The organism is Aliterella atlantica CENA595 (assembly GCF_000952155.1).
GTDB lineage: Bacteria > Cyanobacteriota > Cyanobacteriia > Cyanobacteriales > Chroococcidiopsidaceae > Aliterella > Aliterella atlantica.
In genome coordinates this window covers 57672-112240 of sequence record NZ_JYON01000017.1, presented here as the reverse complement: position 1 = coordinate 112240, position 54569 = coordinate 57672, and the positions used below count along the sequence as shown (strand labels likewise).

49 protein-coding genes, 1 tRNA gene and 2 riboswitches (1 of these 52 only partly in view) are annotated in these 54569 nt (G+C 43.9%); of the genes, 25 read left to right on the top strand and 25 right to left on the bottom strand.

Annotated features, from left to right (window positions below; genetic code table 11):
* Positions 1-349 precede the first annotated feature (349 nt).
* Both UH38_RS16015 and UH38_RS16010 read right to left on the bottom strand, forming a co-directional pair.
* A complete protein-coding gene (locus UH38_RS16015; protein WP_045055670.1) occupies positions 350-700 on the bottom strand; it encodes a hypothetical protein in 351 nt (116 codons plus the stop codon).
* A gap of 19 nt (positions 701-719) precedes the next feature.
* Positions 720-1136, bottom strand: a complete 417-nt coding sequence (locus tag UH38_RS16010) for a response regulator (protein WP_045055669.1) — start codon at positions 1134-1136, stop codon at positions 720-722.
* A gap of 340 nt (positions 1137-1476) precedes the next feature.
* Between UH38_RS16010 and UH38_RS16005 the strand changes: the two genes are divergently transcribed.
* Together UH38_RS16005 and UH38_RS24900 are read left to right on the top strand one after the other, a co-directional pair.
* A complete protein-coding gene (locus UH38_RS16005; RefSeq protein ID WP_045055668.1) occupies positions 1477-3330 on the top strand; it encodes a response regulator in 1854 nt (617 codons plus the stop codon).
* Between the two features lie 11 nt (positions 3331-3341).
* Positions 3342-5555 (top strand): CHASE3 domain-containing protein, encoded by a 2214-nt coding sequence (locus tag UH38_RS24900; protein ID WP_072044937.1) that lies wholly within the window; start codon positions 3342-3344, stop codon positions 5553-5555.
* Here the strand turns inward: UH38_RS24900 and UH38_RS26820 are convergent.
* Complete coding sequence (locus UH38_RS26820) at positions 5533-5670, bottom strand: hypothetical protein (RefSeq protein WP_160295978.1); 138 nt, start codon at positions 5668-5670, stop codon at positions 5533-5535. The genes UH38_RS24900 and UH38_RS26820 overlap by 23 nt on opposite strands.
* Positions 5671-5705: 35 nt before the next feature.
* Between UH38_RS26820 and UH38_RS15995 the strand changes: the two genes are divergently transcribed.
* Together UH38_RS15995 and UH38_RS15990 are read left to right on the top strand one after the other, a co-directional pair.
* Positions 5706-6086 carry a response regulator gene (locus UH38_RS15995; RefSeq protein WP_045055685.1) on the top strand — a complete coding sequence of 127 codons (381 nt, stop codon included), beginning with the start codon at positions 5706-5708 and terminating at the stop codon, positions 6084-6086.
* 236 nt (positions 6087-6322) lie between these two features.
* Positions 6323-8725 carry a PhoX family protein gene (locus tag UH38_RS15990; protein WP_045055667.1) on the top strand — a complete coding sequence of 801 codons (2403 nt, stop codon included), beginning with the start codon at positions 6323-6325 and terminating at the stop codon, positions 8723-8725.
* Positions 8726-9028: 303 nt separating this feature from the next.
* Here UH38_RS15990 and purM read toward each other — a convergent pair whose 3' ends face one another.
* Complete coding sequence (gene purM / locus UH38_RS15985; protein ID WP_045055666.1) at positions 9029-10054, bottom strand: phosphoribosylformylglycinamidine cyclo-ligase; 1026 nt, start codon at positions 10052-10054, stop codon at positions 9029-9031.
* Between the two features lie 360 nt (positions 10055-10414).
* On the opposite strand from purM, the gene UH38_RS15980 reads away from it, so the two are divergent.
* The 7 genes from UH38_RS15980 (at position 10415) to UH38_RS15950 (ending at position 19030) form a co-directional block, all read left to right on the top strand.
* Positions 10415-11428 (top strand): septal ring lytic transglycosylase RlpA family protein, encoded by a 1014-nt coding sequence (locus tag UH38_RS15980; protein WP_045055665.1) that lies wholly within the window; start codon positions 10415-10417, stop codon positions 11426-11428.
* Positions 11429-11543: 115 nt separating this feature from the next.
* Complete coding sequence (locus UH38_RS15975; protein ID WP_045055664.1) at positions 11544-13094, top strand: bifunctional pantoate--beta-alanine ligase/(d)CMP kinase; 1551 nt, start codon at positions 11544-11546, stop codon at positions 13092-13094.
* Positions 13095-13324: 230 nt separating this feature from the next.
* The gene (locus UH38_RS15970; RefSeq protein ID WP_045055663.1) at positions 13325-13939 is read left to right on the top strand and encodes a superoxide dismutase; all 615 of its coding nucleotides are present in this window, start codon (positions 13325-13327) and stop codon (positions 13937-13939) included.
* Positions 13940-14036: 97 nt separating this feature from the next.
* The gene (locus UH38_RS15965) at positions 14037-15374 is read left to right on the top strand and encodes an FAD-dependent oxidoreductase (protein ID WP_045055662.1); all 1338 of its coding nucleotides are present in this window, start codon (positions 14037-14039) and stop codon (positions 15372-15374) included.
* A gap of 127 nt (positions 15375-15501) precedes the next feature.
* Positions 15502-15723, top strand: a complete 222-nt coding sequence (locus tag UH38_RS15960; RefSeq protein WP_045055661.1) for a hypothetical protein — start codon at positions 15502-15504, stop codon at positions 15721-15723.
* A gap of 65 nt (positions 15724-15788) precedes the next feature.
* The gene (ppk1, locus tag UH38_RS15955) at positions 15789-17963 is read left to right on the top strand and encodes a polyphosphate kinase 1 (protein ID WP_045055660.1); all 2175 of its coding nucleotides are present in this window, start codon (positions 15789-15791) and stop codon (positions 17961-17963) included.
* Between the two features lie 182 nt (positions 17964-18145).
* The gene (locus UH38_RS15950; protein ID WP_072044936.1) at positions 18146-19030 is read left to right on the top strand and encodes a hypothetical protein; all 885 of its coding nucleotides are present in this window, start codon (positions 18146-18148) and stop codon (positions 19028-19030) included.
* Positions 19031-19137: 107 nt separating this feature from the next.
* On the opposite strand, the gene UH38_RS15945 is transcribed toward UH38_RS15950, so the two are convergent.
* The 10 genes from UH38_RS15945 to UH38_RS15900 form a co-directional block, all read right to left on the bottom strand.
* Positions 19138-20439, bottom strand: a complete 1302-nt coding sequence (locus tag UH38_RS15945) for an ABC transporter substrate-binding protein (protein ID WP_045055659.1) — start codon at positions 20437-20439, stop codon at positions 19138-19140.
* Between the two features lie 268 nt (positions 20440-20707).
* A tRNA-Ser gene (locus UH38_RS15940) sits at positions 20708-20799 on the bottom strand.
* Between the two features lie 228 nt (positions 20800-21027).
* Positions 21028-21957, bottom strand: a complete 930-nt coding sequence (gene crtB / locus UH38_RS15935; protein WP_045055658.1) for a 15-cis-phytoene synthase CrtB — start codon at positions 21955-21957, stop codon at positions 21028-21030.
* Positions 21941-23380 (bottom strand): 15-cis-phytoene desaturase, encoded by a 1440-nt coding sequence (pds, locus tag UH38_RS15930; RefSeq protein WP_045055657.1) that lies wholly within the window; start codon positions 23378-23380, stop codon positions 21941-21943. The genes crtB and pds overlap by 17 nt, the downstream gene beginning before the upstream one ends.
* A gap of 95 nt (positions 23381-23475) precedes the next feature.
* Complete coding sequence (locus tag UH38_RS15925) at positions 23476-24273, bottom strand: carbohydrate ABC transporter permease (RefSeq protein WP_407640456.1); 798 nt, start codon at positions 24271-24273, stop codon at positions 23476-23478.
* A gap of 290 nt (positions 24274-24563) precedes the next feature.
* Positions 24564-25130 carry a 5-formyltetrahydrofolate cyclo-ligase gene (locus tag UH38_RS15920; RefSeq protein WP_045055655.1) on the bottom strand — a complete coding sequence of 189 codons (567 nt, stop codon included), beginning with the start codon at positions 25128-25130 and terminating at the stop codon, positions 24564-24566.
* Positions 25131-25186: 56 nt separating this feature from the next.
* A complete protein-coding gene (locus tag UH38_RS15915) occupies positions 25187-26128 on the bottom strand; it encodes a GDP-L-fucose synthase family protein (protein WP_045055654.1) in 942 nt (313 codons plus the stop codon).
* A gap of 108 nt (positions 26129-26236) precedes the next feature.
* Entirely contained in the window at positions 26237-27313 is a 1077-nt protein-coding gene (gene gmd / locus UH38_RS15910) for a GDP-mannose 4,6-dehydratase (RefSeq protein WP_045055653.1), read from the bottom strand.
* Positions 27314-27639: 326 nt separating this feature from the next.
* A complete protein-coding gene (locus UH38_RS15905) occupies positions 27640-28455 on the bottom strand; it encodes a sugar transferase (RefSeq protein WP_045055652.1) in 816 nt (271 codons plus the stop codon).
* 205 nt (positions 28456-28660) lie between these two features.
* Positions 28661-29791 carry a glycosyltransferase gene (locus UH38_RS15900; protein ID WP_045055651.1) on the bottom strand — a complete coding sequence of 377 codons (1131 nt, stop codon included), beginning with the start codon at positions 29789-29791 and terminating at the stop codon, positions 28661-28663.
* 141 nt (positions 29792-29932) lie between these two features.
* Between UH38_RS15900 and UH38_RS15895 the strand changes: the two genes are divergently transcribed.
* Positions 29933-30871, top strand: coding sequence for an NAD-dependent epimerase/dehydratase family protein (locus UH38_RS15895; protein ID WP_045055683.1), 939 nt, complete (start codon positions 29933-29935; stop codon positions 30869-30871).
* On the opposite strand, the gene pgsA is transcribed toward UH38_RS15895, so the two are convergent.
* Entirely contained in the window at positions 30868-31404 is a 537-nt protein-coding gene (gene pgsA / locus UH38_RS15890) for a CDP-diacylglycerol--glycerol-3-phosphate 3-phosphatidyltransferase (protein WP_045055650.1), read from the bottom strand. The genes UH38_RS15895 and pgsA overlap by 4 nt on opposite strands.
* Before the next feature lie 291 nt (positions 31405-31695).
* Here pgsA and UH38_RS15885 point away from each other — a divergent pair, with 291 nt between their 5' ends.
* Complete coding sequence (locus UH38_RS15885) at positions 31696-32373, top strand: sugar transferase (RefSeq protein WP_045055682.1); 678 nt, start codon at positions 31696-31698, stop codon at positions 32371-32373.
* A 120-nt stretch (positions 32374-32493) separates the two neighbouring features.
* Here the strand turns inward: UH38_RS15885 and galE are convergent, their stop codons facing one another.
* A complete protein-coding gene (galE, locus tag UH38_RS15880; RefSeq protein ID WP_045055649.1) occupies positions 32494-33486 on the bottom strand; it encodes a UDP-glucose 4-epimerase GalE in 993 nt (330 codons plus the stop codon).
* Between the two features lie 265 nt (positions 33487-33751).
* Between galE and UH38_RS15875 the strand changes: the two genes are divergently transcribed.
* Entirely contained in the window at positions 33752-35503 is a 1752-nt protein-coding gene (locus UH38_RS15875; RefSeq protein ID WP_045055648.1) for an ABC transporter ATP-binding protein, read from the top strand.
* Between the two features lie 187 nt (positions 35504-35690).
* Here UH38_RS15875 and UH38_RS15870 read toward each other — a convergent pair whose 3' ends face one another.
* Positions 35691-36101: a hypothetical protein gene (locus UH38_RS15870; RefSeq protein WP_045055647.1), complete on the bottom strand. Its 411-nt coding sequence runs from the start codon at positions 36099-36101 to the stop codon at positions 35691-35693.
* A 94-nt stretch (positions 36102-36195) separates the two neighbouring features.
* A riboswitch (cobalamin riboswitch) is annotated at positions 36196-36337 on the top strand.
* 20 nt (positions 36338-36357) lie between these two features.
* Here UH38_RS15870 and UH38_RS25485 point away from each other — a divergent pair.
* Complete coding sequence (locus UH38_RS25485; protein ID WP_072044935.1) at positions 36358-36552, top strand: CbtB domain-containing protein; 195 nt, start codon at positions 36358-36360, stop codon at positions 36550-36552.
* A 163-nt stretch (positions 36553-36715) separates the two neighbouring features.
* Here UH38_RS25485 and thiC read toward each other — a convergent pair whose 3' ends face one another.
* A complete protein-coding gene (thiC, locus tag UH38_RS15865; RefSeq protein ID WP_045055646.1) occupies positions 36716-38086 on the bottom strand; it encodes a phosphomethylpyrimidine synthase in 1371 nt (456 codons plus the stop codon).
* An 8-nt stretch (positions 38087-38094) separates the two neighbouring features.
* Positions 38095-38191: riboswitch (TPP riboswitch) on the bottom strand.
* A gap of 93 nt (positions 38192-38284) precedes the next feature.
* Between thiC and UH38_RS15860 the strand changes: the two genes are divergently transcribed.
* Positions 38285-39259, top strand: a complete 975-nt coding sequence (locus tag UH38_RS15860; protein WP_045055645.1) for an alpha/beta hydrolase — start codon at positions 38285-38287, stop codon at positions 39257-39259.
* A gap of 313 nt (positions 39260-39572) precedes the next feature.
* On the opposite strand, the gene UH38_RS15855 is transcribed toward UH38_RS15860, so the two are convergent.
* Positions 39573-41765, bottom strand: a complete 2193-nt coding sequence (locus UH38_RS15855; RefSeq protein WP_045055644.1) for an NAD(P)/FAD-dependent oxidoreductase — start codon at positions 41763-41765, stop codon at positions 39573-39575.
* 160 nt (positions 41766-41925) lie between these two features.
* Here UH38_RS15855 and UH38_RS15850 point away from each other — a divergent pair, with 160 nt between their 5' ends.
* From UH38_RS15850 to UH38_RS15840, 3 genes are all read left to right on the top strand, one after another.
* The gene (locus tag UH38_RS15850; protein ID WP_045055643.1) at positions 41926-42159 is read left to right on the top strand and encodes a hypothetical protein; all 234 of its coding nucleotides are present in this window, start codon (positions 41926-41928) and stop codon (positions 42157-42159) included.
* 35 nt (positions 42160-42194) lie between these two features.
* The gene (locus tag UH38_RS15845; RefSeq protein ID WP_045055681.1) at positions 42195-42866 is read left to right on the top strand and encodes a phosphatase PAP2 family protein; all 672 of its coding nucleotides are present in this window, start codon (positions 42195-42197) and stop codon (positions 42864-42866) included.
* Positions 42867-42956: 90 nt separating this feature from the next.
* The gene (locus UH38_RS15840; protein ID WP_045055642.1) at positions 42957-44144 is read left to right on the top strand and encodes a glycosyltransferase family 4 protein; all 1188 of its coding nucleotides are present in this window, start codon (positions 42957-42959) and stop codon (positions 44142-44144) included.
* 6 nt (positions 44145-44150) lie between these two features.
* Here UH38_RS15840 and UH38_RS15835 read toward each other — a convergent pair whose 3' ends face one another.
* Complete coding sequence (locus UH38_RS15835) at positions 44151-45317, bottom strand: cysteine desulfurase family protein (RefSeq protein ID WP_045055641.1); 1167 nt, start codon at positions 45315-45317, stop codon at positions 44151-44153.
* A 289-nt stretch (positions 45318-45606) separates the two neighbouring features.
* On the opposite strand from UH38_RS15835, the gene UH38_RS15830 reads away from it, so the two are divergent.
* The gene (locus tag UH38_RS15830; RefSeq protein ID WP_045055640.1) at positions 45607-46011 is read left to right on the top strand and encodes a response regulator; all 405 of its coding nucleotides are present in this window, start codon (positions 45607-45609) and stop codon (positions 46009-46011) included.
* An 82-nt stretch (positions 46012-46093) separates the two neighbouring features.
* Here the strand turns inward: UH38_RS15830 and UH38_RS15825 are convergent, their stop codons facing one another.
* A complete protein-coding gene (locus UH38_RS15825) occupies positions 46094-46273 on the bottom strand; it encodes a hypothetical protein (RefSeq protein WP_045055680.1) in 180 nt (59 codons plus the stop codon).
* Between the two features lie 48 nt (positions 46274-46321).
* Positions 46322-46888 carry a hypothetical protein gene (locus tag UH38_RS15820; RefSeq protein ID WP_045055639.1) on the bottom strand — a complete coding sequence of 189 codons (567 nt, stop codon included), beginning with the start codon at positions 46886-46888 and terminating at the stop codon, positions 46322-46324.
* 52 nt (positions 46889-46940) lie between these two features.
* Here UH38_RS15820 and psbP point away from each other — a divergent pair, with 52 nt between their 5' ends.
* Complete coding sequence (psbP, locus tag UH38_RS15815; protein ID WP_045055679.1) at positions 46941-47483, top strand: photosystem II reaction center PsbP; 543 nt, start codon at positions 46941-46943, stop codon at positions 47481-47483.
* Between the two features lie 74 nt (positions 47484-47557).
* On the opposite strand, the gene trmFO is transcribed toward psbP, so the two are convergent.
* Together trmFO and UH38_RS15805 are read right to left on the bottom strand one after the other, a co-directional pair.
* Entirely contained in the window at positions 47558-48922 is a 1365-nt protein-coding gene (trmFO, locus tag UH38_RS15810) for an FADH(2)-oxidizing methylenetetrahydrofolate--tRNA-(uracil(54)-C(5))-methyltransferase TrmFO (protein WP_045055638.1), read from the bottom strand.
* A 5-nt stretch (positions 48923-48927) separates the two neighbouring features.
* The gene (locus UH38_RS15805) at positions 48928-50421 is read right to left on the bottom strand and encodes a site-2 protease family protein (protein ID WP_045055637.1); all 1494 of its coding nucleotides are present in this window, start codon (positions 50419-50421) and stop codon (positions 48928-48930) included.
* Between the two features lie 101 nt (positions 50422-50522).
* Between UH38_RS15805 and UH38_RS15800 the strand changes: the two genes are divergently transcribed.
* Positions 50523-51245, top strand: coding sequence for an MBL fold metallo-hydrolase (locus tag UH38_RS15800; RefSeq protein ID WP_235355289.1), 723 nt, complete (start codon positions 50523-50525; stop codon positions 51243-51245).
* Positions 51246-51340: 95 nt separating this feature from the next.
* On the opposite strand, the gene ctpA is transcribed toward UH38_RS15800, so the two are convergent.
* Entirely contained in the window at positions 51341-52582 is a 1242-nt protein-coding gene (gene ctpA, locus UH38_RS15795; RefSeq protein WP_045055636.1) for a carboxyl-terminal processing protease CtpA, read from the bottom strand.
* A gap of 295 nt (positions 52583-52877) precedes the next feature.
* On the opposite strand from ctpA, the gene petB reads away from it, so the two are divergent.
* The 3 genes from petB to UH38_RS15780 all read left to right on the top strand — a co-directional run.
* Entirely contained in the window at positions 52878-53525 is a 648-nt protein-coding gene (petB, locus tag UH38_RS15790) for a cytochrome b6 (RefSeq protein ID WP_045055635.1), read from the top strand.
* Between the two features lie 73 nt (positions 53526-53598).
* Positions 53599-54081, top strand: a complete 483-nt coding sequence (gene petD, locus UH38_RS15785) for a cytochrome b6-f complex subunit IV (RefSeq protein WP_045055634.1) — start codon at positions 53599-53601, stop codon at positions 54079-54081.
* A 442-nt stretch (positions 54082-54523) separates the two neighbouring features.
* Positions 54524-54569: the 5' end (the start) of an ATP-binding protein gene (locus UH38_RS15780; RefSeq protein ID WP_045055633.1), read on the top strand. Its footprint extends 383 nt past the window's final position; the window shows 46 of its 429 coding nt (coding positions 1-46); its start codon is at positions 54524-54526; the stop codon falls past the right edge of the window.

Below are 54569 nucleotides of genomic sequence, written 5' to 3'. Positions count from 1 at the left end.
CAGACCGAAATTAACGCTTCTGGAGAGATGACCCTCTACTTAAATCTGGAAACAGTGTTTGAGCAAAGTCGCTCGTTGAAGGAAGAATCCCCCGTCACAGCGCAAGCTTGACGGTGGGAGTGTCAATCATACAATAGTAGACCTTCTACATGAATGATAGATAGGTGTGCCAGTTCCAGACGAAGCATGGCAAATTCAGATCGATGCATGGCACAAGTAATCAAGTAAGGAAAAATTTGCCATGTCTTGCATTGATTTACAACACCGCAAAATTGCTATTACAGCAATAGTTTGCAGAGCGCTAGCCGCTTCCAGTCAGCTAGGGTCGATCTCATAATGTAGACAACTACTAGAGGTGCGAGGAAAGTGCATCTATTCTTATTTGCATTGTCTCTAGATAAATTTTAATTGCTTGGAGGTATGCTGCTCTTGCTTCTGCTTGCGCTTGTAAAGCTTGCTGATATATATCTTCCCTACAAAAATCTTCTAACTGTGATAACTGAATATACATTGATAACTTATCTGCTTGCTGCTGGATGAGTTCGCTATAATCTTCAAGAATACGACCGTTCTGTTGTAGCGCCAAATTATTAGATTGTTGTAAAAGTTTACCGCACGAATTTACTAATAGCGCACTTCGACGTATGAGGTCTAAATTTTTCGGCATTACTTGTAATTCATATTGCGGGATGTCGTACATAAAATAATTCCTATATTGGCTATTCAGATAAAGTAGAAGAATGTTTAGGTGGCAAGATATGCTGGATGTGATTTAAAAGTGCATCGAAGTTGATTGGTTTGAGAATAAAACCAAGCGCTCCAGCACTGAATGCCTCAACTGGATTCACGCAGTCATAGCCTGTAACCAACAAAATCGGAATAAAGGGTAAGTTGGCATTTTGGCGGATACGTCGAGCTACCTCCAAGCCATCCATTTCTGGCATCATCACATCCAACAACACTAAGTGCGGTCGAAAAGTTTCAATTAAGCTAAGGGCTGCGGAACCGCTCTCGGCAGTCTTTACCTGATACCCTTCTGCTTCTAAAAAAGATTGCAGCAGTAAACAGTTGTCGGCAATGTCGTCAACTACCAAAACTCTGTGAAATTGCAGTGCTGGGTTATCGGGGTCATGCATCGCTAACTCGCTTGAAACTAATAAGGTTCAGATTTTGGGGTCAGCACGGTGCATCTTTTGCAACTCGTGTAGGTATCATACTCATTTTCCTACACAAAAGTTATGAAATTTCTTCAAAATTGCTTCATTTTTATAGATTGTAGCTAGAACACATATTTTTTGTGGTAAAAAACTATCTATGGTAGGATATTTAACTCAACAAGCGTAAAATTTAAATCTTCTACCTGCAAGGTAACTTGTTGACTCAATTTGAGATTGTTATAGGGTAGTTCCGACCAAAACCACGATCGCTTTCTCGATCTGAAGTGGTAGTTACTCTCTACTCAATGCAAGGGTGCTGATGAAAATTTTGCTAGTAGAAGACGATCGCTACACGGTAGCAAAAATCAGAGAAATACTTGCACAGCATCAGTACGTAGTGGATGTGGCTGCTGATAGCGAAAGGGCAATGCAACTGATGCAGTCCTACGAATACGACCTGCTAATTGTCGATGTAGTTCTGCCTGAATTAGACGGAATTAGTCTTTGTTGCTATCTGCGGGAACAGAACTATCAAATGCCGATTTTGCTATTGTCCGCGAGAGCTAGTGTCAGCGATCGCGTCTTTGGGTTGAATGCGGGAGCGGATGATTATCTAGTCAAACCCTTCGACCCAGCAGAGTTAATTGCTCGCGTTAGCGCTTTGCTGCGGCGGCGAGAACCATTTGTTTCTCCTGCCCTGACTTGGGGATCTTTGCGACTGTTTGCTAATACCCGCAGAGTTACTTGGCAAGGAAAGCCGCTGAATTTAACCGCAAAAGAATTTGGATTACTACAGCTTTTTTTAGAAAATCCCCAACGGATCTTCAGCAAAGATCTAATCTTAGATCGGCTGTGGACGGCGGCGGAGTCTCCTAAAGCAGGGACGGTTGCAGCACACATGAAGGGACTGCGGCAGAAGTTGAAAGCAGCAGGTGTCAAAGTAGAGATAATTGAGACAATCTACGGCGTAGGCTACCAGTTGGGATCTCCATCCGATCTAGAGCAACCCGTACAAGGCTCGCCCGTATCGCCAATCAAAATCGAGCCAAGTCCAGCGCAGCAGGAAGTTATGGCTGTGGCGGCTGAGGTTTTGCAGGAAATTAGAGCTAGCCTGAATGAGGAGACAGCATTGTTCGCGCAAGTCACTGCCCAATTATCTGCTGGAACGCTGTCACGAGAACTGCGGCGACAAGCCGAAAGACACGCCCATCAATTAACTGGCTCGTTAGGCTCTTTAGGTATATCGCAAGGATTTGAAGCAGCACAGCAGATCGAGCTATTACTGCAAGGTGAGATGGCATTGGGGCAAACAGCAACACGACAATTACAGCATTTGACGGATTTACTCAAGCAAGCATTGGTCGCCACCCCTGCTCCAATTGTCCTACCATCAGCGAAAATTGCTTCGGCGCGACTGCTGGTAATAGATGACGATCGCATTCTCGTCAACCAACTACGACTAGCAGCGGTTGCGGCTGGGATCGATTTAGAAATAGCTACTACTTTAGCAGATGGTAGAAAGGCGATCGCCCAAAACCCGCCTGATGCAATTTTGTTAGATTTGAACTTCGGTGACAATATTGAAGATGGACTAATGCTTTTGGTAGAGCTAGACGAGCAAAACTCTTCCATTCCGGTTTTACTCTTCACAGTGCGCGATAGTTTGTCTGACCGAGTGGCGGCTGCTCGTTTGGGGGGACGCGCTTTTCTACACAAACCCATTTCCATCAGCGAGGTTTTAAACGCAGTCGCGCAGGTCATCGATTCCCCTTCTACGCCAGAAGCTAAAATCCTGGTTGTTGATGACGATCCCCAAATTCTAGAAACTTTCGTCGATCTACTACCTGCTTGGGGGTTGCAGGTGACAACTCTAGCCCAACCCCAACGCTTCTGGGAACTACTGACAACAGCAGCACCAGATTTGCTAGTTTTAGATGTATCTATGCCGCAGTTTAGCGGAATTGAACTTTGTCAAGTAGTACGCCATGACCCACAATGGGAAAATCTACCAATTTTAATGCTGCTGGAGCGAGAAAATACCGATCTAATTCACCAGATATATGTGGCTGGTGCAGATGACTACGTAAGTAAACCGATTGTTGCTCCCGAACTGGTGACTCGGATTTTGAATCGTCTAGAACGCATCCGCTGGCGACAACAGCCCAGAAGTTGAGTCAAATCCCCATGAAATTGTCTGTCTTGAGCAAGATTTCCATCGGCTTTATCGCGACAATAACAATAGTCAGCATTACTGGGGCGATCTTAGTACAAATTCCGCTGAGGCAGAACGTAGCAAGCCGTTGGGTACAACATACTCATGAGGTGCTGTTGGAACTAGAAACAATACTCTCGAACATGACGGATGCCGAAACTGGGCAACGGGGCTACCTACTCACGGGTGACGATCGCTATTTAGAACCCTATCACTCGGCGATCGCCCAAATTGACACGCGGCTCCAGCAACTTAAAGCATCGATCGCAGATAACCCAGAGCAACAGCGTCGGCACGAATTGCTCGAACGACAGATCGAGGCAAAACTAGGTTTGATGGCGAAAACTATTGCCTTGCGAAGCAATGAAGGGTTTGAGCCAGCAGTGCAGATTATCTTTTCCGGTCAGGGCAAACAGCAAATGGATGCTATTCGTGCTTCGATTAGCGAGATGAAGCAAGAAGAGAACCAGTTATTAGAGCGTCGGATTAGAGATTACCGAGCGATCGCCCAACTGACGACACAAGCATTTTTAATTCTTTTATTGCTGAGTTTGGCACTCATTTGTGTCGTTTACTATTTAGTCAATAGCGATATCACCTCCCGCAAGCGGGCGCAGAGAAAAAATTTGCAACTTTTGCAGCAGGTGCAGACAGAACGGGGATTGCTAGAAACAGTGCTGCAGCAGATGCCTGCGGGAGTAATTATCGCCGAAGCTCCTTCTGGCAAGCTAATCTTGGGAAACCAGCAAGTAGAGCAGATCTGGCGACATTCTTTCCTGGCTGTTGATAACGTCGAGCAGTATCGCGAATACAAAAGTTTCCACCAAGACGGACGACCCTACAATCCGCAAGAGTTGCCCCTAGCTCGGTCAATCCTGACTGGGGAAGTAGTTATCGAAGAAGAGATCGATTTTTTGGGTGGGGATGGTACGCGGGGGACAATGCTCGTTAGCTCTGCGCCCATCCGCAATGCAACAGGTAATGTGACCGCAGGCGTAGTCACTTTCTCTGATATTAGCGATCGCAAACAAGCTGAGAAGGAACTGCGCCGCCGCGAAGCTGAGTTGCGCTTTCTCAATGAAGCTTTACCCGTAGGTATTTTTAGATTAGATCCTCAAGGAAGTTGTACTTACACCAATCCTCGCGCTGGGGAAATTTGTGGTTTTACGTTTGACGAAGCATTGGGAACAGGCTGGCGGAAGTTTATTCATCCTGATGATGTAGCGCCGCTTTGGTCGCAATGGTTGCCAGCAGTGGCGGCGCATCAAGAATTTTCTGGTGAGGTGCGTTATTTGCATCCCGATGGCACAGTTCGATTTGGTCGAGTTAAGGTAGCGCCGATTTTTTCTTGCAGTAATGCGATCGGTTATGTCGGCACAATCGAAGACATCACCGAAATTCGCGCCGTAGAAAAAATGAAAAACGAGTTTATTTCTGTTGTCAGCCACGAACTACGCACGCCACTAGCTTCGATTCGCGGTGCTATCGGGTTACTTTCTGCCGGACTTCTGGTTGACGAGCCAGAAACAGCCCAAGAAATGCTAGAAATTGCCTCGCTTGATACAGAACGCTTGGTGCGCTTGGTGAATGACATTCTCGATTTAGAGCGGCTAGAATCCCACAAACTGACTTTAATTAAACGATGGTGCGATGCTGCCGCACTCATGCGCCAGTCAGTCGAAAGCCTTCAGCTTGTTACAGAACAAAACAATGTAACACTGTCTTTCACGCTGCGATCGCGGCAAATTTACGTCGATCCCGACCGAATAATTCAAACTCTAGTTAATTTATTAAGCAACGCCATCAAGTTCTCATCCCCAGGTGCAACGGTTTGGCTGAGTGCAGATTTGGGGAGTCGGGAGTCGGGAGTCGGGGAAACAGAGGTGAGGGCGCTGGGGAAGTTGGGGGAGAAAACACAACTACCAATTACCAATTACCAATCACCAACTCCCGAACTTTTATTTACCGTCAAAGATACTGGACGCGGTATTCCTGCCGATAAATTAGCAACTATCTTTGAACGGTTTCAACAAATTGATGCATCAGACTCTCGGCAAAAAGGTGGGACAGGTTTGGGGCTAGCCATTTGTCGCACGATCGTGCAACTACACGGCGGGCAAATCTGGGCTGAAAGCGTTTTAGGGCAGGGTAGCGCATTCTGTTTTACCATACCGCTGGTTCAATAAGGGCGATCGCGATTTCGCTGCCAGCAAAAATTGCCCATGAAAACTTGCTGTATTTAATTCCCGTGATAGAGAAAAACAAGCGATCGATGCTGTAATCTTGCGAACAATTTGCCACCTCCAACTACCTCTTTACTTCCCACTCCCTTGCAAATGCCATCCAAATGCATTCTCCTAATTGACGATGAACAACGCCTTTCTAGAGTGATTGAGACGTGTTTGAGAAAACTAGGCGGTTGGACAGTATTAACGGCACAATCGGGCAGCGAGGGCTTGCAAAAAGCCCATACTCAACAGCCCGATGCCATTTTGTTAGATGTAATGATGCCCGATCTCGATGGAATTGCTTTGTTTCGGAAGCTACAAGAGAATCCAGCCACTCAAGCGATTCCTGTGGTTTTGTTAACTGCCAAAGTACAGCCTGTTGACCGTGAAAGCTACGCTCGCCTAGGTGTTGTGGGCGCGATCGCTAAACCTTTCGATCCATTACAACTAGCAAATCAGATTGCTGACACTTTGGGGTGGCAAATTTAGCTTCACGATCGATCTGTATTGTCTGCATTTTTCCTTCTGCCTTCTGCCATACATTAAGCCAGCGGGAGTTGAAATCGCCAAAATTTGATCCGGCGTTAACCCCAAGATTAACTAATTTTAATCTTGCAGGATTATCGTATCAAAGCTTGCCTACGTGTATAAACGCAATCTTTGCTAGTAGCAAGCATTTTTCAACTGTAAATTCTCGCAATTAAAGCAATTAAAGAGAGAGCTTCATGTCCAACCTGACTCGAAGACAGCTACTAATTTTCTTTGGCGCAAGTGCTGGCAGCGCTGTAATAGCACCAGTTGTAGGAGAAAACCTTTTAGATAGCGGCGCAGCCAATGCAGTTGTATCCCGTAGATTTACGCCCATACGTTTGCCTCATCCTTTGCCTATCTACCAAGAGCAAAATAGTTACTATGCTACAGGTATTGGGCAAGGAAATGTATTAAATGCTACTCAAGATACTAGACTAACTAAATATACGATTATTGATGATGTAGTAGTTCCGCCAGAATACGATCGCTATGTAATTGTCAGTTGGGGCGATCGCGTATTTGCCAACAAAGAAGAATATTTTGGCTACAACTGCGACTATACAGGCTTTGTCCCCATTTATGGTGACAACGACGGCTACTTATGGGTAAATCACGAATACGTCAGCTATCCAATTACGGCGCTAGCGCCTGATAGCCCTGAAGATGTTGCTGGCTTCCCCGAATCATTCCCCGCTGTTGTTGGTTACGCGCCTACTGCTGTAGATCGAACGCTGTTAGGGGAATTTTTGTATAATATGGGCGGATCGGTAGTGCGGATTGCTAGACGCGATCGCAACGGACGCTTTAGCGTGGTAAGCGATCGCAATAATCGCCGCCTTCATACGCTTTCTGGTTTGGGGATTAATAGCGATCGCACAGATGCCTATAAGCACGTGACATCTTGGGGGACAAAAAGCTACCAAAAAGGCGATCGTAATTACTTAATCGGTACGGGGGCGGCGGCTAAAGAAGTTTTCCCAATTAGTAGCGATGGCTTGGGTAACAAAATTATTGGTACGGGACACAATTGTTCTGGTGGAACGACACCTTGGGGCAGAATTTTGAGTGCGGAAGAAAACTTCCAAGGTAGTAAAAGTCTCTTTGTGGGCGTGCAAGAAGCCGTGAAACCAAATGGTACTCAAACAGAGTACATTACTGGCTCTAGTGGGGCTGAATTTGGTATGGTTGGCGAAAAATATGGCTGGATAGTAGAGATCGATCCTGCCGATCCTAACTATCGCCCCCGCAAGCATACCGCTTTAGGTCGCTTCCGCCACGAAAACATTACGATGCGCGTGGAAAGAGGCAAAAAATTAGTGGCATATATGGGTGACGATCGCCGAGGCGGACATACTTACAAATTTGTCAGCGCGGGTAACATAACTGAACCTAAAGATAAAAACAACAGTAACTTATTTGAATCTGGCACTCTTTATGTAGCGCGTTACAACGCTAATGGTACGGGTAAATGGATTCCTCTAGAACTAAATACTCCAACTAATCCCAATACTCCCTCAGAAATTTCTGCAGTAGAAGTTGCCAAATTAGGTAAAGCCACTAATAACGGACTTGTGCGCCTTCCTCGCCGCAATGGAGTAGCAGGGCAAACTACTGATGGCGGTGCTTTATCTGTCACTATCAACACTGCCAGTAACTCTATAACAGGTGCAACTACATCCTATGCTGAAGCTGACGTGCTGCCAGCTTACCGCAACAAGCGATTAGCAGATTTTTATCCAACTCAAGGCGCTATGCTATGTGATGCTTTCTTGGCAGCCAATTTAGTCGGAGGATCGCCCACCGCACGCCCAGAAGACTTAGAAGTTCATCCCCGCACTAAGGAAGTATATATTGCCTATACTGATGGCGCACCTGGTAGCGATGGTTATCCCGACTCGCGGATTTTTGTAGTTTCTAAGTACACTAGCGCTGTCAATGATGCTCAACCTTCAGGAGAACTATTTAAAATCACTGAAGATAGTGCTGACGGTACTGGGCTATCTTTCCGTTGGCAGCGATTTGCTAAAGGTGGCGAAGCAGGTACAAAAATTGGTTCGGGTTTTGCCAATGTAGACAACTTAGTTTTTGACAAACAAGGCAATGTTTGGGGCGTAACTGATATGTCTACAGGTTCTCACAATGGCTTTGATGTTGGTGCTACTGCCGAACCTAAGTTGATTGAACATTCGGTAGTAGGTGCAACTTCAACCAGTCAAACTGATGCAGATAAAAATGCTGCTACTTCTGACTTAGTTGGTATATTTGGCAATAACTGGCTGTTTTATATTCCTACTCGCGGACCAGATGCGGGCGAAGTAGTACCATTTGCTTACGGTCCGCCGCGCTGCGAGATGACAGGACCTACTTTTGTCGGTGATACGCTAATTATTTCTATCCAGCACCCAGGCGAAGATTGTCCGTTTAATCCTCAAGCTACGCTTAACCGCGATATTGAGATGTTGAATTTGGATGGTACTTTGTTTACCCAAAATCGAACTTTGCCGCGCGGTAGCAATTGGCCCAGTAATATCCAAGGCAATGCTTTAGGCGCTCCTCGTCCGTCGGTAATTGGTATTCAGGTTAGGCGATCGCCTTAAATAATTCGTAATTCGTAATTACGGACAAAATTACCAATTGTGCAGAGGCGGTTTGACTTAAATTTTAGTATGTTTTGATACTAAACCTTTTCGTCGTGGCGATCGCTGCAGTTGGAAAAATAAAGGCTCCATTTACAGGAGCCTTTGCCTATAGGGTTAATTCCCGTATTTAGGCGCTTAAGAATAAAGGTGATGCTTCCAGGTTAAACTCTGAGATTGTTATTTATTTTACATCAACATACAAGCAATGGCGAATTTTGTCTAGATTGGTAGGGTGCGTTTTGAAAACGCACCCTACGGCTGTCAATTAAATAATCCCTCAATTTCGCCAGTACCATTTATTACCTCTGCGATCGCATAGGCAGCAATTTCTTGAGACTCAAAGTGGGCGATCGCTTGTTCTACTTGCTCTGGTGGTATGAGCACGACGAAGCCAATACCCATGTTAAATGTATTAAACATCGCTGTATTATCTACAGCGCCAACCTCGGCTAACCAGTTAAATATTGGGGGAATTTCCCAGCTATTATTGATGCGGATAGATTGATTTTCGCCTAGAGCGCGAGGTAAATTTTCTGGCAACCCGCCGCCTGTAATGTGCGCCATACCGTGAATTTCTACCCCTTGTGCTAACGCTGCTAATATTGGTTTTACGTATATTCGCGTAGGTGTAAGTAAAAATTCACCTATGGTTTTATCTCTGCTAAATTCTAAGCGATCGCTCCAATTGTATTGACTGTCATCAACTATTTTCCGAACTAAACTAAAACCGTTGCTGTGTACGCCGTCGCTAGCTAAGGCGATCGCTATATCGCCAATTTTTACTTGAGAGGTGTTCAACATCCGGCTTTTCTCGACAATCCCGACACAAAAGCCTGCTAAGTCATACTCCCCTGGCTGATAAAAACCAGGCATTTCGGCTGTTTCTCCCCCTAATAACGCACAACCAGCCATTTTGCAGCCTGCGGTTATCCCAGAAACTACGTTAGTTAGTTGTTCTGGTTTTAACTTTCCCGTTGCTAGGTAGTCGAGAAAAAATAATGGTTCTGCGCCTGTCGTCAATACGTCATTGACACACATTGCTACTAAATCTATTCCTACGGTGTGATGACAGCCAATAGTTTGGGCTAACTTTAATTTTGTGCCTACGCCATCAGTCCCAGAAACTAAAACTGGTTCTTGAAAACCGGATGGCAATTGAAAGCATCCGCTAAAGCCACCCAAGCCGCCGATTACTTCTGGTCTGTGAGTGCTGTGTACTAAGTTGCGGATGCGCTCTACAAAAGCTCTGCCAGCCTCTACATCTACCCCTGCTGCTCTATAATCCATGAGATGGGAAATACCTTAATTGCGATCGCCAGTGTTGTATTTTACTGTCTTCTTTTCATGTAACAAATTGGTAAAGTTTTATTAATTTTTGTTAAGGATGTCCGTAATACGGAAAAGCCTGAAATATTTATTTAGTCTGCATTTGCCCGATCGCCCTCAGTCAAAAGAATGATTAAATTTCTATCTATTGCGTTGGATTACTGATCCCCTAGCTAAAAACTTCGTGCTAGTCTGTTGCAGTCGTTAATTAAAAAAGCAAACACGTAACGAGTACGAGTTTGGGAAATAATCAATTGCCAGCGTGCAACACATCCCATTCCGGCTCAACTGCAAACTAGAAGTGTCAATTACATGGGACGCATGAAGAACAAAATTTTCTGGACGACTGCTACAACCTTACTTACAGCAACATTGGGACTGCCATTATCGAGCTACGCGCAATTGACACCAGTAGTTGATGAAGTCGGGGAAAACAGCCAAACAACGTTAACCAAGAACTTACAAAAGAATCCGGTCAAGAATGCTGTTAAGGTGGGACAGTACCAATCTCCAACTCAAGAGCAGCTAACAAAAATTCAAACCTACAACCTAGACTCTACTCGTCAAGCAGCAACACTCTACATTCGCAATATTCCTGTTTTGACATTTGTAGGTGAAAGCACAGCTAAAACTAGCTCTACAAAGCAAGTAAAAGTTGCTAGCGTAGGCAAACTACCAACAAAAGCAGCATCGTACTTGGCAGCAAACAATGCACCAGTAGCAAGAGCAACCCAAGTAGCTGCGAAACTCAACCAGCTAAGTCAAGAAGGCTTAGATGCAAATAAGATTGCAGTGCGGTGGAAAAGCGGTAATAATGCTAGCGATCGCTACTCTGTCAACGTCGACGGTGAAGAATTAGTTGAAATCAACAACGACACCTTGCTTGCAGATACAACCAAAGATGCAGCCAAAGATGCACTGCAAGTAACCAATCGCCTGCGCCGTCTGTTAGGTAATGCACCAGCTTTAACTGAAATTAGCGGACAACCCCAACCGCAAGTGATTAAGCAAGCAACCCAAGTAGTTGCACAAGCAGTCAAGGTTGGTTCGCGGGGGATGGCTTCGTGGTACGGTCCTGGCTTTCACGGTCGGCGCACTGCTAACGGTGAGAGATTCAATCAGAATGCGCTAACTGCTGCCCATCGCAGCCTACCTTTTGGTACAAAAGTGAGAGTAACAAATGCACGCACTGGTCGTTCTGTAGTTGTAAGAATTACAGATAGAGGACCTTTCACTGGCGGTCGAGTTATTGACCTATCTGCAGCAGCAGCGCGGATAGTAGGCGTGATGCAAAGTGGAGTAGCGCCTGTAACTCTTGAGGTTTTGGGTAGATAAACAAAGGTTAAGGATAAAAAGAGGTAGATATTACGCACGGCTTTTTATCCTTTAACTTGCTACTGCAAACAAAGATAAACTAACGGGTGGAGCCAGAAAATTTTAGGAGATTTAGGTGCGCCTGTTTGCGACAATTGCAGCTTTGCGTTGCTACTTAGAACTACGCCGCAAAGAGCAATCGGTAGGACTAAGTGCCTTACCTTCTATCGGTTTAGTGCCGACAATGGGATCTTTGCACGTTGGGCATTTAAGCTTAATCGAGCGGGCTAGGCAAGAAAATAGCACTGTAATTGTGAGTATTTTTGTCAATCCGCTGCAATTTGGACCTACAGAAGATTATCAAAGTTATCCTCGCACGATAGAGAGCGATCGCATTTTATGCAAGCTCGCTGGGGTAGATGCAATTTTTGCCCCTACAGCTAAGGAATTAGGAGCGCAAGAGGGTTTGCTTTCGGCTTGTCAAGTTGTGCCTCCAGAGAGCATGACGGCGGTATTATGCGGCAAAAGTAGACCGGGGCATTTTCAAGGCGTAGCTACGATTGTGACTAAGTTATTTAACTTAGTACAGCCGGATAAAGCTTATTTTGGGCAAAAAGACGGGCAGCAATTAGCGATTATCCGGCGGTTGGTGCGAGACTTGAACTTTCCTGTGCAGATTGTTGGTTGTCCGACGCTCAGGGAGCCATCAGGGCTAGCTATGAGTTCGCGCAATCAGTATTTAACCCCCCAGCAGAAAGAGCAAGCAGCAGTTTTGTATCGGAGCTTGCAGCAAGCAGAAAAGGCTTTTAAAGCGGGAGAACGTTTAGCGGCAAATTTGCTTGCCATTGTCAGACAGGAATTAGCGATAATAAGTGCTGTTGAATATGTGGAATTGGTAGATCCGAATACATTGATGCCGTTGGAAAAAATTGAGGATAAGGGAATGCTGGCGATCGCATCTCGCATTGGTGCGGCGCGGTTAATTGATAATATAGTTTTGAACTCGCGTCAGCCAATTGTAGCGATTGATGGTCCGGCTGGTGCAGGTAAATCTACGGTGGCACGTCAGGTGGCGGCGGCTTTGGGTTTGGTTTATCTCGATACGGGTGCTATGTATCGGGCGCTGACTTGGTTGGTGTTGGATTCTGGAATCGATATTAACGATTTGCCAGCAATTGCCCAATTAGCTAGTAGTTGTCAAATTCAACTAGCTAGCAGTACCGACTTAGAAAATCCGGTGCGCGTTTGGATTAACGATCGCGAAGTTACTCAACATATTCGCAGTTTAGAAGTTACAGCCCATGTGAGCAAAGTTGCATCGCAAAGTGCTGTGCGTCAAGAACTTTTACGCCAGCAACAGCGTTGGGGGCAAAAAGGCGGATTAGTAGCTGAAGGGCGCGATATTGGTACTCACGTTTTTCCCAATGCGGAACTAAAGATATTTTTAACTGCGTCTGTTCGAGAACGGGCGCGTCGTCGTCAACAAGATTTTGAGCATCAAGGGCAAGTTACTCTGACTTTGGAGCAATTAGAAAAAAGTATTGCCGAACGCGATTTTCTCGATAGCACCCGCGAACTTGCTCCTTTGCAAAAAGCTGCTGATGCGATGGAAATTTGTACCGATGGTTTGAGTATTGCTGAAGTTACAGCTAAGATTATTAGTCTATATCACGATTTGGGCTATTAGTCAAAGATAAGTTATCTAAGTTAAGCATTAGGCGATCGCTTACTTTCATGCGACATTAGATTTGAATGCAGCGAGCAGATCGGCTAAGAAGCTTTGAACAAGCTAGAAACTGGCATTTTTAAGCGGCGAAATAGAGCATTAAATTTTATTTCGCCAAGATTTTTCCTAGCAAACTAGATAATACTTAAGCCTATAGGTGCTAAAGCTCTTACCTATTAGGATTTCTCAACATGGCATTTGAACTTTCGCCTTTACCTTACAATTACGACGCTCTAGATCCTTATATCGACTCGCAGACGATGCAACTGCATCACGATATGCACCACCAGGCTTATGTCAATAACTTGAATGCAGCCGTAGACAAGCATCCCGAACTACAATCCAAAAGCCCTGAAGATTTAGTCCGCGAACTCAATAGTTTGCCTCAAGATATTGTCTCGGCAGTGCGAAATAATGGTGGCGGTCATGTCAACCACACCATGTTCTGGCAAATTATGGCTCCCAATGCTGGCGGCGAACCCACTGGAGCAATTGCTGACGCGATTAAAGATAACTTTGGCGACTTTGAAAGCTTCAAGACGCGGTTTAACGATACTGGAACCAAGCAATTTGGTAGTGGTTGGGTGTGGCTAGTCCGCACTAGCGACGGCAAACTTGAGGTTGTTGGTACGCCAAATCAAGATAGTCCCATTACAGGCGGACATTTCCCGATTATGGGCAATGATGTGTGGGAACACGCTTATTATCTCAAGTACCAAAACCGCCGCGCTGAATACCTCAAGCAGTGGTGGAATGTTGTTAACTGGGATGAGATTAACAACAGGCTGTCGATGTCTACCCGTTAGATAGCTGTTATTATTAGCAATCAACAGTCACGAGCGATCGCTTGTGGCTGTTTTTTGTATGCTATCTATACGAAGAGGGCATATTAGGTAGCAAAATTTGACTTTATATCTTAATGACCATGCCATTGTTGTCGGTGGTAGCATTGCTGGACTTTTGAGCGCCCGCGTACTTGCGGATTACTTCGAGTCAGTCACAATCGTTGAGACAGATACATTACCTGAACTACCTGATGCGCGTAGAGGCGTACCGCAATCTGTTCAACCGCATATCTTACTAACAAAAGGTTATAGAATCATCGCCGAACTGTTTCCAGGAATTGGAGACAGGTTAAAAGCTGCTGGTGCTTTACCGATAGATTGGGCGCGAGAATTTTATCTTTTCAATCGTCATAGCTGGAATGCGATCGCTCCATCTCCATCTCATATTGTTTCTTTGACTTGTTCTCGTCCGCTATTAGAGTGGGGAATTAGGCAAGAACTAGCTAAGATTGCTAACGTGCAGTTTCACCAGCAGCAGCGCGTCACGGGACTTGTATTGCATCATAGCGGTAAATATATTACTGGAGTGCGATCGCGATCGCTTGTCGATTCAAGTTACAGCGAACTTGCAGCCTCTCTAGTAGTAGATGCTAGCGGTCGTCGCTCTCAAGCCCCAAATTGGTTACAAAATTTAGGGTTTACGCCGCCACCAGAAACCGTTGTCAATCCCTTATTAGGATATGCAACTCGCCGCTATCGCGTACCTGCTAGCGATCGAACAGATTGGAAAGTAATGCTAATTTCTCAATCGCCTCCTGATGGTACGAGGTTGGGATATTTAGCCAAAATTGAGGGTGGAGAGTGGATAGCTACCCTTGGCGGTTATGGAGGTAATTTTCCCCCATTAGATAATGATGGCTTTTTAGACTTTGCTCGTACTTTGCCTAGTATGGAATTCTATCAAGCAATCAAAGAAGCCGAACCAATATCGCCTATATATGCTCATCGCACTACTGCTAACAGGCTGCGTCATTACGAACAAATCGTACTACCTCAAGGTTTTGTTACTTTAGGCGATGCAGTTTGCGCCTTGTGTCCTGTGTACGGACAAGGAATGACGGTTAGCGCCAAAGCTGCTATGGTACTGAGTGATTGGCTAGCTAGGCAGCGCAATCAAAGTTTTATATCGTCACGCTTTCAAAAAAAGTTAGCGCAAAGTAATTCTCTTTCCTGGAATGTAGCAACGTCGCAAGACTCTCGTTTTCCTACAACTAAAGGTGATAGCAAACCCACTCAATCGGGTGGATTGTTTGCAGCTTATGCAGAACGAATGCTGGAATTAACAACTGCAGACTCTACTGTTGCAACTGCACTTTTGGAAGTAACGCAGCAACTCAAATCGCCCTTAGCACTTTTTTCGCCTCAAATAGTGTGGCGCGTACTCAAGAATAGCTAGCATGAGGTAGGATGCGATCGCTATTTATTGCCATTTGCAGCAAATTAACTCTTGAGGCAGAATCAATTGTTGCTAATATTCTTGGAAAATTAGAGCGATCGCTTCACAACCATTACTATACAAATTAATGAACAGTAAAGAATTAGCGCAGTACATTGAAGCAACTGATAGCATTTCTAAACCTTGGCTATTAGTACAATTAAGGTTAAAAAAACTGCAAGAACGTCAAGCCAATATTTCTGCTGATGAGTATTCTAGAGAATTAGCAGAAATTCACCAAGATTTAATGAATTTAGGCGAATGGTGGGTAGGTCAGGAAGAAGAAGTATTTGGCACTCCAAATTTATAATATCTATCTAGTTTCAATTTTTTACTTGAGCAACATATTTTTGCCAATTACAAGCAAATAAACTTATGCCTAGAGCGAAAAAAGCAAATACAGAAATTAACCTTAGCGATCCTCAATATTATTTCAACCGCGAGTTAAGCTGGTTAGAATTTAATAATAGAGTATTACATGAAGCTTGCAATGAAAACTCGCCACTGTTAGAAAGACTAAAATTTTTGGCAATTTTTAGCTCAAATTTAGATGAATTTTTCATGGTGCGCGCAGCTGCTTTGTACGAACAAGTAGAAGCAAATGTAAGCAAACTTAGTCCTGATGGTTTAACAGCAGAACAACAGTTAGATGAAATTAGCCAACGCTTGCGCCCTTTAGTTGCCAAGCAACACGATCATTTTGAAAAGATAATTAGACCATTGCTTGCTCAAGAAGGTATTCATATTCTTGACTATATCGATTTAACTCAAGAGCAACGAACTTATTTACAAACTTATTTTGAAGAACAAATTTTTCCAGTTTTAACTCCTTTAGCAGTCGATCCTGGGCATCCGTTTCCGCATATTTCTAACCTCAGCTTAAATCTTGCTGTAGTCGTCAAAAACCCAGAAACAGAAGAAGAACTATTTGCTAGAGTCAAAGTTCCGAATGTATTGCCGCGATTTTTACCATTGCCAGAAGAGTTGTGTTATACCCCCAAAGGAGAAGCGGCTAAGTGGACGGGCGTACCATTAGAACAAACGATCGCTCATAATCTCGAATCGCTATTTCCTGGCATGAATATTCAAGAGTATTATCCTTTTCGCATCACCCGCGATAGTGCTTTGGAACTAGAAGAGGATGAAGCTGATGATTTATTAGAAGCAATCGAACAAGAACTTCGCAAGCGGCGCGTAGGTGGTTCTACAGTGAGATTAGAAATTCAGTCGCACATTCCCGAACCATTGCGCCTACGGTTAATGCGAGAATTGGATTTAAGCGATCGCGAAGTTTATCAGGTAGACGGGTTGCTTGGTTTAGGTAGCTTAATGTCTTTTATGAGTCTACCAATGCCAGAATTGAAAGACAAACCTTGGAAATCAGTTGTGCCAACTCGCCTGCAAAAGCTCGCTGCATCTAGTGTGGCGGAACCAGAAGGTAGCAAAGATTTTTTTGCTGTAATTCGCGAACAAGATTTGTTGGTGCATCATCCCTATCACTCTTTTTCCTCAACAGTGCTGCGCTTTATTAATACGGCGGCGCACGATCCTGATGTCCTAGCAATTAAAATGACGCTGTATCGCACTTCTGGAGATTCACCGATTGTTAATGCTTTGATTGCAGCGGCGGAAAATGGCAAGCAAGTAGCTGTATTGGTAGAGTTAAAAGCTCGGTTTGATGAGGAAAATAATATTTACTGGGCGCGGCGTTTGGAAAGGGTGGGAGTTCATGTAGTCTACGGGCTAACAGGGCTAAAAACTCACTCCAAAATTGTCATGGTAGTACGTCAAGAAGGCGATCGCATTAATCGCTACGTGCATATTGGTACGGGTAACTACAACCCCAAAACTGCGCGGATTTACACGGATTTGGGCTTATTTAGCTGTCGGGAGGATTTGGCAGCAGATTTGACGGATTTGTTTAATTACCTGACTGGTTATTCCAGGCAGCGCTCTTATCGGCAATTATTGGTTGCGCCTGTAAATATGCGCGATCGCACTTTGGCTTTGATCCACCGCGAGATCGAGCATTGCCAAAATAATCTTCCAGGTCGAATTGTTGCCAAAATGAATTCTTTGGTCGATCCGCAAATTATTGCTGCCTTGTATGAAGCTTCTCGTGCTGGGGTACAAATAGACCTAATCGTACGCGGTATGTGCTGTTTGCGTCCGGGAATTAAAGATATCAGCGAAAATATCCGCGTTATCAGTATTATCGGGCGCTTTTTGGAACACTCCCGCATTTACTACTTCCACAATCAAGGGCAAAAAGAAATTTTTATTGGTAGTGCTGACTGGATGCCGCGCAATCTAGATCGCCGAGTTGAAGCGATTACTCCTGTTCGAGATCCAGATTTAGCTTGCGATCTAGAAGAAATTTTGGGTATTGCGTTGGCAGATAAATGTCAGGCGTGGGAATTGCGCTCAGATGGTAGTTATCAAAAGCGATCGGATATATCAGAGCGAGAAGATGCTATAGTTGCTTGCCCTCAAACTAATTCGCAAACAATTTTTATGGAAATGGCACTACAGTCGGCTGGCTTGAGTTGATTAAGAAGAGATAAGGGGACAAGGAGACAAGGAGACAAGGAGACAAGGGGGACTACAGGGGGATCGAATCTGCCGAAATAGCGATGTAAGGAGCGATTAGCTGTGTTATTCGTTAAATACTGACGAAAGTCACTATAAAACACAGCTTGCGTTTTTTAGCTATAAGTGCATGAGGAGTGGATATGAAAAACGTCTTCTGGCGATGGATGGGATTGGGATTGAGTGTAACGGCTTTAACTAGCATTGTTATTATGAACGCGCAATTGTCTGCTCAAGCTGAAATGCCAGACAATAGCAGCAATGTAGAAGCATCGTCTCAGTTAGCTGATGAGATTGCTGAGTATTCGCGCTCTAGTACGCCAACATCTGCAGATGCTTTTTTGAATGCTCCCCAGCAAATAGCGATCGCCCCTGCGCCTGATACTCAAGTTACAGCAGAGAAGCGATTGCCTTCTACCCTCGTTGCTTCTGTACCAACTGATGTAAATAATTCAGCAGCAAATGTAGCGCCTCATCCTGGTACTACAGAAACCTCTGCTCGTAGTCTCAGTGCGATCGCGCCTACAGTTCCTCCAAGCGATCGCACTGTTGCCCAAAATAACGATTCAGAAGTAGCTCAACTTCCTGTAGATCCTGGTAGAGCGACTCGTGGCGGCTCTAGCTATATCGGTATCGGCGGTAATATTGGTTTGAGCGGCGATACAGCATTAGGCGATGGCAATTTTACAATTATTAGTAAAATTGGACTTACTCGCAATATCGCAGTACGTCCTTCTGTTGTTTTAGGCAATGATGCTACATTTTTGATTCCTTTGACTTACGACTTTTCTATTCGTCAAGCAGAAGCTCTAGAAGAAGTCTTACCGCTAGCGCCTTACGTCGGCGCGGGTGTCTCTATCGCTACAGGTGATAACGATAATATTGGCTTGCTATTAACTGGTGGTATAGATGTACCTTTAAATAGCCAATTTACAGCTAATGCGGCTGTCAACGTAGGTATTGCCGATGAGACTGATGTCGGTTTAGCTATTGGAGTCGGCTATAACTTTAGCGGACTAGGGCTGTAGGAAGGGATAGGGGGACAAGGGGGCAGGGGGATCTTTCCCTGCCTCCCCCTACTTACGAAAGTTTTTCCTGCTATCCGGCTATTTTTAGACGTAGCACTGCTACGTCTCTACTTGGGACTGACTTGACCTGTAACATCCAATTTGCCGTCGTTTGTTACCGTCCAGACATCGTAAACTCCTACGACATCTCCGTTGGCATCGATATCTACGTTGCCACTAGCTCCCTGGTAGTTGATATCTTGACCCTCGCGTAGCAGTTTCAGACCTTGACAAACATCGCTGACTTCTGTGCCTGGAGCATTGGCAACTTCACGAATTTTGCTTTGGACACCTTCGCCTGTATTTGCTTTAGCAGATTGGGCTGCTAAGGTCAAAAGTGCCGCTGCATCCCAAGTTTGCGGTACATATTCTCCTGGGGGCTGCTTTTTTGTATCCTGCCATAGCGTAGTTAGTGTTTTTAGAGCTTTACCGTCTGCGCCTGGTACTGTACCGATCGCCCCAGAGACGATAAACTTACCATCATTAGCTTTACCTACCTTGGGCGGAAAGTTCACAGACTTCACGCCATCGGTGAGCATCACTTGCACGCCTTGGCTTACGCCTTGTTGGTAAGCAGATTTGAGGAGCAAACTGCCTGTTTCTTCATATAGCACTGCCACTACTGCATCTGGTTTATTGGCAAAAGCAGCAGCAGCTTCAGTGTCAAATGTAGTTGCTTTAGGGTCGTAACGAGTAGGGTTGGCTTCGTTAACTACTGTTCCTCCCAATTTTTTGAAAGCACTGACAAATGCTCTTTCAAACCCAACTCCGTAATCATTGTTGATGACTACAGTCGAAACTCGTTTAAAACCTTTTTCATTAGCGAGTTGAGCTAAGGCAAGTGCTTGATAAGTATCTGGAGGAGCAGTCCGCGCCCAATAACCATTAAATTCACCTTTTTTAGCTCGTTCGGTAAATACTGGGCTAGTGCTACCAGGAGAAACTAGCATAACTTTGTTGCGAGCAGCTATGCCGACAGCAGCGCTAGAAACGCTACTTGCATAGGAACCAACTACCCCAGCAACATTATCAACTTCAGATAGCTTCGTCATCGCGCTAGTGCCTGCTACTGGGTCGGTTTGATCGTCTTGAGAGATATAGCTTATATTCTCGCCATTAACCCCACCGCACGCATTAACTTTTTCTACTAATAAAGGAACCGCACTTGCCATTTGTTGCCCAATAGTAGACAAGTCACCAGTTAGCGGCAATAAGGAACCAATTTTGAGTCCGCTACTATTAGTATTGCCTGCTGGCGTGGCAGAAGTTCCAGGACTATTGCTAGTTTCTCCAGTTTGAGTATTGGCTTGGCAACCCGCAGCCAAAAATGTCGCTACTGCTATAGCGATCGCTACATTAAGTTTAGACATATATATCTCGAACTCCTCGCTGATTTATCATCTTCATTTACAAGATTTTGTAAATGACCTAGATTTTAAACCATAGTGGCTGGACTAATGTTAGCTTCTTTGCTACCAATATTCGTTTTCGCTTGGCAACCCGCAGCTAAAAGCGATCGCTACATTACGTTTAGACATACATATCTCCGACTCTTGGCTGATTTATCCCTAAATTCATTTGCACACTTGTGTCAACGAACGGGATTCTCAACTAGAGCCGCCAAAAATGTTAATAAAACGGAGAAGGAGGGATTCGAACCCTCGGTACGGAGTTACCTGCCGTACAACAGATTAGCAATCTGTCGCTTTCGACCACTCAGCCACCTCTCCAGTCTAAGGCAATAATCACTCTAACAGGTTTTTGAGGAAGATGCAAGGGGCAGTTTAACAGTGACCAGTGACCAGTGACCAGTTAAGAAACAGCACCTAGTTACTGTTAATTGTCTGAGAGATTAACTGTTTCATCAGCAACAGTCATTAATTATCAGCTACTTAGACTAGAGTATTTTCCGCTTCCTCTTCTACCTGGTTACTGGTTACTGGTCACTGGTCACTGAATTACAGCGCTTGGGATCTTAGCCAAGCTACAGGTAAGTAGCGCATTTTCTTTAAACTTGGTACGTATGCCCGCTTTTGGAATACGTCGTAGTCGTTGCGCTCAATTTCTTGCAAAATTTGACTATATAGCATTAAAGATGCCCATACGGGCCATCTGGCATCGGGCGCTAGATGACTAATCCCTTTTTCTGCTTGGTGGTAAAATTCTTGCGTGCGGCGAATTTGAAAGCGTATCAGTTCCCGCCAGCGATCGTCAATTACGCCCTTAAATAAGTCTTGCTCTGTATAGTTAAACTTTGCTAAGTCTTCTAGAGGTAAATAAATTCTGCCTCTACGTGCGTCTTCACCCACGTCGCGGAGAATATTTGTTAGTTGATTGGCAATGCCAAGCGTAACTGCTTCTGGAGTTGGGTCTGGTGGTTTTTGCCCTTGATTCCATGCAGCTGTGTTGTACCCGCCATTTACACCCATTACTGCCGTTGACATTAAGCCTACAGTGCCAGCAACGCGATAGCAGTACAAATTTAGTTCTTCAAAGGTCTGGTAACGACTGCGGTACAGATCCATTAACTGTCCGGCAATCATGTCTCGAAACGGTTGAATATCCAGCCTAAAACGTTGAATCGTATCAACTAATGCTACATCTGGGTCTTCTAGCGGTTGACCTGCAAATAGCGATTCTAACTGTTTTTCCCATATTGCTAAAGTTTCTGGGGTAGTAAGTGCTGCCGCCGGACCGTCGACTAATTCATCGGTGCGGCGACACCATACATATATTGCCCAAATTGCTCGGCGCTTTTGCTGGCTCATCAGCAGCGTACCGAGGTAAAAAGTTTTGGAATACTTTGCCGTAATTTGGCGGCAAATTTCGTAGGCATCCTCTACAGAAACCAACTTTCTCATGCAGGGAGATTCAGGCAGTTGCAGCATTCGTTGCAGTCTGGATGGGCGTTTGTATGCGGTCAGTTAAATTAGCTTTTTCGGCAGACGATGCGATCGCCTGCGCTGTCAGCTTACCAGAAAGTACGGCTCCTTCCATACTCGCTAAGTAACGTTGCATGGTGTAATCTCCAGTTAAAAAGAAATTTTTAATCGGAGTTGTTTGGCTGGGGCGGTACTGCTGGCGACCTGGAGTTGCTTTGTACACGGAGCGCGGCGTTTTGACGACGTGGTATTTCAGCAATGACGCTGTTTCGCTACCGCCAAAATGGTCGGGGAATAATTTTTCTAATTCGCCCATCGTCGCGGCAATAATTTCTTCATCGGATTTATTAATCCAATCTTTAGCTGGTGCTAATACTAATTCCAGCATCGAGCGATCGCTATTTGCATACTCGCGGCAAGTATTGCTCATATCCGCGTACACGCTCAGTAAGGGCGACCTAGAAAATAATAAGTGGTCGATATCCGTCAGCTTGCGGTCAAACCACATATGTACGTTGATGACTGGTACTCCTTCTAAGCCATCTAATTGCTGGAAAAATTCTAATTTTTTCCACTCGCCAGGTAACATGACTTTTAAGGGGTCTACAGGCATTGCTGAGACGTACATATCCGCTGCGATTATTTCATCTTCTAATCCATCTAAACCCCGCTGCAAAAAGCCTTTTACCGAGCCATCAGCGTTAAGTAAAAATTCCTTTAGGGGTGCGTTTAGTCTAACTTCTCCGCCCCGCTCGGTAATATAATCTACCATCGGCTGACACAATCTTTCTGTGGGCGCACCATCCAAAAACGCCATCTTAGAACCGTTCTTTTCTTGCAAAAAACGATTTAGGGCTGTCAGCAAAATAGTTGCGGAAATTTCCTGCGGGTCGATAAAGTTCAGCGCTTTGGACATGGCGATGAAGACTTCTTTTTCTACTCTGGGCGGGATATTTTGTTTTTTCATCCACTCCGACCACGAGTATTTGTCCATCGCTTCTACGTACTTTTGCCCTTGAACCATCGCCGGAATTAACCCAATCCCGAAGCGAATCTTTTCTGCCCAAGTGAGCATATCGTTGTTACCCAAAATTGCTGCTACGCCATTTACTGGTGCTGGCAAGTCTGGGAAGTCAAAGCGACTGTAAGTTCCTGGTACGTTGGGCTGGTTGAAAATCATTGAGTGTTCTTTCCACTGCAATCGATCTTCTATGTCTAATTCTTTAAATAGCTGCAACATATTGGGGTAAGCCCCAAAAAAAATGTGCAAGCCAGTTTCGTACCAGTCGCCATCTGCGTCTTTCCATGCTGCCACTTTGCCGCCTAATACGTCTCGGCGTTCCAAGACTATCGGCGTGTGACCTGCATCAGTGAGATATTTGGCGCAGGACAGTCCGGCTAAACCTGCCCCAGCGATCGCTACTCGCATCTATAAGTTTGTTTTTAGATTTTATAAGTGTTTCTCGGTCTCATTATACTTTGCATTCTGTTACAGTTCGTTATTTTATCGATAAATATCTTCGTTTATCCTTTTACGCCGCTACCTGCATCTGTAGGTACTATGTATCGCTGTAAAAATAGGAACATTATTAATACTGGGGCTATGGAAATTACCGATCCTGCGGCAATCAACCGCCAATCTAGAGAAAAAGTCCCCGCTAAGTTAGCAACTCCCAAGGGTAAGGTGTATAAATCTGGGCGATTTAATACTATTAAGGGCCACAAAAAATCGCTCCAAGAACCAATAAATACAAATATTGCTAGTGTCATTAAAGCAGGTTGAATAGCTGGCAGCATAATAAACCACCACAAACCTAATTCAGAACACCCATCCATACGCGCTGCTTCTTCCATTTCTTTGGGTACAGATGCAAATGCTTGACGTAGTAAAAATATGCCGAATGCCGATGCAATTGCCGGAAAAATAATGCCGATGTAAGTGTTTGTAATGTTGAGCTTTACTGTGAGGATATATAAGGGAATCATGACGATTTGAAAGGGGATCATAATTGTCGCCACAATTAGGCTGAAAATTACTTCCCTACCTCGAAAGTTTAACCGCGCTAATGGGTATGCTGCTAAGGCACAAAATAGCAAGTTTAATCCTACTGTTAATAGGGCGATCGCTGTTGAGTTAAATAAGTACCTCCCAAATGGATTAGTTTGCCACACGCGCACGTAATTAGCCAATGTAGGCTGACTTGGCAACAACTGCGGCGGAAATTGAAATATATTTTCTGCTGGCGATTTTAACGATGTACTTATTAGCCATAGCAGCGGAAATAACATTATCAGCGCGATCGCTAATAATAATCCATACATCCACAAGTTTCCCCATCTATTAATTTTTTGTTTGTGGCTTATTAACTCAAGTTTTTTACTTTCTACTGCCATTTTGACCTCAACTATACTTCGTTTAACTTACACGCAAACTCATCTCAAAATGCTTTTGTTCTTATCTGAAAATCAATTATTTACTAATGTAAATATGCTTGACTTATGTAATAACAATGTCATACTATAGTAATTGTATTGGTCTAACCAAATGCTTGTTAAAAGTATGTGGTTGGAGCGCAGCGGACAATCGTCCGTTGCGCGGCAATCGATAAAAATCAAAGCTTTTTTTGCAAAGTTTTAAAACCAAATTCCGTACAAACTCCTAATAACTGTTTATCCCATAACTCGACAGGCAAACAAGGTAAAAAAGCCTCATTAAAGACAATTCCTATAGTTGGCTTGGTTGCCCATTGCGGCGAAGCAAGCAAGCGATCGTAATAACCCCCGCCATAACCCAAACGATAGCCGCGCTCGTCGCAGGCAACAGCCGGAATGAGAATTAAATCTACCATTTCTGGCAGCAAAATAGGAGCCGATGGCAAGGGTTCAAAAATACCATAAGCATTTTTGTGCAGAGGTTGGTTAAATTCCCAGCTATGCCAAACCAAAACATCGCCAACGCAGCGAGAAAATCCCCACTGACGTGCGGTTGTAAATAAAGGACTTAGGTCAGGTTCTTGGCGAAAACTAAAATAAGCTAAGACAGTTTTGGCAGCCGTAAAAAAAGGCGATCGCTCTAAATGCTGGCAAAGGCGATCGCTTTTTTGCCGCCAGTCTTCTTTTGACATTGCTTGACGCTGTTGTAACAGCCGTCGGCGTAACTGTGCTTTGTAAGGAGACATTTAATTATTTAGCAGGACGCAAGACAAATCTCACCTCCATAAAGTCGCTCGTTTGCCTAACTAGCGTTTTGGCGATACCAGGCGATCGTATTTTTTAGCCCTTGGGTAAAATCTACTTGCGCGGTAAAACCAAAAGCTTTTTTTGCTCGTTCGGTATCCAAGCAACGGCGCGGTTGACCGTTGGGCTTATCTGTTTGGTAGACAATTTCGCCATCAAAATCCATTAATTCGCAAATTAAACTAATCAAGTCGCGAATCGAAATTTCATAGCCCGTTCCCAGATTCACAGGTTCCGCGTCGTTATAGCCTACCGTACCCATCACAATACCCCGTGCCGCATCTTCAGAGTAGAGAAACTCCCGCGTCGGCGAACCATCACCCCAGACAGGTAGCTGTTTATCTCCCCGTTGCTGCGCTTCGTGAACTTTGCGAATTAAAGCAGGAATGACATGAGAACTATCGGGCTTGAAATTATCTTCAGGACCGTACAAATTTACTGGTAATAAGTAAATGCCATTGAAATTGTATTGCTGCCGATAAGCTTGCAGTTGGACTAAGAGAGCTTTTTTGGCAATGCCGTAGGGGGCGTTAGTTTCTTCGGGGTAGCCGTTCCACAGATCGTTCTCTTTAAAAGGTACGGGGGTAAATTTAGGATAAGCGCAAATTGTCCCTACACAAACAAATTTTTCTACCCCAGCTTGATAGGCGCTGTGAATTAGCTGCACGCCCATCATCAGGTTGTCGTAAAATAATTCTCCTGGCTTGACTTGGTTTAAACCAATACCGCCTACATGAGCAGCGAGGTGAATAATAATATCTTGGTGTTCGGCAACGCGCTGGCAAGTAGCTAAAACGCGCAGGTCGTCAGTTTGCGATCGCGTTACTGTAATTTTGTTATTATCTGCGCCAGCTTGAACTAACTGGGCAATTACTTGGCGACCTAAAAATCCTGCTCCACCTGTGACCAGAATTCGTTTGGTTTGTAAATCTAAGGTCATGATTTTATAGTTTTGATAATAGATTGCTGGGCATTAGGAGTAGATGCTTGCACCTAATAATTACCTAATCGCAAAAGGTAATTTCACGATTAGGGCTAATAAAGTTAATTAAAATTGATTACCGATTTGTTGGCGAATTGTGGCTAAATCTCCAGCTAACTGACTGCCATTGCCATCAGTTGATCCATGACCTAATGCTTTGAGGTCAGCTTCTACCATCAACGCGACTAATTGCTGGAAGGTAACTGTCGGTTCCCAACCTAGTTTTTGGCGTGCTTTACTCGGATCGCCAATTAATAATTCTACTTCTGCAGGTCTGAGGTAGCGCTCGTCAAACTCGACGTATTTTTGCCAGTCTAAATTGACGTAGCCAAAAGCTAAATTTAGGAACTCCTGTACTGAGTGAGTTTCGCCTGTAGCAATTACATAGTCGTCTGGCTTATCTTGCTGTAGCATTAGCCACATAGCTTTTACGTAGTCTTTGGCATAACCCCAATCTCTTTTCGCATCGAGGTTGCCCATGTAGAGTTTTTTCTGCTGACCTGCTACTATGCGGGCGATCGCTCTAGTAATTTTGCGCGTGACAAATGTCTCGCCTCGCCTCGGCGATTCGTGGTTGAATAATATGCCGTTACAAGCAAATAAGTTATAAGATTCCCGATAGTTAATTGTCTGCCAGTGAGCGTACACTTTGGCACAGGCGTAAGGACTGCGCGGGTAAAACGGGGTCGTTTCTTTCTGCGGTACTTCTTGAACTAAACCATACATCTCTGAAGAGCCTGCTTGATAGAATCTGACTTCTATGCCAGTACGATGTTGGTAGTCTCTAATTGCTTCTAATAAACGCAGCGTCCCCATCCCTACAGCATCTACAGTGTATTCTGGCGAGTCAAAACTGACCCGAACGTGCGATTGCGCTCCTAAGTTATATATTTCTGTTGGCTTTACTTCTTCTAAAATTCTTCTTAAGGTTGTGCCGTCGGTTAAGTCGCCATAGTGTAAAAATAAACGTACTCCCTGTTTGTGAGGGTCTTCGTACATATGATCGATGCGATCTGTATTAAAGGTTGAAGTGCGGCGAATTATCCCGTGAACTTCATAACCCTTCTCTAATAATAATTCGCTTAAATACGAGCCATCTTGTCCTGTAATTCCTGTAATTAACGCCCGCTTCTGTTGCTCCATTCTGTGTATCCTTCTATGGTTATTGACGATTTATTCCTGATTCAACTTAGCAGATGAACGCTAAGTTTCCAATCAATATTTATTTACTACTACTGCGAATTTATAAATTTATGAATTTTTATAAGCAAGTTTTCTTAGCTGTAATTGCTTTTTCCCTGCATATATTGAGCTTGTCAAACTATGTATATAATATTACATGACTTAACTTGTGTGTAGTAGCTGTGAACCTAAGGCGATCGCCCAGCCCAAAACTCCCAGTCAAGCCAGGCTGCATCTAGTTTATTTGCCGTGTATTGTCCTAGCCGAATCTACTAAGTATGCTTACATTAATAAGCACCATTATTTTTCGGTACAAACACCACACCTACTGTTTTGACAATTATCCATAAGTCCAACCAAAAATTGTGAAAGTTGGCATAGTAAACGTCTATTTGGACGCGGCGATGATAGGGAATATCATTGCGCCCAGACACTTGCCACAATCCGGTAATTCCTGGCTTGATCGTCAAAACTTTGTCAATCGAACAGCCGTATTTCGGCAGTTCTTCGACTACTAAAGGTCGCGGACCGACAACACTCATATCTCCTTTCAAAACATTCCAAAATTGGGGAAACTCATCTAAGCTAGTCAAGCGGAGAAATCTGCCAATTTTAGTGATTCGCGGATCTTGCTTGAGCTTGAAATTATCTTCAAACTCTTGACGCAATAGCGGCGATGTTTCCATCAATTCCAGCAACATTTCGTCAGCATTGTTAACCATCGTCCGAAATTTAATACAACTAAACAGTCGGCGATCTTTGCCAACTCGCGTTTGGCTGTAAAAAATTGGACCAGAGGAACTTAAAGCGATCGCCAAAATTAGCAACAAATACACTGGAGAAAACAAAATTAGCACTAGCAAAGAAAAAACAATGTCGAATATTCGCTTAGTTAACTCTTTGTCCAAAGGATACAGGCTAAGACTTCTCGAACTACGTCGCCTTGAAGTCAAAGGTGGTTCAGCAGCACTCGCCACGCGCGGAGCTACTCGGACTAATTGATTCGTCCGCTCGTTCCACTTGTCATCGTGTCGCACTGAAACTTGACCACGCTTCACAAAAGCCCGCAATCGCTTGCCAAAGAGGAGTGAATGGGCAGTCATCATACTCCTTAACACAATCCACACCACACATAGTCCCGATTTTAAAGCCTTTGGAGCTTATAATCGAGCAACTTTAACAGGGATCATACGCGACTTCTACCAAAAATTAGTAATTTAATTCTGTAAAAATCCCAATTAAGGCTTAATTTTATAACCTCCATTAAAACAACCAAAACTTAACTGGTCACTGGTCACTGGTCACTGGTCACTGTTTCTTAAATTGCTGCCATGAATTTTCCACAAAATCTAAATAACGCTTTTGAAAGATTGTAGGAGCAAATTGGCTTGCGCGATCGCGAATTAACTCAGGATGAAAATTTTTAGCGAGTTCTTCAAATGTCTCTACTGCTGCTACTAAAGCTTCTACAGTCTGCGCGGGAAAAAATAACCCAGTTCCCGATGGATGCTGGCGTATATCTCGCACCGTTTCCAACGCGCCCCCAGCCCCATAAGCAATTACTGGCGTACCGCAAGCTTGAGCCTCTACAACTGCAATGCCAAAATCTTCGTAAGCAGCGTACACAAAGGCTTTGGCTTCAGACATATATTTTTCTACCACTGCATCCGGTTGCGCTCCTAGAATCTGGACGTTTGGCTGTGCTAGTTTCTGGATCTTACTAAGCTCTGGTCCGCCACCAATTACAACTAACGGGCGCTTAAGTTGGTTGAAAGCTTGCACGATTAAAGCTACTTGCTTGTAACTGACTAAGCGGGAAACAGTAACGTAAAAGTCTTGTTTAGCACTTTGCAACGGAAACCTGTCAATATTCACAGGCGGGTAAATTACCGTTGCAGGGCGACGGTAACAGCGCCAAATCCGCCGCGCTGTAGTTTGGGAGGTGGCGATGAAGTAGTCAACTCTGTTAGCTGTTAAAATATCCCACTGGCGCAGTCGGTGCAGTAAATACCTAGTTAATATTCCTGGCAAACCCCGCCCCATCCGGTTGCTGTGCAAGTAATCAAACGTTAAATCCCAAGCAAAACGCATGGGCGTATAGCAATAACAAACGTGCATCTGAGCAGGGCTGGTTAGCACTCCTTTGGCGACTGTATGGGATGAAGAAAGAATGATATCGTAAGCGCGTAAGTCTAATTGCTCGATGGCTATTGGTAATAATGGCAGGTATTTTTGTACGCCGTTTTGACTTCTAGGTAAGTGCTGGAGAAATGTCTTGCCGATCTCTCGCCCATATAAATAACTTTGGGGATTAGTCGATTCAAAATCAATTAAGGCATACAAATCTGCTTCCAGGCAATTAAGTATCTCTCGAACGACAAGTTCGGAACCGCCTGTAGCTTTCGGTGTTAACCATTCATGGATCAGGGCATATTTCATTGTGGCAAAGGTTAAAAGTTGAAGAGTTTTGTTTTAATCTTAAAAGTATAATTTTTCGGACATAGTTTGATTAAACGGTCTGTAGAAGCGATCGCACAAACTGCTACCCTCGATCTTGCAGTCAGTATAGGGCATCGAGATATGCGAATTTTAATTATGGGCGGGACGCGGTTTATCGGCGTGTACCTGACTAAGTTGTTAGTCGCTCAAGGACATGAAGTGGTACTGTTCAATCGTGGTAATCATCCCGCACCTGTTCTGGGCGTAAAAACAATTACTGGCGATCGCACTTCTGCTGTTGAATTGCAAGAAAAGTTATCTTCCGAACATTTTGAGGCAATTTTTGATAACAACGGGCGCGAATTAAGCGATACTCAACCTCTGGCGGAAATTTTCAACGGCAAAGTTCAACATTTTGTCTATATGAGTTCTGCTGGCGTTTACCTCCCTGGTATGGAATTACCCCACGTTGAAGGCGATGCTGTCGATCCCAAAAGCCGCCACAAGGGTAAACATGAAACTGAAGCTTATTTGGCTCAAAGCGGGATGCCTTTTACTTCTATTCGTCCTACGTATATTTACGGTCCCCAAAATTATAACGAGCTTGAAGGCTGGTTTTTTGACCGGATTGTGCGCGATCGCCCTATCCCCATTCCTGGTCATGGCTTGCATATTACCCAATTAGGTCACGTCCAAGATTTAGCCGCAGCGATGACGCGCGTACTAGGCTCTAGGCAAGCTATTGGGCAAATTTATAACGTATCTGGCGATCGCTATGTTACTTTCGATAATTTAGCTCGTGCCTGTGCTTTGGCTGCTGGCAAACAACCAGAAAGTCTGCAAATTATCCATTACGACCCCAAAAAGTTTGATTTTGGCAAGAAGAAAGCCTTTCCCTTCCGCTTGCAGCACTTTTTCGCTGCTATCGATAAAGCTAAACGCGAACTTGACTGGAAACCCCAGTACGATCTAATTTCTGGCTTGAAAGATGCTTTTGCTAACGATTACCTGGCTTCAGGAAGAGATAAAGCACAAGTTGATTTTTCTGTAGATGAACAAATATTGGCAGATCGCACCTAATTTTTAACTGGCTGTTGCTGAGCAGGTAATACATAAATAGCGCCAGAAATCAAGGTAAGAAGTACGGAAATCCAAAAAGCAGTTATTGCTACGATCGCCCAGTTTTCCGGTAACGGTGCAATTAAGAGGGCGATCGCTACTATTTGACAGATAGTTTTGAGTTTACCCCAAATATTTGCCCCCACAACTGCTGTTGTCCCTGTCATGCTTGGCGTAACGCGCCAGCCAGCAATGGTTAATTCCCGCGCCAACACTAAAAATACGCCCCAAGCTGGTATTTGTCCTAGTTCAATTAAAGCCAGCATTGGACCTAAAATCAGCAATTTATCGACTAACGGATCGAGAAACTTGCCTAGTTCGCTAACTTGGTTGAGTTTTCTTGCTAAGTACCCATCTAGCCAATCTGTAGCTGCAGCAACCAAAAAAATAATCATACTAAAAATGCGTGTTTCTCTAGTTGGTGATGTCAAGCAATAAAGTAAGATTGGCAGTACAAGTAGCCTAGATAACGTAATCAAATTAGGTAAATTCATAATTTGAGCAATAGGTATGCTGGAACACTACAATTTTTAAGCGTATTGGCTACTGTGTTAGCTAAACGTTGCCAACTCAATTTGCGAGATGTTTTAGTAGCTTATGTTACTTACGTATAAATTCCCCAAAAATGCTTTACATAAACTTTACAAAACTAGAGAATCCCAGTATCGTTAGATGAAGATTCTGCAAGGTAAGCCAAAACACTGTCAGTAAGGCTCGATCGGAGTCTATATTCAAAGTAATCATACGTAATTCTACGGTTCCATTATTGCAGGTCAGTTATGACGATGTATCAAACGCCGTTCCCCACTGCATTAAACGCGGCAGTATCCCAGTCGGCGGAGCCGCAGTTGTCCCCGCATCCTTCGGCATCATCTGTATTCAAGCGTTTTCTAGATATTGTCGGCAGTTTAGTAGGGCTGACGATTCTAGGGTTAATATTTATCCCAGTGGCGATCGCGATCAAACTAGATAGCCCAGGACCAATATTGTACAGTCAAGAGCGGTACGGTTTGCAAGGGCGCACTTTTCGCATCCGCAAATTCCGTTCGATGGTTACTAATGCTGATGCGCTCAAAAACCAGGTGCAAAACGAAGCTTCAGGGTTAATCTTCAAAAACAAGCAAGATCCGCGCGTTACTAGAGTAGGTAAGCTCTTAAGAAGCACGAGTATAGACGAACTACCTCAATTTTGGAACGTTTTAGTTGGCGAAATGAGTTTGGTGGGAACCCGTCCCCCTACCGCTGATGAAGTAGCTCTCTACAACGAGCGTCATTGGAAGCGCCTAGATGTTAAGCCTGGGATGACAGGCGAATGGCAAATCAGCGGTCGCTCTAGCATCAAAGATTTTGAGGAAATCGTTAATCTAGACTTGCGCTATCAAAGTCAATGGCATCCTCTCTACGATCTAATTGTTATCTTCAAAACTATTTACGTCCTAGTTGCTAGAGTCGGCGCGTTTTAAGCAAATAAATAGTCTGATTTTTTGCTCAAGGTTGGCTGGGAGGTACAAAATGTACCGATTCTGGCTGTACCTCAAGCATGAAGCATGAAAGGTTAGTTCGTACTTCATCTTGTAAGCTTACTAATGATGTCTTTGTTGATGCCATTGCCAAGCATGAGTCAATATTTCTTTTATGGCTGGGTACTTCGGTTCCCAGCCTAAAATATTTCTAGCTTTATCGCTACTACCAACTAATATTGGCGGATCTCCAGGACGGCGATCGCTTAAATTCACTTTAATATCTTGCCCTGTAACTTGCCTTGCTGTATCAATTACCTGTTTAACGGAAAAACCATTGCCGTTACCTAAGTTAAATATGGCACTATCGCCACCTTTTAATAAGTATTCCAATCCTAAAATATGAGCTTCGGCTAAGTCTGTGACGTGAATATAATCGCGGATGCAAGTACCATCATCTGTAGGGTAATCAGTACCAAAAATTGATACAGAGTCGCGTTTACCCAAAGCCGCCATCAATACTAAAGGAATAAGATGAGTTTCGGGGTTATGATCTTCGCCTAAGATACCTGTAGGATCTGCTCCTGCGGCGTTAAAGTAGCGAAAACTCACAGATTTTAAATCGTAAGCAGGAGCGAAGTCTTGCAAAATCCGCTCCACCATAAGTTTAGTAGCGCCGTAGGGATTAATTGGGTTTTGCGAATGGTCTTCAGCAATTGGTACGGTATGAGGTACGCCGTAAGTAGCGCAAGTAGAAGAAAAGACGAACTTTTTAATTTTTGCCGCAATCATCGCCTCTAATAAAGTTACCGTCCCGATGACATTGTTGCGGTAGTATTTTGCCGGATCGGTAACTGATTCGCCGACATAAGCATAAGCGGAAAAGTGCATTACAGCATCGATTTGGCGCTGGGAAAATAATTTATCGAGTAAAAGGCGATCGTTAATATCTCCGACAATCAACTCTACTTGAAGCACCTGCTCGACTATATCTCGATGCCCGTAAACTAAGTTATCAAGGACGATAACTTCATAACCAGCCCTTTTTAGTGCTAGTACCGCATGGGAGCCAATATACCCCGCTCCACCCGTAACTAAAATAGTTTCTCCAGACATAGCGATTATTCCTTTCTACCTTCAGCGCCAGTGCTTTTTATTCATATTAAAGATAATTTACACCAAAATAATTCGTAATTAATGGGTACAAGCCCCCACCACAATCTTATATTTGGCAGTCTACAGTTAGTAAAGAGTTCAAGTTTTCACTGATTGTAGTTACGAATTACGAATTAGAGCGAAGCGTTCAACGATCTGCTCTTTAGCTAGAAGACAAGAACTATGGCGATCGCTTTAGGATTGTTATAGTTCCTCAATTGCTGTAATGTCTCAAAGTTCAAGAATTGCTAAACTTGCATCTTATCTCCGCCCTCATTGGCGAACAACAACTGTAGGGATTGTTGCTCTGTTGATTGTCAATGCTATCGGCATCTATATTCCCTTATTAATCCGCGAAATTGTCGATAAACTGCAAATTAGTTTCGATTTCAACCAAATATTACGCTATGTCTTGCTAATAATCGCCCTCAGTTCTGTAATGTGGGTAATTCGCATGGTATCGCGCATTGCTTTATTTGGAGTAGGCAGACAAGTAGAATTCGATCTCAAGCAAAAGATTTTTCAACACTTACTTAAGTTAGAGCCAGCTTACTTTGCCTTAAATACAGCCGGAGACTTAATTAACCGCGCTACTAGCGATGTAGAAAATATCAGACGATTGTTAGGCTTTGCAGTGCTGAGTTTGGCAAATACGATATTTGCTTACGCCCTAACTTTGCCAGTAATGCTAGCAATTAACGTCCAGCTAACTTTAGCGACTTTAGCTATATATCCGCTGATGCTAATTGTAGTGCAGCTATTTAGCGATCGCTTGCGGAACGAGCAAGCACGAGTTCAAGAAGAACTTTCTGATGTCAGCGAGTTAATTCAAGAAGACATGAGCGGGATTGCGCTAATTAAAATCTACGCTCAAGAAGAAAACGAACGCCGCGCTTTCCACAAAAACAACTTACAGCTACTTAGAGCAAATCTTCAACTTGCCAAAACTCGCAATACATTATTTCCCTTAGTTGGCGGACTTGCTTATATTAGTTTACTGATATTACTCTGGCTTGGTTCTACGCAAATTATTTCTGGAGCAATTAGCGTCGGTGACTTCTTAGCGCTACTTATCTATGTAGAACGTTTGGTATTTCCGACAGCCCTACTCGGCTTTACTATTACAGCTTACCAACGCGGTGAAGTAAGTATTGACCGCATTGAGGCTATTTTAACCGTCACGCCCAAAATTCAAAACTCGCCTCAAGCTATACAGTTAGCCAAAGAACAAGTTACAGGTAAGCTAGAAGCCCAACATCTCAGTTTTACCTATCCTGGTACAACTACTCCGGCGTTAAATAATGTTAGCTTTGCGATCGCACCTGGCGAAACTGTTGCTATTGTGGGTCCCATCGGTTCGGGTAAATCAACTTTAGCCAACGCTATTCCCCGCTTATTAGATATCGAATCTGGGCAATTATTCTTAGATGGTAAAGATATTACGCAAATTGAGCTAGCATCATTGCGACAAGCGATCGCTTACGTACCTCAAGATAGTTTCCTGTTTAGCACTACAATCAAGAATAATATCCGCTATGGCGACCCTACCAGCGAACAAGATGAGGTAGAATACAGCGCCAAACAAGCCCAAATTGACGCAGAAATCCTCAATTTCCCGCAGCAGTACAAGACAATTGTTGGCGAACGCGGTATCACCCTATCGGGCGGACAAAGGCAGCGTACAGCGCTTGCTAGAGCCATGCTAGTAGATGCACCCGTACTCATACTAGACGATGCTCTTTCTAGCGTTGATAATCAGACAGCAACAGATATCTTAAATAACCTTTCTCAAGGAACTAAACGCAAAACAGTTGTATTTATCTCTCACCAACTATCAGCCGCAGCTACAGCCGATAGAATTTTTGTCATGGATAGAGGAGAGATTGTTCAATCTGGTACTCACGCCCAATTAGTTAAACAATCAGGGTTATATCAATCGCTGTGGAATCAGCACCAGTTAGAAGAAATCCTTAAGTAGTTATGGGCGAACGCGAACGCAGATGGACAAGGCAGTACGCCCAAAGCGGGCAATGCCCGACTTGTAGCACCTGCCGCGCAGATGAACGCAGATAAAAACCTATGTAGATTTGTGATGTTGTGTGGGGAAGGGTTAAAGGGTGAAGGAAAATTCAATCCCTTTAACCTTTTTTCAAACACTTAACTACTTAGCGCAACCAACCCCAGTTGTTTGTTTTTGCTTGCGGCTTGTTAGGTGCGTACTTTACACCTTTAACTAATGGTTCTGGTTCTGGTTCATCTTCAATCAACATATCTTCTAATAATTCCGTTACTTCCTCAGCATGGGGTGAATTAGTCAGCCGTTGAGATAAAGCACTGAGTTCGTTATTAATTACATTTTGGGCTTGGGTGTCATTTTTGGTAGTTCCCAAGCGTGAATGCAAAGTTAATAGCCCTTGGCGCAATAACGTAGTGTCTGAAGACTTAGGCAAATCCTCAACCATTTCGACAATCGCCCCTTGAGTTTCTTGCGCCACCGAAACTTGCGCTGGCTTTACCTCATCTCCTGCTGGCGTAAACATCATCAAAGCAGAAGTTAGCAAACAAACTGTACACATATCAACTTTCCTCACCAAAATAAGTTGGTAGTCGTAGTGGCTAATTAGCAATACATTCTACTTGTAGTTTTGGCGATCGCAACGGTGCTAGAATAATGCCTTACTATAGATCGGTTCTAGCGGGAACCAGCCGCTAGAAGTAATAGGGAAAGTTCGGTGCAAGTCCGGCGCTGTTCCGCAACTGTAATGAGGCGCAATCTCTAAGTCAGGATGCCTACCGATAGAAAAACTCTATATAAATGTGCGAGGAACACAAATGAGAGCAACAATAATTAGCGATCGCATTGGGCAACGGGCAATAAACTGGACTTTATCTTTACCCGTACAATTAACCCTTTACACTGCGCTGTGCGCCCTAACTCTGTGGACGGTGTACTTTTCTACATACCCCGCCGCCCACGATTCAATGCACTCATTGCGCCACCATACTTTAACTATTAGCTGCCACTGAATCAGTGACCAGTAACCAGTGACCAGTTAAATACAAATTAAAGGGTAAAGGAACGTAGATTCCTCACCCTTTAATCAATTAACTTCTTACATAAGCGTATGAGTGATTTCCTCAACAGCCTATGTATTTCATCTGCGTTTATCAGCGTGTATCTGCGTTCCTACTAACTTTTAACTGTTTCTCTAGCTAGGAACTTCTCTAGTTCTGTCAGCGCATCTGCATCTACCTTCGTTTGCATCGGGCAGAATTTAGGTCCGCACATCGAGCAAAATTCAGCAGTTTTATAAATGTCTGCTGGTAAAGTCTCGTCGTGGTATTCCTTAGCGCGTTCTGGATCTAAAGATAGCTCGAATTGACGGTTCCAGTCGAAGTTGTAACGAGCCTCTGATAGCTCATCATCTCTATCTCTTGCACCAGGACGGTGGCGGGCAATATCAGCCGCGTGAGCCGCTATTTTATAAGCTATCAACCCATTCCTCACATCCTCAGCGTTTGGCAAGCCTAAATGCTCTTTAGGAGTCACGTAACACAACATTGCCGTACCATACCACCCTGCCATTGCTGCCCCAATTGCCGAGGTAATATGGTCGTAGCCAGGAGCAATATCAGTTACCAATGGTCCTAATACATAGAAAGGTGCTTCCGAACACTCTTCCATTTGCTTGCGGACGTTGAACTCGATTTGATCCATTGGGACGTGTCCAGGACCTTCTACCATCACTTGTACGTCGTGTTCCCAAGCGCGGCGAGTTAGTTGTCCTAATGTTTTGAGTTCGGCTAGTTGCGCCGCATCAGAAGCATCGTGCGTGCAGCCAGGACGCAGGGAATCGCCTAAGCTGAAAGAAACATCGTATCTTTTGAAGATTTCGATGATGTCGTTAAAGTGAGTGTAAAGCGGATTTTGTTTGTGGTGGTGCAGCATCCACCGCGCTAAGATACCGCCACCGCGCGATACAATTCCGGTAATGCGATCGCGCACTAAGGGCAAATGCTCGATTAATATCCCTGCATGGATAGTTTGATAATCTACTCCTTGCTGGGCGTGTTTTTCGATGATGTGCAAAAAGTCATCGGGTGTGAGGCTTTCTATTTTGCCGTGTACGCTTTCTAAGGCTTGGTAAACTGGTACTGTGCCAATGGGTACGGGTGAGGCTTGAATGATGGCGCTGCGAATTTCGTCTAAGTTACCGCCGCCTGTAGATAAGTCCATGACTGTATCTGCGCCGTATTTTACCGCTAGCTTGAGTTTGGCTACTTCTTCGGCTAAGTCGGAGGAGTTGGGGGAAGCGCCGATGTTGGCGTTGACTTTACACTTAGAAGCAATGCCGATCGCCATTGGCTCTAAGTTGGTATGGTTGATGTTGGCTGGGATAATCATTCTTCCCCGCGCTACTTCTTCCCGTATTAAGTCAGCAGGTAAGTTTTCCCGTTTGGCTACGTACTCCATCTCTTCTGTAATTACACCTTGACGGGCGTAGTGCATCTGAGATACATTGCTTTGCCCGCGTCGCTTGGCAATCCAGTCTGTCCGCATTATTTTTTTACCTCTATTTACAGCTTCCCTCCGCTGGTATTACCCAGTCTCAGGTTCTAAGGGACTGTCTCAGCCTGGAAATTGCAGGCACCCCTAGCTGATTTCAAATGGTAGCATTTCTAAATTGAAACGAACCGCGAAGGCATAAAGAAGGCTAAGAAAGAGAGAAGAAAATTCTCAATTAGTGCATAACTAGATATGTTTGAGTCTATATCAACAATTGTTAATCAAACTAGAGAGCGTGAGGCGGCTTTGCCTTTGATGTCTGATGCTGCTGGTTCTCGGTTTTTGCTGCAATCAAAGGGTAGCGATAAGGTTTGTTTGTTTTTTCATGGTTTTACTGCTACTCCTGAGCAGTTTATGACTATTGGGGAGGCATTTTTTGCTGCTGGCTACCATGTTTTGATGCCGCTGTTGCCTGGTCATGGTATTGCTGGTAATTGGGATCGAGATAATCCGCCGCCGCTACCGCAAGAGCAGCAGGTTTATCATGATTTTGGGCTGTATTGGCTGGAAGTTGCTCAATCTTTGGGAAAAAAGGTGATAGTTGGGGGTTTGTCTGGTGGTAGCACGTTGGCTGCTTGGTTAGCGCTCAATTATCCCTATCGCATCTATCGCGCTTTGCTGTTTGCTCCTTATTTGGCTGGGAGTAATACGCTGGTAGATTTGTTTGTGAAAATTTTTGATATCTATTTTGCTTGGCGTTCTGAGCCTGGTGCGGTAAGTTTTGGCTATGGTGGCTTCTTAATGCCTGCCTTGCGCGTGTTTTTGGATATGGGTGCGGATATTTTAGCTCAGGCGCAGCAGGCGAGTATAGCAGCGCCTATGTTGATTGTATCTAGCGATCGCGATCGCGCTGTAGATGATGAGGAACATAAGCAGTTGTTTGACCCTGTAATTAAGTATCAGCCTCGGTGTTGGTATTACTGTTTTGATAAGGTGCTGAATGTCCCCCACAATATGATGACTGAAGGTGAGGGGAATCAATATGTGAATTTGTTAATTGCGATCGCTAAAGCTTATAGTGAAAGCGATATTACTTGGACGGAACTTGAGGCAATTAGAGATATTATGCGGCAAGGCACATCTTACGAGCGTGCGATTGAGCAGTTGCATCTAGAAGGGCGTGTTTCGCCTGATTTATCGACGATGATGATAGTTATCGATCGCTAGATTTTAACTGTAAGGGACTCAACAAGACTGAAAATAATACTATTGCAGGAATAATCTCTAATCTGCCCAGCTATTTACTTTCAGGCTGGATTTGAGTGCGTATGAAATTTGATTTTAATCGATTTTTAAGTACGAACGCAGATACACGCAGATAAACGAGGCAGTACGCCCAAAGCGGGCAATGCCCGACTTGTAGCACCAGAACAGCAGATGTAGATGCAGTCTTGCTGTAGGCTATACAGATGAATGCAGATGACGAACGTGCTATTTAATGGAATTCATAGCACGTTCGCAGATAAATACAGATAGTGCGTCAAATGTTAAATTTCTGACTGCTTAACTCTTGGTTTGCGATCGCATCTTGCTCTCGCTCTAGTCGATCTCTATGTTGCGATCGCTTGTTACCTGCGCTCAAACCATAACTTTGTGCTAACAACTTCAGCCATAAAGCCGGAAAACGTGGTTCTAGCCAAGGCTGGATGCGGCGCACGAAGCTAGGAAACCAACTCGCTAGCAAGACGCTAATAAAAGCATGAAAGCCAAAATTTAGATAACTTCCCAACCAGCGCATAATATCTTTAGCGCCTGCTAATTCCCAAATCCAAGGTAATAAAGCTGGATTTCTTCCTGCTGCTTTTAACGCCAAGCGATTGAATGTAAACCAATCAAATTTGTCTTTAATGAATGTATCGGCAACTTCTAGCGGTTCGTCTGCTAATAAGCCAAAAAAAGTATTTAGCATTGAGTTAATTCTTTGCGGTGGCAAAAACTTCCCTGTCGGAACCATCATGCCTTTAGAAAATAACCAAGTTACAGCAATGTTACTTTGATAGGCGCGGATTTGATTTAAGTGTTTTGCCCTCAGTAAATCGTGCTGCAAAGCAGTATCTAATAGTTCTGTCAATCGTCCTAAATTCCGCACCAAAGAACCAAAACCAGTAAATACTAAAGGCGACTGCAAAGAGGCTGCATCCCCGATGGCAATTAACCTGTCAAATGCTACAGTGCGATCGCGACTTCCTACGCTAAAATGCCCTGGAATATAACCAAATGTTGGCTTTTTCCATACCAACTTATCTACGTCGCAGCGGCGATACTCTGGCAAAATTGTAAAAAAGTCTTCATACATTTCTAACAAAGAGCCAGGATTGGTTGCGTTGACTTGATGGTAGTGAAATAAATAAATCGTCAATTCTTCGCCAGCGCCAGGAAATAACTCCCAAATTAGCTGTCTTCCCCGCGAAATATCGCCGTGACTGTTCAATACATCTCCATATTGAGAATCCCATACTCCAGGCTCAAAGCCGCTCTCCACGACTGCACCAACAGTCGGACAAACGCTATCAAAAGCACGTCCGCCATTTAATTGCCAAGCGATGGGTGATGCTGTTCCCATTGCATCTACAAGTAAGCGTCCGCTCACTTGTTGTTCTGTTAAGTCTTTTAGGCTCTTGACTTTAATGCTAACTTGTAACTCGCTTACATCTGCTCTAATAAACTCAGATTCATCCCAAATTTCACCACCTGCAGCGCGGAGTTTTTCACCACACATTTGCAGTAGTTTTTCCGAATCTAAGGCAACATTCAAAACTGTAGGAGTATGTAAAACTGCGGCTTTGAGATGCGGCGGATTGTTACCATCAAAGAACTTATTAAATCCATCTTTATATTCCCGCGCAATAATACTTTCACATTCAGAAGAAGTTAGCAAACCTAAGTCAAGCAAGCTTTGCAGTTCCGAACGCGAAATATTCCACTCCCGATTCATCTTGCCAAAAGGCAATCTTTCCAACAGCAGCACCCGATAGCCCAACTGAGACATCACCGCCGCATGAATCACCCCCAAAGCCCCACCAACATAGATTAAATCGTACGCAGGCGTTCCTCCTTGTCCCCTTGTCTCCTTGTCTCCTTGTCCCCCTTGTCCCTCAACCTCTCCCGCAAACACCACCTGCTGCGGCTTTTGAGGATTACGAACACCTGCACGCCATCTTTGCTCCCACCAATAAACTCGCTGCAAATCATATTCCCCGTTAGGCATTTTCTGAAAATACTTAACAGTTAACGGATAATCGCGCTCTAATGACTCAAATATCGTCGATTTAGTTAAATCGATTGCTGGCGGTTCGGGGTACTGATGGGGAAACTTGGCTCTTATATCCGCAGTCAACTGTGCCAATATTTGCTTTTCACCTGGTAACGGTTTTTGACCGCGCGGGTTTTCGAGGTTCCCTTGGAAACTAAGCGGCGCGGTCACTTCGGGACTGTAGCGAAATGCTTTAAGATAAGTCGTCCGCTGCAACGACCACACAAAAATAGAAATTTCTCCTAGTAGGGCTTCATCAGAAATAGTCGCTCTAGAGTTTGTAGCATCAAATATCTGCAAGCGCACGCCACAAGGAGAGTTTAGCTTTTCCCCTATTTTGGGCATCCATTCCTGGTGCAACCACGTACACACAGCAGTTGTATCCGGCGTAGGAATCTCTATATATAAAATTTCTTTCATTTAGCGATCTTAACTCCTAGTTAATTACTTATTCAGACAGAGTTGACAAACCCGCAGAGTACGCTACACTTCCCCTTACAAGTTTGATGAGAATATTTTTAAGAAAGTTTACAATTTAGTCAGTTTTATTAAAATACGTTCCGATCGCACAACCTCCGCCATGCATTATCCCATTCCAGCAAGCCCTCAAGAAATTATTGCCCTGCGGCAAAACCCAGTAACCGAAGAAATAGTTGCTGCCGCGATCGCTGGCACAATTAAGATGGTCAGCGCTAAGGGTCAATCCTTAGAACATTTAACCGCGCAATTGTTAGCTGATGATAGTTTATTAGATATGCAACAACGGCGGTGGTTGAGCGACCTAGTTGCCAATGCCTGGGAAAAATTCGCCTAATAATATTGTCAATGAGTCAATCAAGACTGCAGCAAGTGCGATCGCGGCTGTTTTCGCTGCTATTAAGAGTTAGAATTGGTGGCTTATTGCTAGCTGGGCTAGCTTTGTGGGCATTTGAACAAATTGCCGATGAAGTCTTAGAAAAAGAAAGTCACGCTCTTGATGTGAGGATCTTGCTGGCAATCAGGCGCTTGCATAATACGCTGTTAGACCAAGCAATGATGGGTATTACCTTTATTGGCGATCCCTCTATCTTATTAGTTGTTTGTGTGGGCGTAGCTATTTGGTTGCTAAGACAAAAGCAGCGCTCGGAAGCTACAACATTAGCTATTGCAGCCATTGGCGCGATCGCTTTGAATGTTTTGTTAAAACATTTATTTAGCCGCGCTCGCCCTATGCTATGGGAACGCATTGTAGACGTAGGACAATACAGTTTCCCTAGCGGTCATGCAATGGTATCGATGGTAATTTACGGTTTTATTGGCTACTTGCTAGCTACTCGCTACAGACGACAGCGAGTTTGGATTGTGAGCCTAATTGTTTTATTAATACTAGCTATTGGCTTTAGTCGGATGTATTTAGGCGTACATTGGCCCACCGATGTAGCGGCAGGTTACGCTGCAGGCTTAGTATGGTTAATAGCTTGCATCTTTAGTCTCAAAATCTGGCGGCAATACCGCGCTAAGTACCATCTTCCTAACTCATAATTTATAATTCAGTAAATATACATACTTCAATTCCTGTGCTCATAGCTTTAGATCGATATATATTAAGAAATATTTACTGGTCTGAGGTCGATGAAAATTTTGGTACTGACGTGGGAATTCCCACCTCGAATTGTGGGCGGAATTGCCCGCCACGTAGCGGAGTTATATCCAGAAATAGTCAAGCTAGGACATGAAGTTCACTTAATTACAGTGGAATTCGGTCAAGCACCAATGTACGAAGAAGTAGACGGCGTGCGCGTGCATCGCATCGGCGTAGCACCCAGTAACGACTTTTTCCATTGGGTGGCGAATATGAACGAAAGCATGGGCAGTCATGGCGCTAAACTCATGCTAGAAGAAGGACCCTTCGATCTAATTCACGCTCACGACTGGCTAGTTGGCGATGCGGCGATCGCTCTCAAACACACTTTCAAAGTACCTCTAATCGCTACGATCCACGCGACAGAATTTGGACGCTACAACGGACTATACAACAGCGATCACCATTACATTTGTGGCAAAGAAAAGTTACTTGCTTATAATGCTTGGCGAGTAATTGTCTGCACCGAGTATATGCGGCAGGAAATCGAACGCGCCTTGCAAAGTCCTGGGGATAAAACAGATGTAATTTACAATGGCATTCGCGCCGAGAAAAAACACCACAATACGGATTTCGACTACGCTAGTTTTCGCCGCCACTTCGCCAACGATCGCGAAAAAATAGTTTACTACGTAGGACGCATGACTCATGAAAAAGGCGTAGCTACATTAATTAACGCCGCGCCCAAAGTATCGTGGGAAATGGGCGGTTATGTCAAATTTGTCTTTATTGGCGGCGGTAATACCGATAAATTAAAGCGTCAAGCTTGGGATACTGGAATTTGGGATAAATGCTACTTTACAGGCTTTATGTCTGACGAGGCTTTAGACAAGTTCCAAACTGTAGCGGATTGCGCTGTATTTCCTAGCTTGTACGAACCATTTGGGATCGTTGCTTTAGAAAGCTTCGCCGCCCGCGTTCCGGTTGTAGTTTCCGATACTGGTGGTTTGCCTGAAGTAGTTCAACATACCAAAACAGGCATAGTTACTTACACCAACAATCCTGATTCTTTAGCTTGGGGCATTTTAGAAGTATTAAAAAATCCTGGCTACAGGCAGTGGCTAACTGATAATGCTTATCAAGATTTAGAACGACGCTTTAGTTGGCATAAATTAGCCCAGCAAACAGTCAGCGTTTACGATCGCGTAGTACGAGAAAAGTCGCAAATTTCTTGGTAATTGCAATTAAACTAGGGAAGTTTGTCGTCGCAAACTAGATATAGTTGCGATCGCATATTCTCCTACGCGCTCAATTTCCGCAGCGCTATTAAATCTACCCATCCCAAATCGCACTGAAGCATAAGCCAACTTTTCGCTATGTCCTAGTGCTGTCAAAACGCGAGATGGCGCTGTTGCCTGGGACGAACAAGCCGCGCCCGAAGAAACTGCCATTACTGGCTGCAATCCCAAGAGTAAAGCTGCACCGTCTACACCCTCTACACTAATGTTGAGATTACCAGGCAATCGTAAAGTCGGATGACCGTTTAAATAAATCCCATCTAATTGACTAAGTTGCTGCCATAACTGCTGACGCAATTGAATTAACCGTTGGCTTTCAGCATCGAGTTCGGCTAAAGCAATTTCTACAGCTTTGGCAAAACCAACAATCTGCGGCGGGTACAAAGTCCCCGAACGCATTCCGCGTTCTTGCCCGCCGCCATGCAACTGCGGCGACATTTGCACTCTAGGATGGCGGCGACGGACGTATAAAACACCTATTCCTTTTGGTCCATATACTTTATGTGCTGTCATAGATAATAAGTCAATTTTCATCGCCTCTACATCTAGAGGAATTTTCCCGATCGCTTGGGCAGCATCAGTATGAAATAAGACTTCTCTAGCGCGACAAAGCGCCCCTATTTCTGCCAAAGGTTGCAACACGCCAATTTCGTTATTCGCAGCCATTACAGACACTAAAATCGTCTCTGGGCGCAATGCTTTTTCTAGCTGGTTTAAGTCCAGTAAGCCATCTTTTTGTACGGGCAAAACAGTGACTTCAAAACCAAGCGATCGCAAATACTTACACGGATCGATTACTGCACTATGCTCCGTTTCTACAGTAATAATATGCTGCCCTTTACTAAAATAAGCTTCGGCAACACCTTTGATTGCTAAGTTATTTGCTTCTGTTGCGCCTGATGTAAAGACAATTTCTTCGATTGAAGCGTTGATAGCCCCAGCTAATGTAGTTCTTGCTTGTTTAACTGCTGCTTCTGCTTCCCAGCCGTAAACGTGGTTAATGCTTGAGGGATTGCCAAAATGTTGAGTAAAAAATGGCAGCATCGCCGTCAATACTCGTTCGTCAACGGGTGTGGTGGAATGGCAATCGAGGTATATAGGACGGTTATTCAAAGTAGTTTTGAGGTTTAAGTTTTAAGTTTTGAGTTAGATAGATTTATTTTCTCATTCCATGCTCTATCTTCTATCATTCCTTTTTTCCTATCCCGTACGGGCGCAGTGTATTGCGTTCGTACTTCTTTGTGTTGCTGATTCTTTATAAAAATTTAACTTTTTTAACTAACTTCAAGTAAATTGCGATCGCTGCATAAACATTATTCACCCAGAGGATAGATAGGCTTGAATCCTATTGTCGTTTAAACTATAAAAAAATCATTTATCTAATCGTTTTTGATTTCTCTGGATGTTAATGTTGTCTTGTCACCCTTCTACTTTGCGCGTTCTTGTTGTTGATGACCACGAACTAACTCGGTTTAGCCTTAAGCTAGCACTTTCGGCGCAAGAAAACATTGAGTTAGTTGGCGTTGCTAGTAATGGTCAAGAAGCAATAGATATGGTCAAGCGCCATCACCCCAATGTGATAGTTCTTGACTTGCAAATGCCTGTCATGGATGGTTGGAGCGCTTCTACTCAAATCAAAGGTATTGACCCAAATACTCAAATTATTGCTTACTCATCTTTAGAAGATCCAAAATTTAAAGAGTCGAGCAAAACTGACTGCTTAGATGCTTTTTGCAAGAAAGACACAGCCACCCCAGAATTAGTAAGTCTAATTAGAAAACTAGGTGAGAAAGTAACAGAGCATTAAATTCTAATTATTCAGGAAATCAAACAACGACAAAACGCTGGCAAATCTAATGACTTGCCAGCGTAAATTATGTGGAAAGGAGTTAGCCCGCTTCTTGGGGAAAAGTGCGTCTAAATTCGTCTAGCAAATCGTCCATTTCTTCTAGTGCTTGATTAACATCTATTCTCAAGCTGCCTAGATTTGGCTGTTCTAGCAAACGTAGTAATTCATCGCGTTTGCCCTCGACAATGGCAACTCTTGCTTTTAGGGTTTGGGTATCCATGATGTTTAATGCAAATACTGGACTCAACTTCATTGTATAAGCTCCTAACTATTTGCGAGTTGCGATCGCAAGCCAACTTGGATAAGCAAAAGAATCTTCCACCTGCAACTGATGCAGATTGTAATCTTGAAAAATCTTACTACCTACAGATTGTAAGTTAGCGATCGCATCCTGTTCTTTGCCTACAGCTTCAAAAGCAAGACTCCACCAGGTATTGCCATTAATCTCCAGTTGCGTTATTTCTACACTACAATCTCGTTGAGTGCGCTGCCAGCGAACCTTCTTCACTCTCAGCCACTCTGACTTAGTAACGACGCTTTGGGGTTGAAAACTTTCCTCCGTCTCATCTGCACACAACCACTTACTCCATTTTTCTAACTTTCCCGCTACCAAATTGCCAAAACTAATTGTGCCTAATTCTGCCTTGCGCCATTTAACTTCTAATCTTCCTTGACGTAGCTTCACCCCCATATAATCGCAATCTGGGGCAACAAATAAATATATATCCTCGCGTTGTTCCGGCGTTTGTCCCAAATTACCTGAATTGAACCAGGCAAAAATGTCTTCAGGTAACTTGCCAGGATAAAACCAGCGTAATTCTGTACTTATCAGCATTGGTTTTTAGAATAATAAGACAATTAACACAAAGTCCAAACCCAGAATGAAAATGTGGAAACAAATTGCAGCACTTTTGTTAGTAGTAATAGCTTGCGGCTTAACAAATTGTGCTTCACTGACGGCGGGACTTAAAAGCTATGTAGATAGTATTGATGGCTATAAATTTCTCTATCCTAACGGTTGGGTGCAAGTCAAAGTTGCTCCTGGTGCAGATGTCGTTTTCCACGATTTAATCGAAGTTACCGAAAACGTATCAGTAGTAATTAATCCCGTACCAGAGGGTAAAAGCTTAAAAGAATTAGGAACTCCGAGCGAAGCAGGATATAAATTAAGCAAAAGTGCGATCGCACCGCCAAATTCCGGTCGCAAAGCCGAACTTATCGACGCAGCAAAGCGAGAAGTAGGCGGCAAAAATTATTATCTTTTAGAGTACCTAGTCAAGCTACCCAACAACCAAGAACGCCACAATCTAGCAAGCATTACAGTTAATCGCGGTAAACTATATACTTTCAATGCTTCAGCCCCCGAAAAGCAGTGGACAAAAGTGCAAAAATTGTTGGAATCAGTTATCAACTCATTCTCTGTGTACTAATAACTAAAGCATATCTTTCACATCTGCGTTTATCTGCGTCCATCTGCGTTCGGATCAAAAGTTTATTCAACCTCCTAAGCAACACCAGCTAATCCTAAAGAAATTTGGGCTTGCCAACTAGCCAAATCAGCAAAAGCGCGATCGCGATATGCAGCATACCGCTCCTGCTTGCTCTTAATTTTCTGCGGTAATTGAGGTAAAATGCCAAAATTCGGCGGCATGGGCTGAAAATGTTTAGGAGACGCACAACTAATAAATTCAAATAGCGCCCCCATCATCGTCGTCACAGGCAAAGTTAAAGGCGGCTGACCTAAAGCTATCCTAGCGGCATTTGTCCCTGCTAACCAGCCTCCTGCTGAAGCTGCTGTATAGCCTTCCGTACCAATGATTTGCCCTGCTGCTAATACTGTGGAATGTTGCTTAAATTGCAGCGTCGATTGCAACAATTGCGGTGCATTAATAAACGTATTGCGGTGCATCACACCCAAACGCACAAATTCAGCATTCTCCAAGCCAGGAATCATCTGAAATATCCGCTTTTGTTCGCCCCAGCGTAAATTTGTCTGAAATCCTACCATATTCCACAACTGTCCCGCCTTATCTTCTTGACGCAGTTGTACTACTGCATAGGGACGCTGGGACTTATTTTCAGGAGAACGAAAATCGCCTTTACGGGCATCAAATAAGCCTACAGGCTTTAACGGACCGTAACGCATCGTATCTTCACCGCGCTGGGCTAATTCCTCAATCGGCAAACAAGCTTCAAAAAATTTAGCCTTATCTCGCTCAAAATCTTTCAATTCGGCTTGTTCGGCGGCACAAAGTGCTTGCCAAAACTGCAAATACTGCTCTCGATTCATCGGGCAATTAAAATAATCAGCATCGCCTTTGTCATAGCGCGAAGCACGAAAAGCAATATCTTGGTTAATAGATTCGCCTACCACAATTGGACTTGCTGCATCAAAAAAGCTGAGATATTCCATCCCTGTAAATCGGCGTAAATCTTCTGCTAATTGCGGGCTAGTCAAAGGACCTGTTGCTAAAACTACTATGCCTTGAGGAATTTGTTCAACTTCTCCCCGCCGCAGTTCAATTAATGGATGTTCGGCAAGAGTTTTAGTTAAGTCTTGACTGAATTTACCTCTATCTACAGCTAAAGCACCGCCCGCAGGTACATAGTGTTCGTCAGCTTTAGCAATAATAATTGACTCTAGCTGGCGCAATTCAGCGTGTAATAAACCCGCCGCGCGATCGCTCGATTGCGCCCCAAAGGAGTTACTACATACCAATTCTGCCAATTCCTGAGAATGATGGGCGGGGCTGGATCTTTGCGGGCGCATTTCATGCAAAATTACTGGTACTCCCGCCCTAGCGATTTGCCAAGCGGCTTCAGTTCCCGCAAGTCCTCCACCGATTACTTGAATTGGTTGTAATTCCATGTGTCTTAATTTAGTAGTTGAGCGATCGCACTAGGCATCGGCAAAATAATTAATACTAACAAACCTAGCGCTAGCAAACCTAACATATCGCGTTTGTTGTCTAGTTCGCTGATATCGTTTAAGGCAGGTTCGTCAGCAACAGGCATGAAAAATAAAATAATTGCCCATACCCAAAAACCAGGTTGAAGTAAAGAAAGTCCTAATAATAAAAACCGAGAAATCTGTCCTATAGCTATGCCATTGCGCTGCCCAAACATAGAATGAACGATATGCCCGCCATCTAATTGTCCTACAGGCATCAAATTGAGGGCGGTAGCAATTAGTCCTAACAAACCTGCGATCGCTACAGGATGCAAGTCGAGGGCGCTTTCTGCTGTAAGTTGAGCGCCTAATGTCAGCTTGCTTAATAGTGCTAGTAACAAAGAATAGTTGGGACTAAGAGCATTAGGATTTAACACTGCCTGGGGGTTCTCTGGCAGAGCAACAACCGTAGAATGAGCTAAACCCCAAATTAGGATCGGTATAGTAACGACAAAACCAGCCAAAGGTCCAGCAATACTGACATCAAACAAGGCTTTGCGGTTTGGTACGGGGCTACGCATTTGAATAAATGCGCCAAAAGTACCCAAAAATGCGGGAAAAGGAATAAAATACGGCAAAGTTGCCTTAATTTTGTAGTATCTTGCTGCTAAATAGTGACCTAGTTCGTGGATGCCCAAAATTGCCATCAAAGCGATCGCATAAGGTAATCCTCTTTGTAAAATTGTCGGATCGTCGCGCAAGGCAGCAATATTTTCGGGATCGGCAATTTCTACACCTACTAAAGTAGTAGTGTACAAAGTTGCAACAAGTAAACCCAAGGCTAAAACAGGACGAGTTAATTTGGCATTATTGCGTCTATTTGCTGCAAGTTGGGGATTGGGAACCAAGGCAAAAAATGGTTTACCCGTCATATCTTCTTGAAACAATACGACAAAGCGATCGCCAAATTGTGCTTGCACGTTTTCTTTAATGCGATCGTAGGCAATAGTTGACGATTTTTCCCGCAGTTGTCCCCGACAAATAATTGCTTGCGGTCGATACTCAATATTACTAATATAAAATACCGACCAAGGAAAACAGTTTCTTAACTTCGTTTCCTCTTCTTTATCAATTGGACGCAGCGTTGCTAGTGGCTGCGGTACTTCTGGCGCTGGTGTTGCTGCTTCTGCTACTTGAGACGGTCGATCTTGCGCTGCTGGAGTTAAATTTCTTCTGCCTCTTTGATGCAACTTCCAGTACAAAAATATGCTTAAAATACTCATCCCTAAAACTAATTCTAAAGGCGGTATTTGGTCAGCGCCATGCACCACACTCCATATACTCCAAGCAACAGGCGGTAACATTAGCACTAGCCACAACAGCCATACTGGAGTAGTAGTAATTCCGGCTACACTACGCCGCACTATTAAATAGGTAAATAGTGCCATAATTAAAAGAATAATCCAGTCAAGTGCCATATTTTTGCAAAAGTTAGTTATTGTTTTTTCGTACTAATTCAGTAATATAAAATCAAATTTTGCAACTTAATTTTTCACCTAATTTTTACTTTTAAAGAGCAATGTACTTAGATCCCGAATCTCTTAATAATAATGCTTCTTTGTCAGCAACTCAGGCGATGCGTCCTCCCAAACAACCGCAAGCTGTTTTTGCCGATCGCATATTTGCTTTTCCTCCCAACCGAGACACTTTAGGCGGAACTGCTTATCTTATTGTAGAAAAAGAAGGTAATATCTTGCTCGATTGTCCAGCAACAGATGAAAATACCTACGAATTTATCCGATTGTTAGGTGGAGTAAGAGTGTTATTTATCTCGCACCGAGGCGGGATTGGCAAAGCTAGAGAACTACAAGCAGCATTTAATTGTGACATTTTAATTCAAGAACAAGAAGCCTATCTGCTACCAAAATTAACAGTAACTACCTTCCAACACCAAATTACTTTGCAACCATATATGCAAGTAATTTGGACGCCAGGACATTCCCCTGGTTCATCTTGCCTTTACTTGCCCGAATATGGCGGAATATTATTTACAGGTAGGCATTTACTCCCCAACCAACAAGGCTTACCAGTACCTCTAAGAACATCTAAAACATTTCACTGGCGAAGGCAAATCAAAAGCATTCAACTACTGCGCGACAATTTCACCCAAGAAAACCTGCAATACATTTGTCCAGGAGCAAATATAGGCTACTTACGCGGCAAAAAAGCGATCGCAAATGCTTATCAGCGCCTACTACAGCTAGATTTAGACGAGTTAGGGCGATCGCAAGCGTTGATATAGGGGACAAGGGGGACAAGGAGGACAAGGGAGACAAATTAAGTTAAATCCTCCCCTGCTTCCCCTGCTCCCCCTGTTCAAGAAAGCTCCACACTCCTCTAGGCTGCTTTAGCGACTACTGACTTGGTATTCAAAAATTCCACAGCTGCTTGATATTGCTTGTCGGTTGGTGTTGCTAGCTCATCGCGGGTAATTGGTTCTAACTTCACAGTAAGATCGGGCGATATCCCTAACTTATTAATATCTCGATGGCTGGGAGTTTCATACTTAGCCACCGTCACAGCCAAACCCGAACCATCAGAAAAATCGAATAAAGACTGAATTAAACCTTTGCCAAACGTAGTTTCGCCTACCAAAGTCGCCCGTCCGTTATCTTGCAGCGCACCTGCCAAAATTTCGCTAGCGCTAGCAGAACCTTGATTGACCAAAACTACTAAAGGATCGCGTGTTAGCGGCGAACCATAAGCAGCAAAACTGCCTTGAATACCTTGACGATTCACCGTGTAGACAATCGTACCCTCATCTAACCACAAACGCGCAATTTCCACGCCAGCTTGCAATAAACCGCCAGGATTGTTGCGTAAATCGAGAATATAGGCATCCGCCCCTTGTTTTTCTAAATTAGCGATCGCATGAGCTACTTCGGCTGTGGCATTAGCATTAAACTGAGTCAAACGAATGTAACCAATCGGTACGCCATTAGGTGACGTTCTTAGTTCCGCAACTACAGGATTTAACTCAATGCGATCGCGTACCAAATCGATCTGCTTGCTTTCGCCCTCACGTTCTATAGTTAAAGCAACGTGACTGCCAATTGTTCCCCGCATTTTGGCGGCGGCTTCGTCGAGGGTAATTTCTGCTGTGGGCGTGTCATTAATTTGCGTAATGCGATCGCGCGGACGAATCCCAGCTTTATCTGCTGGCGAACCAGCTATGGGCGCAACTACTTCCAAAGCGCCTGTTTGAGCATCTAAAGCAATCTGCAAGCCTACACCTGTCAACTCTCCAGACGTATTTACCTGCAAACTGCGATATTGTTCTGGACGCAAAAAACGAGTAAAAGGATCGCCTAAACTGGCAACCATTTGTTGGATAGCAGTATATGTGGATTCTTTATCTTTTAGAGGCTGCTTGATGACTTTTTGCCTAACTGCTGCCCAATTTTGGTGATTAAAAGTGTCATCCAAATAAGTGCGGTTGACAACTCGCCAAGCCTCAGCCACAAGTTTTTGCTCGTTAGTCAATGCTGCTGCTTCTGACACCCAACCATTTAAAGCGATCGATATTGATAGTACAATTGCGATCCCAACTTGAAAAACTCGTTTGTGCATTGCGTCCATCTATTAGTTTTGTCAATCTCTAGGATTTTGCGCCCTAATTGCTCGTCAAATTAATGTAATCGTCCTCTCGACTATGTTACTTTTTTTATAGAACTGATGCAGAAAAACTCAGCTAGCTGCTGACCGTTAACGGTAGCGCACTAGCTAAAGCCAAGCTCGTCAACTGCATTAGACAACGCTAAATGTGCTGCTAATGCTAGCGATCGGCAAATCTTAGAAAATTAACTTCTATTAACTAAAATAGTGATAGAAGTTTAATCAACCGTAATCCATTCTCAGGAACTTCAAAAATTGTATGGCAAATGTTTACGACTGGTTTGAGGAGCGCTTAGAAATTCAGGCGCTTGCTGACGACGTAACCAGTAAGTACGTCCCTCCTCACGTTAATATTTTTTACTGCTTCGGCGGGATGGCTCTAACTTGCTTTTTAATCCAGTTTGCTACTGGATTTGCAATGACCTTTTACTACAAACCTACTGTTGCTGAAGCTTACTCTTCGGTACAGTACCTCATGACGGATGTTAACTTCGGTTGGCTGATCCGCTCCGTTCATCGCTGGTCAGCAAGCATGATGGTGTTGATCATGATTTTGCACACTTTCCGAGTTTATCTTACAGGCGGCTTCAAAAAGCCCCGCGAGTTAACTTGGGTAACGGGTGTAGTTTTGGCAGTCATCACCGTTTCCTTTGGTGTAACTGGTTACTCATTGCCTTGGGATCAAGTCGGATACTGGGCTGTGAAAATTGTTAGCGGCGTACCAGAAGCAATCCCCGTAGTAGGCACGTTGATCGCTGATTTGTTGCGCGGCGGTTCGAGTGTAGGTCAAGCAACTCTGACTCGCTATTACAGCGCTCATACCTTTGTTTTGCCTTGGCTGATTGCTGTATTTATGCTGCTGCACTTCTTGATGATTCGCAAGCAAGGCATCTCCGGTCCTTTGTAATTTAATTGGTCACTGGTCACTGGTCACTGGTCACTGTTTTATTCACCCTACATTTGGAGAACACTTTTTAAAGATGGCAACGATTAAAAAGCCGGATCTAACAGATCCCAAATTACGCGAAAAGCTAGCATTGGGTATGGGTCATAACTATTATGGCGAACCCGCATGGCCTAACGACCTGCTATATATCTTCCCAGTAGTAATTTTGGGAACAGGAGCCTGTATTGTTGCTCTATCGGTGTTAGATCCTGTCATGAGTGGAGAACCAGCAAATCCCTTTGCAACTCCTCTAGAAATTCTTCCAGAATGGTACTTGTATCCGGTATTCCAAATTCTGCGTTCAGTTCCTAACAAACTTATAGGCGTTTTGGCGATGGCTTCTGTGCCTCTAGGACTTATTGCTGTTCCCTTTATCGAGAACGTCAACAAGTTTCAAAACCCCTTCCGCCGTCCCGTTGCGACTACAGTATTTCTGATTGGGACGTTGATTACATTATGGCTGGGTATTGGTGCAGCTTTCCCAATTGATAAGTCATTTACATTTGGTCTGTTCTAAACTCGCTAGAATCTCCTAGATTCATGCATTGACACCTGTAGTTTCCTACTTAGTGCTTTTGTGCTGCCAAGAAACATTACAGGTGTCAATTTTTATAGATATTAATTGCGATCGAGCCACAAAGTGGTAATTCATAATTGATAATTCGTAATTACAATTGGTAGGGGCAAAAAAGCGCTACTAATTAAAGACCACCTGGTATCCAAGATTTTTCTGGAAGTTTGTACCCAATAAAACAGCGCGAATGCGCGAATTATGCAGTCAAATCTTTGAGCTTTTAGCTAATTATTCAAGTTTTTGCCAAAGTCGGTTATAAAGTAAAGGGCTTTGCAGTCCAATAGTTTAATTTTGCTGTTAATCTTGACTCGTGCATCTTGCAAAAGGTACTTTTGCTAAAAGTCTACTGCCCTGTTTTGAACTCAAACTGCGGTCGAGCTAGTTTATGTTAAAGCAAGACCATTTGACGGTATATACCAATCTGGAATTTC

Bases quoted from the DNA above. Each gene is read 5' to 3' on its own strand.
- UH38_RS15960 (WP_045055661.1), top strand. From the start codon at position 15,502: ATGAACAGTAAAGAATTAGCGCAGTACATTGAAGCAACTGATAGCATT.
- ctpA (WP_045055636.1), bottom strand. From the start codon at position 52,582: ATGGACGCAATGCACAAACGAGTTTTTCAAGTTGGGATCGCAATTGTA.
- UH38_RS16010 (WP_045055669.1), bottom strand. From the start codon at position 1,136: ATGCATGACCCCGATAACCCAGCACTGCAATTTCACAGAGTTTTGGTA.
- trmFO (WP_045055638.1), bottom strand. From the start codon at position 48,922: ATGGAATTACAACCAATTCAAGTAATCGGTGGAGGACTTGCGGGAACT.
- psbP (WP_045055679.1), top strand. From the start codon at position 46,941: ATGTGGAAACAAATTGCAGCACTTTTGTTAGTAGTAATAGCTTGCGGC.
- UH38_RS15970 (WP_045055663.1), top strand. From the start codon at position 13,325: ATGGCATTTGAACTTTCGCCTTTACCTTACAATTACGACGCTCTAGAT.
- UH38_RS15870 (WP_045055647.1), bottom strand. From the start codon at position 36,101: ATGTGTACAGTTTGTTTGCTAACTTCTGCTTTGATGATGTTTACGCCA.
- UH38_RS15875 (WP_045055648.1), top strand. From the start codon at position 33,752: ATGTCTCAAAGTTCAAGAATTGCTAAACTTGCATCTTATCTCCGCCCT.
- UH38_RS15905 (WP_045055652.1), bottom strand. From the start codon at position 28,455: ATGACTGCCCATTCACTCCTCTTTGGCAAGCGATTGCGGGCTTTTGTG.
- UH38_RS15860 (WP_045055645.1), top strand. From the start codon at position 38,285: ATGTTTGAGTCTATATCAACAATTGTTAATCAAACTAGAGAGCGTGAG.
- UH38_RS15895 (WP_045055683.1), top strand. From the start codon at position 29,933: ATGCGAATTTTAATTATGGGCGGGACGCGGTTTATCGGCGTGTACCTG.
- pds (WP_045055657.1), bottom strand. From the start codon at position 23,380: ATGCGAGTAGCGATCGCTGGGGCAGGTTTAGCCGGACTGTCCTGCGCC.
- UH38_RS15925 (WP_407640456.1), bottom strand. From the start codon at position 24,273: ATGTATGGATTATTATTAGCGATCGCGCTGATAATGTTATTTCCGCTG.
- UH38_RS15805 (WP_045055637.1), bottom strand. From the start codon at position 50,421: ATGGCACTTGACTGGATTATTCTTTTAATTATGGCACTATTTACCTAT.
- UH38_RS15900 (WP_045055651.1), bottom strand. From the start codon at position 29,791: ATGAAATATGCCCTGATCCATGAATGGTTAACACCGAAAGCTACAGGC.
- UH38_RS15830 (WP_045055640.1), top strand. From the start codon at position 45,607: ATGTTAATGTTGTCTTGTCACCCTTCTACTTTGCGCGTTCTTGTTGTT.
- gmd (WP_045055653.1), bottom strand. From the start codon at position 27,313: ATGGAGCAACAGAAGCGGGCGTTAATTACAGGAATTACAGGACAAGAT.
- petD (WP_045055634.1), top strand. From the start codon at position 53,599: ATGGCAACGATTAAAAAGCCGGATCTAACAGATCCCAAATTACGCGAA.
- UH38_RS16015 (WP_045055670.1), bottom strand. From the start codon at position 700: ATGTACGACATCCCGCAATATGAATTACAAGTAATGCCGAAAAATTTA.
- ppk1 (WP_045055660.1), top strand. From the start codon at position 15,789: ATGCCTAGAGCGAAAAAAGCAAATACAGAAATTAACCTTAGCGATCCT.
- UH38_RS15855 (WP_045055644.1), bottom strand. From the start codon at position 41,765: ATGAAAGAAATTTTATATATAGAGATTCCTACGCCGGATACAACTGCT.
- UH38_RS24900 (WP_072044937.1), top strand. From the start codon at position 3,342: ATGAAATTGTCTGTCTTGAGCAAGATTTCCATCGGCTTTATCGCGACA.
- UH38_RS15840 (WP_045055642.1), top strand. From the start codon at position 42,957: ATGAAAATTTTGGTACTGACGTGGGAATTCCCACCTCGAATTGTGGGC.
- UH38_RS15915 (WP_045055654.1), bottom strand. From the start codon at position 26,128: ATGACCTTAGATTTACAAACCAAACGAATTCTGGTCACAGGTGGAGCA.
- UH38_RS15825 (WP_045055680.1), bottom strand. From the start codon at position 46,273: ATGGATACCCAAACCCTAAAAGCAAGAGTTGCCATTGTCGAGGGCAAA.
- UH38_RS15990 (WP_045055667.1), top strand. From the start codon at position 6,323: ATGTCCAACCTGACTCGAAGACAGCTACTAATTTTCTTTGGCGCAAGT.
- UH38_RS15885 (WP_045055682.1), top strand. From the start codon at position 31,696: ATGTATCAAACGCCGTTCCCCACTGCATTAAACGCGGCAGTATCCCAG.
- UH38_RS25485 (WP_072044935.1), top strand. From the start codon at position 36,358: ATGAGAGCAACAATAATTAGCGATCGCATTGGGCAACGGGCAATAAAC.
- UH38_RS15950 (WP_072044936.1), top strand. From the start codon at position 18,146: ATGAAAAACGTCTTCTGGCGATGGATGGGATTGGGATTGAGTGTAACG.
- UH38_RS16005 (WP_045055668.1), top strand. From the start codon at position 1,477: ATGAAAATTTTGCTAGTAGAAGACGATCGCTACACGGTAGCAAAAATC.
- UH38_RS15995 (WP_045055685.1), top strand. From the start codon at position 5,706: ATGCCATCCAAATGCATTCTCCTAATTGACGATGAACAACGCCTTTCT.
- UH38_RS15980 (WP_045055665.1), top strand. From the start codon at position 10,415: ATGAAGAACAAAATTTTCTGGACGACTGCTACAACCTTACTTACAGCA.
- UH38_RS15945 (WP_045055659.1), bottom strand. From the start codon at position 20,439: ATGTCTAAACTTAATGTAGCGATCGCTATAGCAGTAGCGACATTTTTG.
- galE (WP_045055649.1), bottom strand. From the start codon at position 33,486: ATGTCTGGAGAAACTATTTTAGTTACGGGTGGAGCGGGGTATATTGGC.
- crtB (WP_045055658.1), bottom strand. From the start codon at position 21,957: ATGCTGCAACTGCCTGAATCTCCCTGCATGAGAAAGTTGGTTTCTGTA.
- UH38_RS15850 (WP_045055643.1), top strand. From the start codon at position 41,926: ATGCATTATCCCATTCCAGCAAGCCCTCAAGAAATTATTGCCCTGCGG.
- UH38_RS15800 (WP_235355289.1), top strand. From the start codon at position 50,523: ATGTACTTAGATCCCGAATCTCTTAATAATAATGCTTCTTTGTCAGCA.
- purM (WP_045055666.1), bottom strand. From the start codon at position 10,054: ATGGATTATAGAGCAGCAGGGGTAGATGTAGAGGCTGGCAGAGCTTTT.
- petB (WP_045055635.1), top strand. From the start codon at position 52,878: ATGGCAAATGTTTACGACTGGTTTGAGGAGCGCTTAGAAATTCAGGCG.
- UH38_RS15920 (WP_045055655.1), bottom strand. From the start codon at position 25,130: ATGTCTCCTTACAAAGCACAGTTACGCCGACGGCTGTTACAACAGCGT.
- UH38_RS15820 (WP_045055639.1), bottom strand. From the start codon at position 46,888: ATGCTGATAAGTACAGAATTACGCTGGTTTTATCCTGGCAAGTTACCT.
- pgsA (WP_045055650.1), bottom strand. From the start codon at position 31,404: ATGAATTTACCTAATTTGATTACGTTATCTAGGCTACTTGTACTGCCA.
- thiC (WP_045055646.1), bottom strand. From the start codon at position 38,086: ATGCGGACAGACTGGATTGCCAAGCGACGCGGGCAAAGCAATGTATCT.